Origin of the sequence: Streptomyces malaysiensis subsp. malaysiensis (assembly GCF_040653035.1) — a bacterium.
Taxonomy (GTDB): Bacteria; Actinomycetota; Actinomycetes; order Streptomycetales; family Streptomycetaceae; genus Streptomyces; species Streptomyces malaysiensis.
This window is the reverse complement of the sequence record NZ_JBEZNG010000022.1, coordinates 56,506-114,176: the sequence shown is the minus strand read 5'-3', so window position 1 is coordinate 114,176 and position 57,671 is coordinate 56,506. Positions and strand designations below refer to the sequence as shown.

Below are 57,671 nucleotides of genomic sequence, written 5' to 3'. Positions count from 1 at the left end.
CGCCGTGGCAGGTGAGCAGATCAGCTCCGGTGATCGCCACGTGCACGGTGCCACCCCCTCAGTACGGCCGCGCCGACACCGCCGTCGGGAGAGACCGAGGTGACCACGGACACCGCGCCGTCCAGCTCCGGGTGGCCGCGGTGACCGGCCAGCAGGGCGGCGATCTGAAGCGAACCGGAGGCGCTCTGGCACTCGCCGACCCACTCCTTGGCCCGCACCCGCCACACGTCGGCGCCGAGCGCGCTCTCGATGCCACGGCGCTCGATGCCGTCCAGGCGGGCGATTCCGCTCTCGCCGGTGGCGACCGCCCGCACCTGGGACGGTTCCACTCCGGCGCGGCGCAGGGCGCGGCCGATGCGGTCGGCGAGTCCGGCTCCGGCGTCGGGCTCCCGGCCGGGGGCGCCGTAGGTGCCGACCTCGACGGCCAGCACCTCGGCGTCGGGGGTGCGTCCCTGGGCGCGCACCGCCTCCGCGTTCTCCACGACGAAGACGGCGGAGCCCTCGCCGACCGTGACCCGGTCTTCCTCGGCGGAGTGCTGGCGGTGGCTGAACCAGGCGGTGTGCGGGCTGAACTCCTCGACGGAGCCGACGAGCAGGGCGTCCGCGTAGCCGCGGCGGATCTGGTTGCGGGCGTAGCGCAGGGCGCTCAGCCCGGCGAGCCGACCGCCCGCGACGGTGGCGTTGACGCCCTTGAGCCCCAGCCAGATCGCGGACTGGCCGGCGGCGCAGTTCATCACCGTGTTGGGGAACAGCACCGGGTTGACCAGGAACGGCCGGTCGCCCTCCAGGGTTTCGCGGCTGTAGTCGCTGGTGGCCTTGATGCTGCCGGCGGTGGTGCCCAGGACGATGCCGAACCGGTCGCGGTTGTCGTCGGTGACGGTCAGGTCGGTGTCGTCCAGGGCGAGGGTGCAGCCGAGCAGTCCGAGGGAGGTGCTGCGGTCGAAGAAGCTGGTGCCCTTGCGGCCGAGGTGGTCGCGCACCGTGAAGTCGGGCATGGCGAACGCCTGGTTCTCGGGCAGCTCTTCGTCGAACATGCCGGTGACGTCGCGCAGCCCGCTGCGGCCCTCGCCGATGGCGGTGGTGAACTCCTCGGCGCCGATGGCCAGGGAGGTGACGACGCCCCAGCCGGTGATGGCCAGGGTGTTTCCGCGGACGTCCCCGTGGCCGGTGGGGTCCGGGCTGGTGGCGGTGGCGTTCATGCGACCCGTCCGAGGATGGTGATGGCGTTGTTGCCGCCGAAGGCGAAGCCGTTGTTCTGCACGACCTCGGGCCGTGCCGGGCGGCTCTCGTTCGGCACGGGGTCGATGGCGGGCAGTGCGGGGTCGGGGGTGCGGTAGTTGGTGGTCGGGGGCAGGAAGCCGGTGTCGATGGCGAGTGAGGCGGCGATGGCGCCGAATCCGCTGGCCGCGCCCATGGTGTGGCCGAGCATGGATTTGATGGAGCTGATCGGCGGGGGCCGGGTGCCGAAGACCTCGACCACGGCCTGGGCCTCCATGGCGTCGTTGGCCGGGGTGCCGGTGCCGTGGGCGCAGATGTAGTCGACGTCGCCGGGCGCGATACCGGCGTTGTGGTGGGCCCGGCGCATGCACTCGGCGATGCTCACCGGGTCGGGGGCGACCATGTGGTTGGCGTCGCAGTTGAGGCCGTAGCCGAGCACCTCGGCGTAGATGTGGGCGCCGCGTCCGGTGGCGGACTCCAGGGTCTCCAGGAAGAGGGCGGCCCCGCCCTCGCCGGTGAGGATGCCGGAGCGGTCCTTGTCGAAGGGTGAGCAGACCTTCTCGGTGAGCGCGCCGAGCCGGTAGAAACCGGCGTGCGCCCAGCGGCACACCGAGTCCGCGCCACCGGCGATCATGTAGTCGGCGTCGCCGGTGACGATCTGGTCGTAGGCGTAGCCGAGTGCGTAGTTGCTGGCCGAGCAGGCGGTGGACAGGGTCACGGCCTCGCCGGTGAGGCCGAGTTCCTGGTTGACGGCGGTGGCCAGCCGGGAGGCCGGGACCTGGGCGGCGTACGCGGGGGTGACCTCGGCCAGTCCGGTGTGCACCCATTCGGCGGTGAGCGCCTCGATGACCTGGGACTCACCGCTGGTGGTGCCGATACTGGAGCCGGCGGCGGCGCCCGCGAGCACCTTCTCGTCGATTCCGGCGTCCGCGACGGCCAGCCGCGCCGCCGCGGCGGCGAACAGGCTGGTGCGGCCCCACTCGGCGGTGGAGAGGGTGCGCAGCAGCGCCTTGGGGTCGAAGTCGGGGACCTCACCGGCCATGTAGTGCGGGAAGCCGGAGGAGTCGAAGCTGGAGATGGCGGAGATGCCACTGGTGCCGGCGCGCAGGGCCCGGCCGAACGCCGTGACGCCGGTGCCGATGCTGGAGACCGGGCCGAGCCCGGTGATGACGACCCGTCGGTTCATGCCGATCGGTCCTGCCGGCCGACCTGGGTGGCCACGACGTCGTGGACCGTTCTGACGCACTTCGGACATGGGATTTCTCCTGAATCTGGCGGGGACGGGGGTGGCGGGCACAAACCTGGGCCTGGGGAGCGTGCGGAGGGTTCATGAGCCGGTGCCGGCGGCGAGCCCTTCGCGTACGACGGCGAGGACCGAGCCGAGGGTGGCGATACGGCGGTCGCCCACCCAGGTCTCGCCGCGCATGAACGCGTTGTCGCCGATGAGCTGGTCGATCTCGACCGTGTGACGCAGCACATCGCCGGGGTAGGCGCTGCCGGTGATCGTCACCTCGCGGGCGGAGCCGAAGATGAGGGTGCCCTCGCGCCGCTCCCCGGAGGTGGCTGCCGAGTACAGCCACAGCACGGCGCCGGTCTGGCCGAACGACTCGACGAGCAGGGAGGCCGGATAGGCGTAGGCGGAGACGGGGAGGTCCTCGTCCAGACCGGCGTAGCAGGGCTCGCCGCCGGTCACGGCCTTGGTGGCGACGATGCGCACCCCGGGTTCGAGGTCCAGGACGCGGTCCACGAGCAGAGCGGGGTGGCGGTGCGGCAGGATGCGCCGGATCTCGGCGTGTTCAAGCGTGGTCATCGCCGTCCCTCCGGTCGATGCGCAGTTCGAGGGTCATCCGGGCGGACAGGGCGCCGTCGCCGCGGTGGCAGCGGACCTTGGCCCGCACCGTCGCGGGTGCGTCATCGCGTTCGGTCAGCTCGCAGCCGATGCGCAGGGTGTCCCCGGGCAGGAGCGGGGCCGCGAAGCTGATCGAGGTGATGGTGGCAAGTTCGGCGAGCGCACCGGGGCCGTGCCGTTCGGTGGCCCAGTGGCGGATGGCCTGGTGGACGGATTCGAGGGTGAACACCCCCGGGTAGATGGTGAAGTCCGGGTAGTGGCCGACGAGATACGGTTCGTCGCCGGTGATCCGCTTGACCGCCTCCACCCGTGTGCCGGCCGGGGTGTCCGCGATGTCCACCGTGTCGACGGCGGTGAGCGGGGCGGCGAACCGGCGGCTCACAGGACGATGCCCCCGTCGACCTGGAGGATCTGCCCGGTGATGTAGCCCGCCCGGTCGGACACCAGGAACGACACCAGTTCGGCCACGTCCTCGGGGGTACCGAAGCGGCGCAGGGGGACCAGTTCCAGCGCCTGGGCGCGCACCTTGTCGGTGAGGCCCGCGGTCATGTCGGTCTCGATGAATCCAGGGGCGACGACATTGACCCGCAGGCCGTAGGGGGCGAGCTCCTTGGCCAGCGCCTTGCTCATGCCGTTGATACCGGCCTTGGCGGCGGAGTAGTTCGTCTGCGCCTTGTTGCCGTAGACGCCGGCCACCGAGGAGACGTTGACGATGACGCCCCGCTTGCGCTTCATGAAGCCGAACGCCATCGACCGGCAGAAGTGGAAGACACCGGTCAGGCTGGCGTCGATGACGGCGTCCCAGTCCTCCACCGGCATCAGCACGAGGGGGTTGTCGCGGACGATACCGGCCGAGTTGACGAGGGTGTCGATGGCGCCGAGGTCGGCCTCGGCCTCCTTGATGAAGGACTGCACGGCCTCGAAGTCCGCGACGTCACAGGGTGCGTGGAAGCAGCGCACGCCCAGCTCGCGGATCCGCTCGGCGGTCTCCTCGGCGCGCTCCTTCTCGCTGCGGTAGCAGAACGCGACGTCCATTCCGTCCTGGGCGAGGCGGAGGGCGACGCTCGCGCCGATACCGCGCGATCCCCCGGTGACAAGGGCACGGCGTTGTGTGGACATGGGAATTACCTCGTGGGTCGGGTCCGGATACGGTTCAGTGGGTGGTACGGGACGGCGGGTCATGAGCGGGCGCGCTCACCAGGGGGCGCTCACCAGCGGGTGACGCTCACCAGCGGGTGGTCTCGCCGAAGAACCCCTCGATGGCGGTGGCCTCGTTCTCCTCCAGGGCGGCCCGGTGCACGAACGCGCCGACGGCGAGGTCGAGCACGCCGAGGCCGAAGGGCGAGAAGATGACGGGCCGGTCGGTGGCCAGCTTCCGACGGCCGCGGATCACATCCGCGAGGGTGCCGTTGATGAACTCCCGGTGGCCGAACTTCTGCTCGGCCAGATGCGGCGAGGTGTTGGCGGTGAGGCAGTGGTCGATGTCGTCCAGGATGTTGTGGGCGCCCACGATGATCTCCGGGTCGATGTCCCGCAGGGAGATGTTGAGGACGATCTGACCGGGGGCGAAGGTGCCCGGCCGGGTGATGTGGGGCTCTGCGGCCGTGGTGGCGAGCACCACCAGATCGGCCTCCGCGATCGCCCTGTCACGGTCGGGGGCGACGCGCGCACGGTGTCCGAGTGCGCCCGCCACATGCTCGGTGAGCGATTCGGCGTAGCGCGGGTCCCGGTCGTGCACCAGCACCTCGTCGAGCTGCCAGTCGCGGTCGGTGAAGAACTCCAGGATGTTGCGGGCGATGATGCCGGCGCCGATCACCAGCAGCCGCCGGGCGGTCCGCGATCCGTGCAGCGTCTCGGCGGCGAGCACGGCGGAGGCCGCGGTGCGGGCGGCGCTGATCTGGGCGGCTTCGAGACAGGCGAACGGATAGCCGGTCTCGTGGTCGTTGAGCAGCAGGACCGCCGAGGCGCGCGGCACCGAGCGCTCGATATTGGCGGGGAAGCTGGCGATCCATTTGATGCCGGCGACCGAGTGTTCACCGCCCAGATAGGCGGGCAGGGCGATGATGCGGCTGTCGGGCTTGTCGGGGAAGCGCAGGAAGTAGCTGTTGGGATTGACCGAGTCACCCAGGTCATGGGTGAGATAGGTGTCCCGTACCTGGTCGACGATGTGCGACCGGGACCGGCCGATCACACGGCGGGCGGTTTCGCCGCTGACGACGTGGAAGTCGAACATGTCAGCCTTTCAGGAGCAGTGAGCCGTCGGCGTCCGGATGGTCGTCCGCGCCCGCCGGGAGCAGGGCCTGGTGTCCGAAGCGTTCCTCGACCCAGGTGTCGTTGTAGACGGTGTTGAGATAGCGGTCCCCGGTGTCGGGGGCGATGGCCACCACGGTGGATCCGGGCGGCAGCTCCGGGCCCCTGCGCACCACGGCCGCCAGGACCGAGCCGGTGGAGGCGCCGGTGGCGATGCCCCGGCTTCTGGCGATGGTGCGGCACATACGGACCGCCTCGGCCTCGGGGACGATGACGATGTCGTCGACGAGCCTGGGGTCGCACAGTTCGGGCTTGCGGCTGGTGCCGAGTCCCGGGAGATGCCGCTTGCCGGGCGGGAAGCCGAAGGTGACGGATCCGGCGGTGTCCACCGCGACGATCCGGGTGTGCGGGGAACGTTCGCGGAAGTGGGCCGCGCAACCCATCAGGGTGCCGGTGGTACCGGCGCCGATGAACAGGTGGTCGACCTCGGGGACCTCGTCGAGGATGGCGGCGGCGGTGCGGTCCCGGTGGATGCGGGGGTTGGCCTCATTGGCGTACTGGTTCGGCCAGAACAGGGAGGGGTCCTCCCGCAGCCGGTCGTGGATGTAGTCGATCCTGGACTGTAGATATCCGCCGTTGGCGTCCTTCGTGTCGACGACCACCACCGTCGCCCCGAAGGCCCGGATCAGGGCCGCGTTCTGGGGCGAGGTGTTCGGGTCGGTGACACAGGTGAAGCGGTATCCCCTGGCGGCGCACACGGAGGCGAGCGCCACTCCCAGGTTGCCCGAGGACGATTCGATGATGTGGCCGCCGGGTCTGAGCAGATTCCACCGCTCGGCGTCCTCGACGAGTCCGATGGCGGTCTTCAGTTTGATCGAACCGGCCGGATTGAAACCCTCGATCTTGAGCAGGAGCCGGATCTCGGGGACGAGTCCGTCGATTCGCAGGAAGACACGGTCGAAGACCAGGTCCTGCGCGCTGTCGTACATCAATTTCCTCCGCGCCTTTCCGGGCGCCGCGGATGGTTCATGACATAGGTCCGGGTGGCGAGGAAGATCAGGATTCCCCACACCAGGAACGACATGTCCCAGACGAACAGGCGCCACAGCAGCGGCTTCCACTCGACGGGGTCGGACGGGGTGAGCACGCCGAACGCCACGAGCGACAGGCTGCCGACCTGCAAAGCGCCGTAGACGGTCAGCAGCGCCGCGCCGCCCCAGCCCGCGAGAAGCATCAGCGGGCGGGGGACGACGCGGCCCCACGGCCGGACGAGCGACAACGAGAACAGACCGCCCGCCACCTTGAGCGCGCCGGTGATCCAGACGACCGCGATGAAGCCGGAGTCGCGGCGTTCGGCCATCCGCTGGATCGCGCCGCCCAGGGTGTCGAGGCCGAAGGTGCCCCCGGCCGCCCAGTAGAAGCTGAACAGGCCGAAGACGACGGCCAGTACCGCGGCCGTGTACCCGGCCCAGGCCATCTGCCGTCCCCCGGTGTCCCGGGCTGTTGGAGCGTTCATGTCGGTGGTCCGCTTTCTTCCCTCGTGACGTCGTCGTCGCCGTGGTGTGCGAAGGGGTCAGTCCTGCCAGCCGGCCTGCTGGGCCACGACGTCGTAGACCGCCTTGAGGTTCTCCATCTGGGGCAGCTCGGACTGCGGGATGTCGATCTTGTACTTCTTCTCGATCCGGGCGAGGATCTCGATCGCCCGCAGCGAGTCCGCCTCGTGCTCCTCCGCGAACGAACCGGTCTCGGTGATCTCCTCCGGCTCGACCTCGAGCACCTCGGCGACGATCTCGCGCAGCTCGTCCAGGTGCTGCTCACGCGCTTCGGACATGGTGTGCTCCTTCGGGTGTGTTTCTCGGGTGGGTGTTCTTGCGGGCGTGTTTCTCGGGTGGGTGTTCTCTGTGGTGCGAGGGGGGTGGTTCGCGGGCGGTCAGGAGGTGGCCGAGTCCATGGCCTCGACCAGGCTCTTCGGGCGCATGTCGGTCCAGTTCTCGTTGATGTGATCCAGGCACGCCTGCCGCCCGTCGGGGCCGTGGACAGCCGTCCAGCCGGCCGGGACCTCGGCGAAGACCGGCCACAGGGAGTACTGGCCCTCGTCGTTGACCAGCACCAGATACCTGGCGTCGGCGTCGTCGAAGGGGTTGCTCATCTCTTGTCTCTCTTCCGTGGAGGGGTCTCAGATGAAGTCGCGGAGCCGGGCGGCGAGGATCCGGCCGATCCCGGCGAGCGGTTCCGGCTGGGTCATGTCGTCATGGGTGGACTCGACGGGGTGGCGTTCGATGGAGCCTTCGAGGAAGGGCGCCCACGCCTCGGGCCCGGGGGCGTTCCCGGGCTTTCCGAGCGTCGCCTCGAAGAAGAGCAGGTCACCCACGTAGGTCCCGGGTACATGGCCCCGCGCGAGCCGTGAATTGTTCTCGAACACCTCGTACAGCGCCGCGACATGCCGCTCTTCGAGGCCGCCGAGGATGCCGCCCTGGCCGCGGAGGATCTCCGCGACCTTGCCGTACTCCAACGGCTCCCCGTCCCACTCGGCCCGCTCATAGCCGGCCAGGTCGAGCATTCCGGCGAGGAACTCCCGCTGGGACAGGACCGCGTCTTCCGCCGGGCGCCCCGCACCGCCGCCGTGGCTTGCGGGGAGCCGGGGGAAGGAGTCGAGCATGGCCAGCAGGGCGACCCGCTCACCGGCGCGCTGGAGCTGTTCGGCCATGGCGTGCGCCACGAGTCCGCCGAAGGACCAGCCGAGCAGCAGATACGGCCCGGTGGGCTGGACGGTGCGCACCTGCTTGAGGTAGTCGGCGGCGATCTCCTGGACGCCGGTGGGCAGTTCACCGGGTTCGGCGATGCCACGCGACTGGAGGCCGTAGATCGGGTGGCCGGGGCCGAGGTGGCGCATCAGCCCCGCGTAGGACCAGCTGAAACCGCTGGCCGGGTGGACACAGAACAGCGGCGGGCGGTCGCCCTTGCGGCGCAGCGGCAGCAGGATGTCGAAGGCGCCCTGGCCGTCGTCCTCCCCGGTGCCGAGCCGCTCGGTCAGCTCCGCCACCGTGGGTGCCTCGAAGAGGGTGCGGATGGCTATGTCCACCCCGAAGGTGGCGCGCACCCGGCCGATGAGCCGGGTGGCCAGCAGGGAGTGGCCGCCGAGGTCGAAGAAGCCGTCGTCGACGGACACCCGCTCCACGCCGAGGACCTCGGCGAACAGCTCGCACAGCAGCCGCTCCTGACGGGTGCGGGGCGCCCGGCCGCCGGAGCCCGCGGAGGACTCGGGCGCGGGCAGGGCCCGCCGGTCCAGTTTGCGGTTGGGGGTCAGCGGCAGCGCGTCCAGCGGGACGAAGGCGTTCGGGACCATGTACTCGGGGAGGTCCACGGCGGCGTGGCGGCGCAGCTCGGCCGGGGCCGGCGACTCGGCGCCGGACGCGGGCACCACATAGGCGACCAGGCGCTGGTCGCCGGGGCGGTCCTCACGCACGATCACCGCGGACCTGGCGACGGCGGGGTGGCGGTCGACCACGGCCTCGACCTCGCCGAGTTCGATCCGGAAGCCGCGCAGCTTGACCTGGTCGTCCACCCGCCGCAGGAAGGACAGGGTGCCGTCGGGGTTCCAGCGCACCACGTCCCCGGTGCGGTACATCCGGGCGCCGGGGGCGCCGAACGGGTCGGGGACGAACCGGGCGGCCGTCATATCGGGGCGGCCCAGATAGCCGCGGGCCAGGCAGTCGCCCGCCACGTACAGCTCTCCGGCGGCGCCCGGCGGCACCAGCTCGAGGCGGTCGTCGAGCACATGGAACCGGGTGTTGGGCATCGGGCCGCCGATGGGCAGCGGGCCCGGCGGGATCGGGGTGTCCGGTGCGATGCGGTACTGGCTGCAATTGACCGTGGTCTCGGTGGGTCCGTACATGTTGAGGACGGTGGTGCCGGGGTGGTCCGCACGCCAGGCGTCGACCCGCTCGCCCAGCAGCAGCTCACCGCCGAGGAGCAGTTCGGCGGTGGGCGCGAACTCCTCCGGCAGCGTGGTGAGGACCGGCAGATGGCTGGGCGTGGCCTTGAGGAAGGTGCACGGGCGGGCGCGCAGCGCCTCGGCGGTCCCCGGGTCCGGGTCCTGGAGGTCGCCGACGACCCGGACGGTGCCGCCCACGGTGAGCGGCACATGGGTGGCGGTCACCGACAGGTCGAAGGAGATCGAGGAGTGCAGCAGCGCGGTGCCGCGCACTCCGTCGTAGTCGCCCCCGGCGAAGACCAGGTAGTCGGTGAGCGAGGTGTGCTGGATGACGACGCCCTTGGGCCGTCCGGTCGAGCCCGAGGTGTAGATGACATAGGCCGGGTTGGCCGGGCGCAGCGGCGCGAGCCGGTCGTTGTCGTCGGGGTCGGTGGCGGCGAACCGGGCGAGGTGTGCGTCGGTGGCGGGGTCGTCGAGGAGGAGGCGCGGGATGTCCTCGGTGCCCTCCGGCAGCGCGGCGGCGGTGTCGGCGTCGGTGAGCAGCAGCGCCGGGGCGGTGTCGGCGAGCATGAAACCGATCCGCTCGGCCGGATACGCCGGGTCCACCGGCACATAGGCGCCGCCGGCCTTGCCCACCGCGAGCAGGGCCACCACCAGCCGTGCCGACCGGGGCAGGGCGACGGCGACGAACCGCTCCGGGCCCACGCCGCGGTCGATGAGCAGGCGGGCCAGCCGGTTGGCGCGGGTGTTGAGCTCGGCGTACGACAGCTCCTGGTCGCCGAAGGCCAGCGCGGGAGCGTCCGGGGTGCGGGCCACCTGGGCCTGGAACAGCTCGGGCTGGGTCACCTCGGGGACCTCGGTGGCGGTGTCGTTCCAGGTGACCACCATGCGGTTCCGCTCGGCGGGGTCGAGCAGCCCGATCCGGCCGATCGGCTGGTCCGGGTCGGCGACGGCCGCCTCCAGCAGCCGGATCAGCCGGGCGACCAGGGCGGTGACGGTATCCGCGTCGAACAGGTCGACGCTGTAGACGACATGGCCCTCGATGCCCTGGCAGCCGCCGTGCTCGTCGCGCCGGTCGCCGAGGCTGATCGACAGGTCGAACTTGGCTCCGGCGTTGCCGAACGGTTCCGCGGCCACGGTGAGACCGGTGACCTCCTGGCCGACCGCGGTGGGGTTCTGGAAGGCCAGGGCGATCTGGAAGAGCGGATGGCGGGAGAGCGAGCGGGCCGGGTTGAGGACCTCCACCAGCCGCTCGAACGGCATGTCCTGGTGGGCGTAGGCGGCCAGGTCGGTGTCCCGGACCCGGGCCAGCAGCTCCCGGAAGGTGGGGTCGCCGGAGGTGTCCGTGCGCAGCACCAGGGTGTTGACGAAGAAGCCCACCAGATCGTCGAGGGCCTCGTCGGTACGGCCCGCGATCGGGCTGCCCAGCGGGATGTCGGTACCCGCCCCCAGCCGGGTCAGCAGCGCCGCGAGCCCGGCCTGGACCACCATGAAGGCGCTGGCCCGGTTCTCGCGGGCCAGTCCGGCCAGCCGCTGGTGCAGTTCGGGGCCGATCCGCACGGGGACGGTGTCGCCCGCGCCGGTGGCGGCCGCGGGGCGGGGGCGGTCGGTGGGCAGCTCCAGCTGGTCGGGGAGGCCGGCCAGGGCGTCGGTCCAGAAGGCGAGCTGCCGGGAGATGGGGCTTTCGGGGTCGCTCTCGTCGCCGAGCACCTCGCGCTGCCAGACGCTGTAGTCGGCGTAGCCCACCCGCAGCGGGGTCCACCGCGGCGCCTCACCGGCCCGCCGGGCCTCGTAGGCGGAGGCCAGGTCGCGGGCGAGCGGTGCCGCGGAGGCCCCGTCGCTGGCGATGTGGTGCATCACCAGCAGCAGCACATGGCTGTCCGGGGCGAGCGCGAACAGCCTTGTGCGCAGCGGGAGTTCGCGGGTGAGGTCGAATCCGGTGGCGGCCTCGGCCGCCAGCTGTCCGGGGAGGGACGCCTCGTCGGTGTCGGTGACCGGGAGCGCGGGCCTGGCCGTCCCGGCGTCCACGATCCGCTGATGGGCGCCGCCGTCCGCGTCCGGTCCCGAGGTCTCGGGGAAGACGGTGCGCAGGCTCTCGTGCCGGGCCACCACGTCGCCGAGGGCCGCGCGCAGCGCCTCGCGGTCGAGGTCACCGGTCAGGCGCAGCGCCAGCGGCACGTTGTAGGCGCCGCTGTCGCCGTCGAAGCGGTTGAGGAACCACAGCCGGCGCTGGGCGTACGACAGCGGGATCCGCCCGGTGCGCTCGGCCGGGACCAGCGGTGCCCGGCCTCCGGCGCCCGGTGCGAGGGAGGTGGCGAGCCCGGCCACGGTGGGCGTTTCGAACAGGGTCCTGACCTGGAGTTCCACCCCGAAGGCGGACCGGATCCGGTTCACCAGGCGGGTGGCCAGCAGCGAGTGGCCGCCCAGGTCGAAGAAGTCGTCGTCGGGGCCGACCCGGGGCAGTCCGAGCACCTCGGCGAACACATCGCACAGCAGCTCTTCCCGCGGGGTGCGCGGGGCCCGTCCTGAGCCGGTGGCCGACGCCCCGAAGTCGGGGGCGGGCAGGGCCTTGCGGTCCACCTTGCCGTTGGGGGTGAGCGGCAGGGCGTCCATGGCCACGAGGACGGCCGGCACCATCGCCTCCGGCAGCGCACCGGCCAGTTCGGAGCGCACCCGCCGGGGGTCGGCCGCGCCGACGATGTGGCCGACGAGGCGGCTCTGCCCGGCGGGATCGGTGCCGACGGTGACCACCGCGTCGGTGACCGCGGGGATCGCGCGCAGCGCGGCCTCCACCTCGCCCGGTTCGATGCGCTGTCCGCGGATCTTGACCTGGTGGTCGAGCCGGCCGAGGAACTCCAGCTGCCCGTCGGGCAGTCGGCGCACCCGGTCGCCGGTGCGGTACAGCCGACTGCCGGGCAGCTCCGCGAACGGGTCGGCCACGAAGGTGGCCGCGGTGCGCCGGGGGTCGCCGGCATAGCCGTATCCGACGCCGGTGCCGCCCACGTACAGCTCCCCGGGGACACCGACCGGGACCGGCTGGAGCCGGGTGTCCAGGACGTAGAGCCGGGTGTTCCGGATGGCGGCGCCGATGGGCACCCGGACGCCGCCGAGCGGGGTGGCGGCGTCGATGACGGCGTGGGTGACGTCGTCCGAGCACTCGGTCGGGCCGTACGCGTTGACCAGCGGGATGTGCGGATAGCGGGCGAACCAGCGGGCGCACAGGTCCGGCGGAAGGGCCTCGCCGGTGACCATCAGCCGGCGCAGCCGGGGCAGTTCGACGGGTTCGGCTCCGGACTCCCAGGCGTCCAGTGCGGTGCGCAGCAGGGAGGGGACCACTTCGAGGACGGTGATCCGCTCCTCGGCGGCGCGGGTGAACAGCGCCTGCGGGTCCAGTGCGGTGTCCTCGCCGACCAGCCGCACCCGGCCGCCGGCGAGGAGGCCGGACAGCATCTGCCACACCGAGATGTCGAATGTCAGCGGGGCGTTGGCCACCACGCTGTCGGTGTCCGTCATCCCCAGGTCCTCGACCTTGGCGAGGAGGTGGTTGACCATGCCGCGCCGGTGCACCATCGCGCCCTTGGGGCGGCCGGTGGAGCCGGAGGTGAAGATCACGTAGGCGAGGTGGCCGGGGCCTCCGGCGACGGGCAGCAGTCCGTCGGCGTCGTCGGCCCGGTCGTCCAGCGCCAGCACCTCGATGGGGATCTCGGCGGCCTCGGCCAACTCCCTTGCTTTTCCGATGTGTTCGGGCGCGGCCAGCAGCAGGCGGGCGCCGCTGTCGGCGAGCATTCCGGCGCCGCGCCGGAGCGGGGCGCGCGGATCGAGCGGCACATAGGCGGCGCCGATGCCGAGGACGGCGAGGACGGCCATGGGCACCCGGACGGTGCGGTCGGAGAGGATCGCGACGACCGCACCGGCCTCCGCGCCGCTCGCCAGCAGCCTGCGGGAGAGGGCGCTCGCGCGTGCCACCAGGGTGGCGTAGTCGACGGTGTGGTGGTCGTCGGTGAGGGCGGTGACCTCCGGGTGGCGGGCGGCGATCTCCCGGACCCGTTCCACGACCCCGGTGATGCCGGTGTCGCACTCGGTGCGGTTCCAGTCGAGCAGCAGCTGCCGCCGCTCCCCCGGTTCGATGAAGTCCAGGTCCCCCACCGGGCGGTGCGGCCCGGCGACAGCGGCCTGGAGGAACCGTACGAAGCAGTCGAGCAGCCGCCGCGCGGTGGGGTGGTCGAACAGGTCGGTGCTGTAGTCGAACCGGCCGTCCAGCCCCTGCGGCGCGCCGTCCTCGGCGTAGCGCTCGGTGAGGTCGAAGGACAGGTCGAACTGGGCGGCGTGGGCTCCGGCGCTCTCCACGGTGACGTCCAGTCCGGGCAGCCGCGGATCGGCCTGGACGTTGTTCTGGAGCACCAGCATGACCTGGAACAGCGGGTTGCGCGCCATCGAGCGGGCCGGGTTGAGGACCTCGACCAGTCGCTCGAAGGGGGTGTCCTGGTGGGCGTAGGCGGCGAGGTCGGTGTCCCGGACCCGGGCCAGCAGCTCCCGGAAGGTGGGGTCGCCGGAGGTGTCCGTGCGCAGCACCAGGGTGTTGACGAAGAAGCCCACCAGTTCGTCGAGGGCCTCGTCGGTCCGGCCCGCTATCGGGCTGCCCAGCGGAATGTCGGTACCCGCCCCCAGCCGGGTCAGCAGGGCCGCGAGCCCGGCCTGGACCACCATGAACAGGCTCGCCTCGCTGTCGCGTGCGAGGCCCAGCAGCCCGTGGTGGAGTTCGGGTTCGAGCCGGAACATCAGGGTGCCGCCCTGATAGGTGGCGACGGCGGGCCGGGAGCGGTCGGCCGGCAGCTCCAGTTCGTCGGGGAGTCCGGCGAGTGTGCGGGTCCAGAAGGCGAGCTGCCGGGAGATCGGGCTGTCCGGGTCGTCCTCGCCGCCCATGACCTGCCGCTGCCAGAGGCTGTAGTCGGCGTATTGCACGGGCAGCGGGTCCTGATCGGGCGCCTCGCCCATGAGGCGGGCGGTGTAGGCCAGGGAGAAGTCGCGGGCGAGCGGGCCCATCGACCAGCCGTCACCGGCGATGTGGTGCAGGACCAGCAGCAGGACGTGGCGGTCGGGGCCGAGTGCGTACAGCGTGGCCCGCAGGGGCGGGTCGGCGGCGAGGTCGAAGCCGGGCGCGACCGCCCGGAGCAGCGCCTCGGGCAGCTCCTCCTCGGTGACGGTCTCCGTGGTGAGGGCGGGGGTGGCGGTGTGGGTGCCGAGCACCACCTGGTGCGGGGTGCCGCCGGTCTCGCGGAAGACGGTGCGCAGCGCCTCGTGCCGGTCCACCACATCGCCCAGCGCCGCCTGGAGGGCCTCGCGGTCGAGGTGTCCGCTCAGCCGCAGCGCGATCGGGATCTTGTACGGGGACGCGGCGCCTTCCAGCCGGTTGAGGAACCACAGCCGGTGCTGGCCGTACGACATGGGGATCAGCTCGGGCCGCTCGACGGGCCGCAGCGCGGCGCGGGCGCGGGCGGCTCCGGCGACGGCCGCCATGAGCCGGGCCGGGGTGGGGGCCTCGAACAGGCTGCGCACCGCCAGCTCCACGCCGAATCCGGAGCGCACCCGGCTGATCAGGCGGGTGGCCAGCAGGGAGTGGCCGCCGAGGTCGAAGAAGCTGTCGTCGATGCCGACTTCGGCCAGGCCCAGGACATCGGCGAAGATCTCGCAGAGGGTGCGCTCCTCGGGTGTGCGCGGGGCCCGGCGGGTGGCGGCGGCACCGTAGTCGGGCGCGGGCAGGGCCCGGCGGTCGACCTTGCCGTTGGTGGTGACGGGCAGGGTCTCCAGGACGGCGAAGGCGGCGGGAACCATGTAGGCGGGCAGGGCGGCGGCGGTGTGGTCGCGCAGCGCGGCCAGGTCCGGTGCGGGCTGTCCGCCGGCCGGGACGGCGTAGGCGACCAGGCGTTTGTCCCCGGGCCGGTCCTCGCGGACGATCACGGCGACCTGGGCGAGGCCGGGGAAGCGGGCCACGACGGCTTCGATCTCGCCGAGTTCGATACGGAAGCCGCGCACCTTGACCTGTTCGTCGGCGCGGCCGACGAATTCGAGCAGGCCGCCGTCGGTCCAGCGGACCAGGTCACCGCTGCGGTACATCCGTGTCCCGGCGGGGCCGAAGGGGTCGGCGACGAAGCGCTCCGCGGTGAGCCCGGGGCGGTCCAGGTAGCCGCGGGCGAGTCCGGCCCCGGCGATGTACAGCTCACCGGCGACTCCGTGCGGGGCGAGGGCGAGGTTGTCGTCGAGGACGTAGAGCCGCATCCGGTCCAGCGGCCCGCCGATGGGCACCGTGTCGGGGACGGTGTCCTCGGCCCGCATCCGGTGGTAGGCGGCGAACGTGGTGGTCTCGGTCGGGCCGTAGCCGTCGCCGACGACCAGCCCGGGACAGGCGGCCAGCACGCGGCGCACCATGGACGCGGGGACGACATCGCCGCCGGACCACACCTCGGATACGTCCGCGAGGCATTCGGGCCGCTCCTCGGCGAGGATCCTGAAGAGACCGGCGGTCAGCCACAGTCCGGTGACCTTCCGCGCCACGATGACCCGGGCCAGGTCCTGGACGTCGAGTTCCCCGGGGGGCGCCACCACGATGTGGCCGCCGCGCAGCAGCGGCACCCACAGCTCGTAGGTGGAGGCGTCGAACGCCTGGGGCGAGTGCAGCAGCACCCGGGTGTGGTGGCCGCTGTCCCAGGCCCCGTCGAAGGCGAGAGCGAGCACATCGTGGTGAGTGATGGCGACGCCCTTGGGGGTGCCGGTCGAGCCCGAGGTGTACATCACATAGGCGAGTTGCTCATGGTGTCCGTCGACACCGGGGTCGGTGTCCGGCTCGCCGTCGAGGGGCGCGTCACCGTCGAGGGCGGGGTCGTCGACGACCAGCGGACGGGCCCGGTGGGGGAAGGCGCGGGCGGCGTCGCTCAGGTCGCGGTCGGTGAGCAGCACACCGGCGGCGGTCTGTTCGACGATCAGGCTCAGCCGGGCCCGCGGATAGCGGGGGTCCAGGGGCACATACGCCCCGCCCGCCTTCAGCACCGCGAGGATCGAGACCACAAGACCGACGGAACGATTCTGCATCACGGCGACCGGGCTCTCCGGGCGCACCCCCATGGCGATCAGCCGGTGCGCCAACCGGTTGGCGCGGGCGTCGAGTTCCCGGTAGGTGACCTCCTGCCCATCGGCGTCGCTGAGCGCGACCGCGTCCGGGGTACGGGCCAGCTGGTCGGCGAACCGCCGCTGGATCGATCCGTACCCGCCGGGCCGGGGACCGGTGTCCCCGGTCCCCAGCGCCAGCAGCCGGGCGCGCTCGTCGGTGCCGAGCACATCGATCCGCCCGACCGGGCGCTCCGGGTCCGCGGCGATGAGCTCCATCAGCCGCGGCAGCCGGTCCGCCATCTCCGCCACGGCCGCCGGGTCCAGCGCGTCCGGCCGGTGGTCGAGCCGCAGCTGGAGCCCCTGGCCGGGGAGTCCGGGGAGGGCGACGAGGGTCAGCGGGTAGTGGGTGGCGTCCCGGCCGTCGATGCCCAGGACGCCGAGCCCGGTGCCGGGCAGCTCCATCGCCGCCGGGTCGAGCGGATAGTTCTCGAACACGGTGAGGGTGTCGAAGAGTTCACCGGTACCGGCGATGTTCTGGATGTCGGTCAGACCGAGGTACTGGTGGTCGGTCAGCAGCGACTGCTGCTCCTGCACCCGGGCCAGCAGCCCGGACAGCGGCTCGTCGGACCGCAGTGCCACCCGCACCGGCAGGGTGTTGATGAACAGCCCCACCATCGTCTCGATACCGGCGATCTCCGGCGGACGGCCGGAGACCGTGGCGCCGAAGACCACGTCCTGACGCCCGGTGAGCCGGCCGAGCAGCACCGCCCAGGCGCCCTGCACCAGCGTGTTCATCGTGAGCCCGAGACCACGGGCGCGCTCGGTGAGGGCGGCGGTCAGCTCCGCGGACAGCTCGACGGTGACCCTTCGCGGTATCGCCGCCGCACGGCCGGGGTCCACGGGGGCGAGCAGGGTCGGCTCGGCGCCCTCCAGGGCCTGCTTCCACGCCTTCTCGGCGGCGCCGCCGTCCCGGTCGGCGAGCCAGGCCAGATAGTCGCGGTAGGGGGTGACCCGGGGCAGCGTGGCATCGCTTCCCCCGGAGGCGTAGAGCGTGAACAGCTCCTGGGCGAGCAACGGGGTGGACCAGCCGTCCAGCAGGATGTGGTGGTTGGTCAGCACCAGCCGGTAGCGGTCGCCGTCGAGCCGGATCACGGTGATGCGCAGCAGCGGCGGCGTGGTCAGGTCGAACCGGCGGGCCCGGTCCTCGGCGAGCAGCCGCTCCAGCTCGGCCTCCCGCCGGTCGGCCGGGACACCGGACAGGTCGAACTCGTACCAGGGCAGCTCGGTCGCGCCCGCCCGGGGCACGAACTGCACCGGGGTGCGCAGCCCCTCGTACCAGAAACCGGCGCGCAGATTGGCGTGGCGCTCCAGCAGGGCGTGGGCGGCGCGGCGCAGCGCCCGGGCGTCCAGCGGCCCGGTCACGTCCAGCAGCAGCTGCACGGTGTAGACGTCCCGGGCCCGCTCGTCGTAGACGGCGTGGAAGAGCAGCCCCTTCTGGAGGGACGACAAGGGCAGCAGATCGGCGACTCCGGGGCGGGCCCGCTCCACGGTGTCGATCTCGTCCTGGCCGAGGTGGACCAGGGGCAGATCGGACGGGGTGTGCCCGCCCGCTCCCGCTCGCTCGGTGTGGGCCGTGAGGACGTCCAGCGCGCGGAACCAGGTCTCGGCCAGATCGCGGGCGTCCTCCTCGGTCAGCAGATCGCCGGGCCAGGACAGGGTGGCGGTCAGCCGCGGCCCGTCGGCGTGGTCCCGGGTGAGGGCGCCCAGCTCGAGCGCGTGCGGGACGGGCATGGCCTGGTCGACGCCGCCGCCGAGGCCGTCGGCCTCCGGGGCCGCGGCCCAGTCGGCGCCCCCGTCCCCGGCGGAGGCGGCGGGGAAGCGGCCCAGGTAGTTGAAGCCGATCTGGGGGGTGCGCAGCCGGGCCAGGGCCGGGCCGGTCTGCGGGTTGAGGTGGCGCAGCAGGCCGTAGCCCATGCCCTTGCCGGGCAGGGCCCGCAACTGCTCCTTGACGCTCTTCAGCGCCCGTCCGGCCTGCGGGCCGCCGGCCCACAGCTCGGCCCAGTCCGCCACCGCCGGGTCCAGCCGCACCGGGTGCAGATCGGTGAACCAGCCGACGGTACGGGAGAGATCGGCGCCCTCGACGACGCCCTCGCGGCCGTGACCTTCGAGGTCGACCAGGAGCGGGGCCGCCGCGTCGCCGTCCCGGCGCCGGCGCCAGTCCGCGACGGCCAGCGCGAGGCCCGTCAGCAGGACGTCGTCGACCCCGCCGTGGAAGGCGGCGGGCACCCGGGTGAGCAGGGGCTCGGTGCGCTCGGGCGGCAGGGTGAGGGCGATGTGCCGAACGGTGGCCACGGTGTCCCGCGCCGCGTCCAGGGCGCGGCCGCCCAGCAGCGGGTCCGGGACCTCCAACATGGCGGTCCACAGCGGCAGTTCGGCCAGCAGGGCCGGATGCTGGGCGAGCGCGGTGAGCTGCTCGGCCCAGCGCCGCAGCGAGGTGCCCACCGGCTCCAGCCGCGGGACCTCGCCCGCCATGACGGCCTCGCCGGCGGCGGCGAGGTCGGGCAGCAGAATCCGCCACGAGACGCCGTCCACGACCAGATGGTGCAGGACGAGCAGCAGTCTGCCGCTCTCGTGCGGTCCGGCGTCGAACCACACCGCCCGCACCATGGCCCCCTCCTCGGGCGCGAGCCGCGCCTGCGCCGTGCCCTGGTGTCCGGCCACCACACAGCGCAGCGCCTCGCCGCGCAGCCCGGCCGCGTCGACACGGGTCAGACAGCCGGTGGCGTCCACCGCCCCGCGCGCCGCTACCTCCAGGCCCCAGACGGTGCCACCGGCCCGGGTCAGCCGCAGCCGCAGGGCGTCATGTTGGTCGAGGACGGCTTGGAGCGCGGCGGTCAGCTTCGTCCGGTCCAGTCCGGCGGGGGTGCGGATCAGCATCGACTGGTGGAAGCCGTCGATGGGCCCGCCGCGCTCCCGCAGCCAGTGTGCGATCGGGGTGAGTGGCACCACCCCGATACCGGAGTCGTCCGGTTCCGCGGTGGCAGCCGTCTCCTCCCGCGACGTGGCCACGGCGGCGAGCGCGGCCACGGTCCGCAGCCGGAAGACATCGCGCGGGGTGAACGTCAGCCCCGCCTTACGGGCGCGGCTGACCAGCTGGATGGAGACGATGCTGTCGCCGCCCAGGTCGAAGAAGCTGTCGTCCACGCCGACCCGCTCCACCCCGAGCACCTCGGCGAACACCGCGCACAGCGCCGCCTCCTCCGGGGTGGCGGGGGCCCGTCCGGTGGTCACCGCGGCGTAGTCGGGAGCGGGCAGCGCCTTGCGGTCCAGCTTGCCGTGGGGCGTCAGCGGCAGCGCGTCGAGCCGCACGAACGCCGCGGGGACCATATGGGCGGGCAGCACCTCGGCCACGTGGTCGCGCAGTTCGGCCGCCCCGGCCCCGCCGACCGCATAGGCCACCAGCCGCCGGTTGCCGGGCCGCTCCTCGCGGGCGACCACCGCGACCTGGGCGACCTTCGGATGGCGGGCGATGACGGTCTCGATCTCGCCCAGCTCGACCCGGAAGCCCCGGATCTTCACCTGCTCATCGGCGCGCCCCAGGTAGTCCAGGGTGCCGTCGGCCCGCCACCGCACCACATCGCCGGTGCGGTACATCCGGGTGCCCGGGGCGTCGAAGGGGTTGGCGACGAACCGCTCCGCCGTCAGCCCGGGGCGGCGCAGATAGCCGCGGGCCAGCCCGTCGCCCGCGAGATAGAGCTCTCCCGGGGCACCGACGGGCACCGGCCGCAACCCCTCGTCCAGCACATACGCCCGGGTGTTGACGACGGGGCCGCCGATCGGGGGCGTCCGCTCTCCGCTCAGCGGCCCGCTCATGGTGGCGGCGACGGTCGACTCGGTCGGACCGTAGGCGTTGACCATCCGGCGGCCGGACGACCAGCGCGCCACCAACTCCGCGGAGCACGCGTCACCGCCGACGACCAGGGAGCGGAAGCCGGGCAGCGGCGTGGCCGTCGGCACGGACGCCAGCGCGGCCGGCGGAATCAGGGCGTGGCTGACCCGCTGCTCGGCCAGCACCTCGGCGAGGGCCTCCCCCGCCAGCGGTCCGGGCGGTGGCACGACGAGCGCGGCACCGGAGGTCAGCGCCATGCACAGCTCCAGGACCGCGGCGTCGAAGCTGGGCGAGGCGAACTGGAGGACCCGCGCCCCGGCGTCGACGTCGAAGTTCTCCACGGCGGCGGTGGCGAAGGAGGCCAGACCGCTGTGGGAGACCACGACGCCCTTGGGGGTGCCGGTGGAGCCGGAGGTGTAGATGACATACGCCGGATGGGCCGTGCTCAGCGAGGTCGTACGGTCCGCGTCCACGATGCCGGTGGCCAGGAGCGCGGCGAGCCGGGTGGGCAGAGCGGGGTCGCCGAGGTCCAGCCGCTCCCTCTCGTGAGCGACGACGGCGCCGCCACCACCGGTGATGACGAGCTCGGGCCGGGCGTCCTCCAGCATGAAACGAATGCGCTCGGCCGGGTAGTCGGGGTCGACCGGGAGGTAGGCGGCCCCCGCCTTCGCCGCGGCGAGCTGCGCCACCACCATGTCCACGGACCGGGGCAGGGCGAGGGCGACGATGCTCTCCGGGCCGATACCGCGCCGGATCAGCAGCCGGGCGAGCCGGTTGGCGCGGGCGTCCAGTGCGGCGTAGGTCAGCGCGCCGCCGTCGAAGACCACCGCGTCGTTCCCGGGCGTCGCTGCGGCCTGGGCCTCGAACAGCTCGCCGAGCCCGGCCCGCGGCAGGTCGCGGGCGGTGGCGTTCCACTCGACGAGCACCCGCTCGCGCTCGGCGGCGTCCAGGATGTCCACCGCCGCCACCGACCGGTCGGGGTCGGCGACGACCGTCTCCAGCAACCGCACCAGACGTGCGGCCAGCCGCCTGGCGGCGTCGTGGTCGAGCAGATCCGAGCGGTGGTCCAGCCGCAGGGTGAGCCGGTCGCCGGGGATCACGGCGAGGGTGAGGGGGTAGTGCGTGGCGTCATCGACGTCGACGCCCGCGATGCGCACACCGGTGCCGGGCAGCTCCAGGCCACCGGGGTCCAGGGGGTAGTTCTCGAAGACGGTCAGGGTGTCGAACAGCTCACCGGTCCCGGCCAGCCGCTGCACCTCGTGCAACCCCAGGTGCTGGTGGGCCATCAGCGCCGACTGCTGCTCCTGCACCCGGGCGAGCAGCCCGGACAGCGGCTCCTCGGGCCGCAGCACGACGCGCACCGGCAGAGTGTTGATGAACAGCCCCACCATGGATTCCACACCGGGGATCTCCGGCGGACGGCCGGAGACCGTCCCGCCGAAGACCACGTCCCGGCGCCCGGTGAGCCGTCCCAGCAGCACCGCCCAGACACCCTGCACCAGCGTGTTCAGCGTGAGCCCGCGGGACCGGGCGAACTGCCCCAGGGAGGCGGTCAGTTCGGCGGACAGCTCCAGCGTCACCCGCTCCGGCTGGGCCGCGCCGCGCCGCTCGCCCGCGGCGGGGGCGAGCAGTGTGGGCCCCTCCACCCCGTCCAGCGCCCGCCGCCACGCCTCCTCGGCGGCGCCCCGCTCCCGCCCCGCCAGCCAGGCCAGATAGTCACGGTAGGGGGTGACCCGGGGCAGCCCCGAGTCATCGCCACCATGTGCGTACAGCGTGAACAGCTCCCGGGCGAGCAGCGGCATCGACCAGCCGTCGAGCAGGATGTGATGGTTGGTCAGGATGAGTCGGAACCGCTCGGCGGTCTGCCGTACGACGACGAAGCGCATCAGCGGCGGGCTCGCGAGGTCGAACCTGCGGCCCTTCTCCGCCGCCAGGATCCGGGCGATCTCGGCGTTCTGCGCCTCCTCGTCCAGATCGCTCACATCCCGCTCGTCCCAGGGCAGCTCCACCTCGCGGTGGATGATCTGGACCGCCTCGCCGGTCTTGCGTCTGCGGAACCCGGCGCGCAGGTTGGCATGGCGGCGCGGCAGGGCGTCCGCGGCGGCCCGCAGGGCGGCCAGGTCCACCCGGCCGACCAGGTCGAACGCGAACTGCATGGTGTACACATCGGGGGCCTCGGTGTCGTACACCGCGTGGAAGAGAAGCCCTTCCTGTAGGGGCGACAGAGGCAGGATGTCTTCGACCCTCGGCTGGCTGCTCACTTCGGCATCTCCCACTCGGTTCCCGGTTCCAGTTCGTCTTCGAATGCGTCGATCTCGTCCTGGGTGAGGCTGACCAGCGTGAGATCGGAGGGGGTGTGTCCACCGGCTCCCGGCCCCTCGGCGTGGGCGGCGAGGGCGTCCAGGGCGCGGAACCAGGTCTCGGCCAGGTCCCGTACGTCCTCCTCGGACAGCAGCCCGTCCGGCCAGCTCCATACGGCGCCGAGGCGGGCGCCACCCGGACCGTCCTCGGTCAGTGCGTTGATCTCCAGCGCGTGCGGAAGCGGCATCGCGTCATCGGCCCCGCCGCCGAGCCCGTCGGCCTCCGGTGCCACCGCCCAGTCGGCGTCGGCGCCGGTCGCGAGGCGGCCGAGGTAGTTGAAGCCGATCTGCGGGGTTGGCAGGGCGGACAGCTCGCCCGCGGTGTCGGGGTTGAGGTGGCGCAGCAGACCGTAGCCGACGCCGTTGTCCGGCAGGGCGCGCAACTGCTCCTTGACCCGCTTGAGGGCCCGCCCGGCCTCGCTGCCACCGCCCCACAGATCGGCCCAGTCCTCGACCCCGGGCTCCAGGCGCACCGGGTGGAGGCTGGTGAACCAGCCGACCGTACGGGACAGATCGGCGCCCTCGACGATGTCCTCCCGACCGTGGCCCTCCAGGTCCACCAGCAGATCCGTGGCATCGGGGTGGCCCCCGCGGCGCCGCCAGTCGGCCACCGCGAGCGCCAGACCCGTCAGAAGGACGTCATTCACACCGCCGTGGAACGCGGCCGGCACCCGCGTCAGCAGCGGATCGGTCCGCTGTGGGGGAAGGGTCAGCCGGAGGTGGCGGATGGTGTCGGCGGTGTCCAGGACCGGGTCCAGCGCCCGTGTGCCCACCAGAGGGTCGAGGCCCTCCAACTGTCGCTTCCACAGCGGGAGTTCCTCGGCTCGGGAGGGGTGCCTGGCGAGTGTGGTGAGCTGTTCGGCCCAGCCCCGCAACGAGGTGCCCACCGGCTCCAGCGCGCGGCCCTCGACCGCCGCGGCCAGGTCCGGCAGCAGGATCCGCCAGGACACCCCGTCGACCACCAAATGGTGCAGTATCAGCAGCAGTCGGCCGGGGGCGTGCGCGCCGTTGTCGAGCCATACGGCCCGGACCATCTCACCGGCCTCGGGCTTCAGCGGCCGGTCCCGCAGCGGCTGACCGCGCAAGACCGCGGGATCGGTCACCCGTGTGATCACACCGGCCGCGTCGACCGTGCCCCGTGGCCCGATCTCCAGCTCCCAGGCGTCATCGCCGTTGCGCCTCAGCCGCAACCGCAGCGCGTCATGGTGGTCGAGGACCACCTGCAACCCTGCCGTCAACCGCTCCAGGGTCAGCCCGGCGGGCGTACGCACCAGCATCGACTGATGGAAACCCGCCACCGGCCCGCCACGCTCCCGCAGCCAGTGCACGATCGGAGTCAGCGGCACCACGCCGATGCCATAATCCGGTGGCTCGACTGCCGTTGCCCGGACCTCGCCCGCCATCGCGGCGAGCGCGGCCACCGTGCGGTGCTGGAAGACATCGCGCGGGGTGAAGACCAGTCCGGCGGCGCGGGCGCGGCTGACGAGCTGGATGGAGACGATGCTGTCACCACCCAGATCGAAGAAGCTGTCATCCGCCCCGACGCCGGGAAGGCCCAGCACATCGGCGAACACCGCGCACAGGGCCTCTTCACGTGCGGTGGCGGGCGCCCGGCCGGTGGCGGCCGAGCCGAAGTCGGGTGCCGGGAGCGCCCGGCGGTCCAGCTTGCCGTTGGGCGTCAGCGGCAACCGCTCCAGCGTGACGAAGGCGGCCGGAACCATGTACTCGGGAAGCTCGGCGCCCAGGTATTTCCTCAGCTCACCGGCGTCGGGATCGCCCTCGGCGACGACATACGCCACCAGTTGCTTCACACCCGCGCGGTCCTCGCGAGCGATCACCGCCGTCTGCCGGACCTCCGGATGGCGGGCGAGAACCGCCTCGATCTCCCCCAGCTCGATCCGGAAACCACGCACCTTCACCTGCTCATCGGCACGCCCGACATACTCCACATTCCCATCCGACCGCCACCGCACCACATCACCCGTGCGATACATCCGCCCACCCGCCCCGCGATACGGATCCGCCACAAACCGCTCCGCCGTCAACCCAGGACGCCGCAAATACCCCCGGGCGAGCTGCACACCGGCGAGATACAGCTCACCGGCGACTCCGGCGGGCACCGGCCGCAGCCGTGAATCCAGCACATACAGCCGGGTGTTCCACACGGGGGCGCCGATCGGCACCGGCCCGGCCGGGTCCTGGGCCGCGCACTCCCACGAGGTGACGTCCACGGATGCCTCGGTCGGCCCGTACAGGTTGTGCAGCGGCACGTCCAGGATCTCGTAGAACCGTGCGCGCAGCTCACCGGGCAGCGCCTCGCCGCTGCACAGAACACGGCGCAGCCCGGTGCGGCGGGCGGCGGCGGGCTCGGCGAGGAACACCTGGAGCATGGACGGGACGAAGTGCACCGTGGTGACGCCCTCGTCGCGGATCAGCCGGGCGAGATAGGCCGGGTCCTTGTGTCCCTCCGGCCGGGCGACCACGAGCCGGGCGCCCGTGATGAGCGGCCAGAAGAACTCCCACACCGAGACGTCGAAACCGGACGGTGTCTTCTGGAGCACCCGGTCGGAGGCGTCGAGCCCGTAGCGCGCCTGCGTCCACAGCAGCCGGTTGACGATTCCCTCGTGCGGGACGAGCACGCCCTTGGGCTTGCCCGTGGAACCCGAGGTGTAGATGACATACGCCGTGTTGAGGCCGGTCAGCGGGGCGAGCCGCTCGGCGTCGGTGAGATCGCGGTCGGAGTGGCCCGCCAGCGCCGCCCGGGTGTCCGCGGCGTCCAGCGGCAGCCGGGGGGTGTCGTCGTCGGGCGGCAGCGCCTCGGTGACGTCCGCGGTGGTGAGCAGCATCGCGGGGCGGGCGTCCGCCAGGATGTGGCGGATGCGCTCGGCCGGGTAGTCGGGGTCGACCGGCACATAGGCGGCCCCCGACTTCAGCACGGCCACCAGGGCGACGATGAGATCCAGGGAGCGCGGCAGGGCGAGGGCCACGAACCCCTCCGGGCCCGCTCCCCGCTCGACCAGCAGCCGCGCCAGCCGGTTCGCGCGAGCGCCCAGCTCCGCGTAGGTCAGCGTCCGGCCCTCGAAGACCACGGCGGTGGCGTGCGGGGTACGGGCCGCCTGGGCCTCGATCAGCTCGGTGAGCGTGGTGGAGGGGATGTGGTGCTCGGTGGCGTTCCAGGTGATCAGTGTCCGCTCGCGCTCCGCGGCGCCCAGGATGTCGATGTCGGCGACGGGCTGATCGGGGGCGGTGGCGATGGCTTCCAGCAGCCGGCTGAGGCGGGTGCCGATGGCCCGCACGCCGTCGGCGGCGAACAGCTCCGGCCGGTATCCGAGGCGCAGGGCGAGCCGCGGGCCCGGAACCGCCACGAGGGTGAGCGGATAGTGCGTGGCGTCCTCCGCGCCGGCCTCGGTGACCCGCAGCCCGCTGCCGGCGCTGTCCAGCATGTCCGGGTCCAGGGGATAGTTCTCGAAGACGGTGAGGGTGTCGAACAACTCCCCCACCCCGGCCAGCCGCTGGGTGTCGTGCAACCCGATGTACTGGTGCTCCATCAGCGCCGCCTGCTGCTCCTGGAGGCGGGTCAGCAGCAGCGCCCAGCTCTCCTCCGGGCGCGGCGCCACGCGCACGGGCAGCGTGTTGATGAACAGCCCCACCATCGACTCGACGCCGCCGATCTCGCCCGGCCGCCCGGAGACGGTGGCTCCGAAGACCACGTCCTCGGCCCCGGTGAGTCGGCCGAGCAGCACCGCCCAGGCGCCCTGGACCAGGGTGTTCATGGTCAGCCCGAGCCCGCGGGCCCGTTCGGTCAGCGCGGTGGTCAGCTCCGGCGACAGGTCGAGGGTGACCCGCTCCGGGGCCAGGGCGGGGGTGTCGGTGCCGGTCGGGGCGAGCAGCGTGGGCTCCTCGATGCCCGCGAGCGCCTGCCGCCACGCTTCCTCCGCCGCCTCCCGGTCCTGGTCCGCGAGCCACGCCAGATAGTCGCGGTACGGGGTGGTGTGCGGCAGTCCCGTGTCGTCACCGCCGCGTGCGTACAGCGTGAACAGCTCCTGGGCCAGCAGCGCCATCGACCAGCCGTCGAGCAGGATGTGGTGGTACGTGAGGAGCAGACGGCAGCGGTCGTCCGCGAGCCGCAACAGGACGAAGCGCAGCAGCGGTGGCACCGCCGGATCGAATCCGCGGACCCGCTGCTCCTCGGCGATCCGGGTGAGTTCGGCCGTCTGCTCGTCCGGGGCCAGACCACGCAGATCCCTGGTCTCCCAGGGGAGCTCCACCTCATGATGGACGACCTGGACGGGGGTGGCGAGCTGTTCGTGGCGGAAGCCGGAGCGGAGGTTGGGGTGGCGGTTCAGCAGGGTCCGCGCGGCGGCGCGCAGAGCCCGTTCGTCGAGCGCTCCCGCCATGCCGAGGAAGAGCTGCACGGTGTAGACGTCCGCGCCGCCCTCGTCGAACAGGGCGTGGAACAGCAGCCCTTCCTGCATGGGTGAGGGCGGCAGCACGTCCTCCAGATCGGGGCAGGTGTGCTCCAGGGTGTCGATCTCGTCCTGGGTGAGGGAGACCAGCGGCAGGTCGGAGGGGGTGCGACCGCCGGCGTCCGGTGCCTCGGCGTGGGCGGCGAGGGCGTCCAGGGCGCGGAACCAGGTCTCGGCCAGGTCCCGTACGTCCGCTTCGGAGAGCAGTCCGTCGGGCCAGCTCCAGGTGGCGTGCAGCTGTGCGCCGTCGTGGGTGTCCATGGTGAGCGCGTCGACATCCACGGTGTGGACGAGCGGCATGTCCTCGTCGCCGCCGCCGGAGGCGCTCTCCACGGCCCAGTCGGTGTCGGTGCCGGTCGCGAGGCGGCCGAGGTAGTTGAAGCCGATCTGCGGGGCCGGGCGGGCGGCCAGCTCGCCCGCGGTGTCGGGGTTGAGATGGCGCAGCAGACCGTAGCCGATGCCGTTGTCCGGCAGGGCGCGCAACTGCTCCTTGACCCGTTTGAGGGCCCGACCGGCCTGCGGCCCGCCCTCCCAGACATCGTCCCAGTCCGCCACTCCGGGCTCCAGGCGCACCGGGTGGAGGCTGGTGAACCAGCCGACCGTACGGGACAGATCGGCGCCCCCGACGATGTCCTCCCGGCCATGGCCCTCCAGGTCCACCAGCACGCCGGTGGCGTCCGCATGGCCGCGTCGGCGCCGCCAGTCGGCCACCGCCAGGCCCAGGGCCGTCAGCAGGACATCGTTCACACCGCCGTGGAACGCGGCGGGCACCCGCGTCAGCAGCGGATCGGTCCGCTCCGGGGGGAGGGTCAGCCGGAGGTGGCGGACGGTGGCGGCGGTGTCCCGCACCGGATCCAGCGCCCGGCGGCCCAGCAACGGGTCCGGGCCCTCGAACATGGCTGTCCACAGCGGGAGTTCCTCGGCTCGGGAGGGGTGCCTGGCGAGTGTGGTGAGCTGTTCGGCCCAGCCCCGCAACGAGGTGCCCACCGGCTCCAGCGCGCGGCCCTCGACCGCCGCGGCCAGGTCCGGCAGCAGGATCCGCCAGGACACCCCGTCGACCACCAAATGGTGGGCCACCAACAAGAGCCGACCGGGGGTGTCCGCGCCGTTGTCGAGCCATACGGCCCGGACCATCTCACCGGCCTCGGGCTTCAGCGGCCTGTCCTCCAGCGGATCCCGGCGCAGCTCCTCCGGATCGGTCACCCGTGTGATCGCATCGGCCGCGTCGACCGTCCCTCGCGGCCCGGTTTCCAGCTCCCAGGTGCCGTCGTCGTCGCATCTGAGCCGCATCCGTAGCGCGTCATGGTGGTCGAGCACCGTCTGCAACCCTGCCGTCAGCCGCTCCAGGGTCAGTCCGGTGGGCGTACGCACCAGCATCGACTGATGGAAACCCGCCACCGGCCCGCCACGCTCCCGCAGCCAGTGCACGATCGGAGTCAGCGGCACCACACCGATGCCATGATCAGGGGTCGGCGCCGAGGTGGCGTCCGCGGCGGTGGCGACCGCGGCGAGCGCGGCCACGGTGGGGCGTTGGAAGACATCGCGTGGGGTGAAGACCAGTCCGGCGGCGCGGGCGCGGCTGACGAGCTGGATGGAAACGATGCTGTCCCCGCCCAGATCGAAGAAGCTGTCATCCGCCCCGACGCCGGGAAGCCCCAGCACATCCGCGAACACCGCGCACAGGGCCTCCTCGCGTACGGTGGCGGGCGCCCGGCCGGTGGCGGTCGACCCGAAATCCGGTGCCGGAAGGGCCCTGCGGTCCAGCTTGCCGTTGGGCGTCAGCGGCAACCGCTCCAGCGTGACGAAGGCGGCCGGAACCATGTACTCGGGAAGCTCGGCGGCCATATGCCTGCGCCACTCCCCCGCATCGGGGTCGCCCTCGGCCACCACATACGCCACGAGCTGTTTGACACCCGCACGGTCCTCGCGAGCGATCACCGCCGTCTGACGGACCTCCGGATGCCGGGCGAGAACCGCCTCGACCTCCCCCAGCTCGATCCGGAAGCCACGCACCTTCACCTGCTCATCGGCGCGCCCGACATACTCCACGTTCCCATCCGACCGCCACCGCACCACATCACCCGTGCGATACATCCGCCCACCCGCCCCGCGATACGGATCCGCCACAAACCGCTCCGCCGTCAACCCCGGACGCCGCAAATACCCCCGGGCCAGGCCCTCGCCCGCGATGTAGAGCTCTCCGGTGACGCCGACGGGCACCGGCTGAAGCCCCGAATCCAGCACATACACACGGGTGTTGGAGATCGGTCGGCCGATGGGCGGGGCCTGGTCGCGGGTGTCCGCATCACGGTCGCTGTACCAGGCGGTGGCATAGACGGTGGCCTCGGTCGGACCGTAGATGTTGGCGATGCGGCAGCCCGGGATGGCGTCCCGGATGGCGGCGACGGCGTGTGCCGAGAGGGCCTCTCCGGCCAGGACGACGGTCTCCGCGGAGGTGTTCATCTCGCCGTGCGCCAGCACCTGGGCGAACGCCGAGGGGACGGCGCTGACCAGGCTGCCCGACCAGCCCTCCGCCGTGCGCTCGGTGAGCGCGAGCAGATCGCGCACCACCTCGATGCTCCCGCCGCCGCACAGCGGCCCGAACATCTCGAAGACGGAGACGTCGAAGTTGAGCGAGGTCGAGGCGAGGACCCGTCTCAGCCGCCGGGTCCCGAGGTCGGTGACCGCCCAGGTGGCGAGGTCGACGGCGCTGGCCTGGGACACCACGACGCCCTTCGGCCGGCCGGTGGAGCCGGAGGTGTAGATCACATAGGCGGGGTGCTGTGGCCGGAGCGGGGCGGTGCGGTCGGCGTCGACAGGATCGCGGTCCGGCTGCCCGGCGAGCCGTTCGGCCGTCTCGGGGGCGTCCAGGCGCAGGGAGGTGCGGCCATCGCCGCTCGCCGTGTCCCCGGTGGCCGTGAGCACAAGTGCCGGTTCGGCGTCGTCGAGCATGTAGGTGATCCGCTCGGCGGGGTAGCCGGGGTCCACCGGAAGGTAGGCGGCTCCGGCCTTGAGGATGGCGAGCAGCGCCACGATCATCTCGTCGGAGCGGGGCACGGAGAGCGCCACGAGGCTCTCCGGACCGGCACCGTGCCCGATCAGCAGATGGGCCAGCCGGTTGGCGCGCCCGTTGAGTTCGGCGTAGGTCAGCGTACGGCCCTCGAAGACCACCGCGGGGGCCTGCGGGGTACGGGCCGCCTGGGCCTGGAACAGCTCGGGCAGCGAGGAGTCCGGCACCTTCCGCGCGGTGGCGTTCCACTCGCCCAGGACGCGCTCGCGCTCCTCGGGTGCCAGCAGATCGATCCGGCCGATGGGGGTGTCGGCTGCGGCGTGGGCGAAGTGGCCGAGGAGGTCGAGAAAGCGCCGCTGGTGGTCGGCGAGTCGCTCGGGGCCGTACAGCTCCGGATTGCCGTCCAGGTCGATGCGCAGCCCGCCGGACGCGCCCTCGCCGCTTCCGGGCCGTCCGCGCTCCGTGGCGGCCCGCCCGTCCACCACGAGGGACAGATCGTCCACGGGACCGCCGCCGAGGTTGTGCACGGTGCCGCGGTGGCCACCGAAAGTCAGGTCGTAGTCGACCATGACGATGTTGATGTGCGGGCCGACGAGGCGGTGCTCGTCACCGGAGAGTTCGAGATCGCGTCGCAGGTCCTCGGCACGGTACCGCTGGTGCTTCAGCACGCTGTGCAGTTCCTTCGACGCCAGGCGCGCGGCCTGGGCCACGGTGGTACCGGGGTGCAGATCCAGCCGGAACGGCAGGACGTTGGACATCATCCCGGGGATGGTGCGGGCGCGTCCGGTGGACCGGGCCGTCGCGGGCAGGCCGAGGACGACCTGCCGGTTGCCGGTCATACGGTGCAGATACACGCCGAACGCGGCGACGAGGACGGCGGGCCAGCTGACCTCGGCCTCGCGTGCGGTGGCGCGCAATCCGGCCAGCGTCGGCTCGTCGAGGAAGGCGGTCCGGCGCTCCAGCCGTTCGGGAAGCGCCGGGGTGCGGTCGGCCAGGCTGGTGGCGGCGGGCCGCTCGGCGAAGCGTGCCGTCCAGTACGCGCGGTCGCGTGTGAAGCGGTCGGAGTCCCGGTACGCGGCCTCGTCGTCGAGGAGTTCGGCCAATGACCCGAAGGGCGCCTCGGGGCAGGGCAGCCCGGCCGCGAGGGCGGTGTAGAGCTCGGCGACGCGACGGCCTATCAGGGAGAGGCCGAGGCCGTCCATGACGATGTGGTGGTAGCGCTGGTACCAGAAGTACCGGTCGTCCGCCGCCTTGAACAGCGCGAAGGCGAACAGCGGACCGGTGGTGGGGTCGACCGGCCGGCGCATCTCGGCGCGCATATGGCTTTCGGCGGAGGCGCGGGGATCGTCCTCGTGGCTGACGTCGACGAAGGACAGGGTCCAGTCGATGTGCTCCTCGACCCTCTGCGCCGCCCTGCCGTCCTCCTCCAGGAGCCGGATCCGCAGCGTGTCGGCCTCGGCCACGGTGCGGCGCAGCGCGTTCTCGAAAAGTGCGGGGTCGATCTCCCCGTGAATGTCGATGTATTCGGCGATGTTGAAGAGGGGATTCGCCGGCTGAAGCCGCTGGGCGAGCCAGATACCGGACTGCGCGGCCGTGAGCGGCAGGCTGGCAATCTGATAACCGGTCATGATTCATCCGTCCTGATCGGGCGATGGCGCATCGCTGATGAATCGCTTGGGGCACACAATTCATCCGACGCGACAAATTCGGAAGTCAATTCCATCTCGACAGGTCAACGGAAGTGAAATCGACTTCCGCTGCGAGATATCGATCCGCCGGCTGTACACCAGGCGGGGAACGCCGGAATTCATAGCGCCGGCACGGGGAATGGCGGTGGGGACGGAGAACCCGGCGCGGGGGCTCCACGCGCATTCCGGGCGGGCCCGAACGGGCCCGCGGTGCCTCAGCGGGCGGCGGCCTTGCGATAGGCGCCGACGGCGGCGGGAACGACGATGGCGAGCAGCAGCGCGATCAGCGCGAGGGACAGCGGGATGGGGTACTGGACGGGGAGGGCGCTCTTGCCGGTGCCCGTCGAGGTGTTGCCGAAAAGTTCGCGGCAGGCGGCCACCACGGCGCTCACCGGGTTCCACTCGCACAGCAGCCGCAGCCAGCCCGGCAGTCCGTTCAGCGGAATGAACGCGTTGGAGAGGAAGGTGAGCGGCATGACCAGCATGAAAGCGATGGAGTTGACCGCCTCGGCGCTGCGTGCCAGCAGCCCGATGAGCGCGCCCAGCCAGGACATGGCGTAGCCGAGGAGCAGCAGGATGCCGAATCCGGCGATGGCCCTGGGGATGCCGTTGTGCACCCGCCAGCCGATGAGGTATCCGACGACGGCCATCGCGACACAGGCGATGACGGCGAGCGCCACATCGGCGAGAGTGCGCCCGATGAGTACGGCCGACCGGGACATGGGAAGGGAGCGGAAGCGGTCGACCACTCCGTTGCCGAGGTCTCCGGCGACGCCCAGCGCGGTATTGCCCACATTGGTGAGCATCATCTGGGTGAAGATGCCGGCCATCAGATACGAGCGGTAATCGCTGCCCGGGACGGAGATCGCGCTGCCGAACAGCACGCCGAAGACGACCACGTACGCGACCGGCATCAGCGTCACGCTGAGGAGCTTCTCCGGAATGCGGGCCAGATGCCGCATATGGCGGCCGAACAGTGCCGAGACGTCGCTGACGAGTTCCATGACGGCCACGCCCTACCCTTCTTCGCCGGTGGTGCCGCCGGTGAGGGCGAGGAACACATCGTCGAGCGAGGGCCGCCGTACAGCGAATCCGATGGGCCGCACCTGGGCGGCGTCCAGGGCGGAGGCGGCCTCGGCGACCGTCTTGAGCTGGTCGCGAAGGGATACGGACACCATCCGTCCGTGTCCTTCGACGGCCGGCTCCATGGCGGTGACCTCGCGCAGGGCGCTGACCGCCGCGGGGATCGCGGCGTCCTCCCGCACGGTCACCTCGAGGCGTTCGCCACCGACCTTGGCCTTGAGTTCGTCCGAAGTGCCGTCGGCGATCACGCGCCCGCCGTCGATCACCGCGATCCGGTCGGCGAGCTGATCGGCCTCTTCGAGGTACTGGGTGGTCATCAGGACCGTTACCCCGTCGGCGAGTTGCTCGCGGATCATGTCCCACAGGACGAGTCTGCTGGTCGGGTCGAGGCCGGTGGTCGGCTCGTCGAGGAAGAGCACCTTGGGGTCGGCGATGAGACTGGCGGCCAGGTCCAGCCGTCTGCGAGTGCCACCGGAGTACGTCTTGACCGGGCGTTCGGCGACCTGCCCCAGGTCGAGCCGGTCGAGCAGGGCCTCGGCGCGAGCCTTCGCCCCGCGCCGGCCCAGACGGTGGAGGACCCCGATGAGCTGGAGGTTCTCCCGGCCGGTGAGCCTTTCGTCGAGGGCCGCGTACTGACCGGTGAGGCCGATCCTGCGGCGCACCTCGCGCGGCTGGGCGCGTACGTCGTATCCGGCGACGCTGGCGCGGCCCTCGTCGGCTTCCAGCAGAGTGGCCAGCACCCGCACCGTCGTCGTCTTGCCCGCTCCGTTGGGGCCGAGGATGCCGAGGAGCGTGCCCGCCGGAACGGACAGGTCCACGCCGCGCAGCGCCTCGTGGCCCCCGTATCTCTTTCGGATCCCCTCGGCCTCTATAGCTATATCCACGAATTCACACCTCACGTACTTGAAACGTGCTTTGCCTTACATCGCGCACGCATACGCAATGGACGCATGGCGGCGACGAGTGGTGTACACCACAGCAGTAGAGAAGTACGTGGCCCCCGTTCATTAAAGTGATAGCCCCTCCGCTAGGGAATTCCCTATCGGATGGCAGCGTCACTAAATCAGTCGGCGCACACGCCTGACAAGGCCCATCCGGAGCGCGGACCAATACTGATCGGTAATTTATTGATCAACGGAAAGCAATAAGGGAACGAACCCCGGGAGGGATATCCGATTTACCCCCATTCCGCCGTACCGCTTTCCACCGCCGACGCCGGACGCCACCCCCGGACATGACGGTCGGCCACCTGTCGTTCCGACAGCGCACCGGCTTTATCCACCCGGGAAACATCGCGTAAATTCTGCCGATCTCCTCAAGCGAGGCGGCCGACGGTGCGTCACCCCTACGCTTCCTGGGCGAGACGCACCCGCAGCGAGCCGGGGCCCCGGGTGAACACCCCTGCCTCGGTGGGGACCTCACCATCGGCGAAGGCCATCGCCGGGAAGGCGTCCAGCAGGTGGTTGACCCCCACCTCGACCTCGGTCTTCGCCAGCAGCGCCCCCACACAGAAGTGCCGCCCGAGCGCGAACGCCAGGTGGTCCGCGGCGGCCGAGAAGGCGCTGGCGGTCGTCAGATCCGCACGGAAGATGTTGAACGTGTCGGGGTCGGCGTAACGGCTCTCATCACGGTTGGCCGCCCCGATCAGACAGGTGACCGTGGCACCCGCCGGAATCGTGCCACCGCTCACCTCCACGTCCTCACGTGGCTGACGGAAGATCATGTGCACCGGAGGCGTGAAGCGCAGCGTCTCGGCGAAGGCCGCCGGGATGAGCGTACGGTCCTCGCGCACGGCCGCCAGCTGCTCGGGATGGGCCAGCAGATTGCGGAAGATACTGGCGATGGCCTTGTCGGTCGTCTCACCGCCCGCCGCGAGCAGCAGGCTGACGAACGCCTTGAAGTCCTCGTCGCTCATGCGCGTGCCGTCGATCTCGGCGGTGCACAGGACGGAGAGCAGATCGTCACCCGGATGCGCGCGCCGGTCCTGGATGATCGGGATCATGTATGCGGCGAGTTCGTCCCGGGTGCGCAGCCCCGCCGCCGCGACCTCGGGGTCCTGGCTCAGATTGCCCAGGAAGTCGATCATCGAGGTGTACCAGACATGGAACCGGCCGTGGTCAGCCCGGTCCAGCCCGAGCATGTCGACGATCACGTTGATCGGAAAGCGGGTCGCGTACTGTCCCACCAGATCGGCTTCCGACGCGCCCCGGAAGGCGTCGATGAGTTCCCGGGAGTTGCGCTCGATGACGGGCAGGAACTTCTCCCGTAACTCCCTCCCCCGGAAGGCGGGCGCCACCAGCGCGCGGCGCACGGAGTGCTCACGCCCGTCCATCTGAAGAATGGTCCTGCCGTGCACCGGCTCGATCTGCCAGTCGTAGTTGTGGCTGGTGAACACCGGGTCCTTGAAGGCCCGGGCGACGTCCTCGTAGCGGGAGACGATGAAGCCATCGGTCGTGTGGTGGTGGATCAGCGGAAAGTCCTCGCGCATGATCCGGTAGGCGGGGTACGGGTCGGCCGCGAACTCCGGGGAGAGGATGTCGGGGGCCGTGGAGGGGGTGGTCGTCATGACGAAGCGCTTCCTGGGCGGGGCGGCGGCGGTCACCGGCCGTACGCACCCACGGCGCACGGCTCGAGGCGGCGCGACAGGGCACGACGATGGCTCCGCTCAGGCCACATGATGGGACGTCAGGTCGCGGCCAAGGCTAGAGGCAGCGGAACCGGCGGGTCCAGGTCCACTCCCGGCCACCCCTTCATGTGGCTCCGCTGCTCGGTTCGAGTCCCACGAGGCGGCTCACCCGGTCGGTCATCGGAACTCCAGAGCGTGTGGACCGGGTGACGAGGAGCGAATGCAGCGGCTGGCGATATGGATGAGCGATAGGCTGACGCGGGACCCGCACGGGGCGAGGGGAAGGGGCTGACCATGACAGTGCCACGTACAGAGAACGACGGTCCGCTGATCCCCATGCCTGCCCTCACGCTTCCCGCATTGCGCCAGGCCGTGGCCACAGTGACGCCTTCACGCCTGCCGGAGTTCTTCGAAGACATGCAGAAGGCATTCATCCGGGCGGGCGAGGAGGACAGTGTCGTGCCGATCCGGATGTTCTACCGCCAGTGGGGGGTGATCGTAGAGATCGAGCGGCATCCCCGGACAGCGGAACGGCTGCACGCCGCCGAGGCCGCCATGGACAGCGACGATCCGGACGTGCGGGCCCGCGCCATCCGCGAGGCAGGGGAAATCGTACGGGCTGCGCACCGAGAGGTCGCTGGTGGCTGACTGGCACTGGGAAACCGACCCGGACGATCTTCTCGATGAGCTGCCTCCCGGGGCACGCGCCGAGGCTGAGCAGCTGGCACAGGAGATCGCCGTGCGGGAATCCATGGTCTTCCTCGAAGGCGCCTCGTACACCGGTGCCAGCCCCGGGCTGCGCACCGAGGCCCGGGGTCAGCTCATGCTCATGTATCTCACCGACGTACGCGGCGAGCGCATCGTGGTGCTCCAGGCCACCTGGTTCGGCTGACGGCCACCGTCGCACCGCGCCTCGCCCGCGGCCTGCTCGCGGAGCGGCCGGGGCGTCCTTTCGCGACCACCGCCGACCCACGACCGGTACCCGGCACCCGCTCGTCGGCCGAAACCCACCGCGGCGCCCTTAGTCCAGGGGGCAGCTCATGAGCAGTGTCGCGGGATCCGCGTCGGCGGGGCGCTGGACGGTGTGGTCCGCCGGGGGCCGGGCCTTTCCGGTCAGCCAGTGTTCCAGTGCCTCGAAGGCGGAGCGGTGGCAGGGGACCAGCGGGCGGAGCTTGTCGGGGTAGGCGTCGACGAGGGAGTCGACATGTGTGCCGTCCTCGATGCGGTAGTAGCGCAGCAGCGCGCCCCGACCGGCCCGGTGCACCATGCGGGCGTAGACGTCCGAGTCCTTGCTGATGGGCAGCAACGCGTCGAGCGTGCCGTGCAGGGTGATCAGCGGTTTGCCGATGCGGCCGGTGAGTGCGATGCGGTCGACGGCGCGGTGGACCGCGGGCGGCCGGGTGGCGTAGTCGTAGTCGGCGTCGCAGCCGGGGGTGCCGGGGGCGCAGTAGGGGGTTCCCGCCTCGGTCGCTCCGTCGAAGTCCGGGTCGGCTTCCTCGCGGTAGATGCGCTGTGTCAGGTCCCAGTAGACCTCGTGGTGGTACGGCCACAGAAACTCCGAGCCCGCCGGGTAGCCGGCCTTGCGCATAGCCCTCCAGGCGTCCTCGGCTCCGGCCCCGCCGGCGGCGTACGCCGGGTATGCGCGCAGCGCGGGCGGCAGGAAGGTGAGCGGGTTGGGGCCGTCGGAGCGCCACAGGGTGCCCTCCCAGTCCACTCCCCCGTCGTACAGCTCGGGGTGGTTCTCCAGCTGCCAGCGCACCAGGTAGCCGCCGTTGGACATGCCGGTGGCGAGGGTGCGGACGGGGGGTCGGTGGTACCGCTGGGTGACGACGGATCCGGCGGCGCGCGTGAGCTGGGTGACGCGCGTGTTCCACTCGGCGATGGCGTCACCGGGCCCGCGGCCGTCGCGGTAGAAGGTGGGGCCGGTGTTGCCCTTGTCGGTGGCGGCGAAGGCGTAGCCGCGGGAGAGCACCCAGTCGGAGATGGCGCGGTCGTTGGCGTACTGCTCGCGGTTGGCCGGTGTACCGGACACCACCAGACCGCCATTCCAGCGGTCGGGCAACCGGATGACGAACTGTGCGTCGTGGTTCCAGCCGTGGTTGGTGTTGGTGGTCGATGTGTCCGGGAAGTAGCCGTCGATCTGGATCCCGGGAACACCACTCGGTGTGGGCAGATCCTCGGGGGTGAGTCCCGCGAAGTCGGCCGGATCGGTGTGGCCCGAGGCCACCGTACCGGCTGTGGTCAACTCGTCCAGGCAGTCGGCCTGTTGGCGGGCCGCACCGGGTACATGCGGCAGGGCGTGTCCGGTGCAACGGCCGCCCGGTGTCCCCTCCGCACCGGCCGCGGGCACCGCCGTGGCATCGGCCGCGGGCACCGCCACGGCCGATGCGACGACGAGCGAACAGGCGCCCACGAGCGACCGTATTCCGAGGGCGGCACGCCGTCCAAGCCGTCCGTGGGGTCGGGCGGAGGCCGTGCGGGGTGGAAACATCCGATTCTCCTCCGAGTCGAGTGGGGACGAGCCGGAGGCTAGGGGCACGGCCACCACGCGGGACATGTGCGGGCCCGCCATGGCGGCGCCCAGGACAGGGGTGCCGCCGCACACCATGGCGGGCCGTTTCACCTCACCGAGTACCAAAGCCGCGGGTGTGCGAGCCGGAGCGGCCACGGTCGGCGACAGCCCTCCTAGCCTCCGAGACCGAAGAACTTGGTGATCCAGTAGCTGGAGCAGATCGAGTCCAGGAAGTACGGGGCGCCGGTGCTGCCGCATTGTTCGGCGCCGGTGCCGGGGTCGACCGGGGTGCCGTGGTTGATGCCGGGGACCTTGTTGACCTCGACCGCCACCGTGCCGTCGGATGTCACGTACTCGTCGTGCTGGGTGGCGTTGGGACCGATGCTGGAGGTACGGGTGGGCGTCTGGGACAGCCCGTGCACCGCCGTCCACTGGTCGCGCAGTTCGGTGGCGTTGCGCGGCACGACCGTCGTGTCCCGGTCGCCGTACCAGATGGCGGTGCGCGGCCAGGGTCCCCCGTACGACGGGTACGCCTCGCGCACCCGCTGGGCCCACTCACTCGGGCTGAGGTCGAGCCCGGGGTTCATGCACAGGTAAGGGCTGTCGACCTTCGTGCAGTTGTACGGCAGGCCCGCGACGATCGCGCCGGCGGAGAAGACATCGGGGTAGGTGGCGAGCATGACCGAGGTCATGGCACCGCCGGCGGACAGTCCGGTGATGTAGACCCGCTTGGAGTCCCCGCCGTAGGCCGAGACGGCGTGGCCGGCCATCTGCCGGATCGACAGGGCCTCGCCCTGGTCGCGCCGATTGTCGCCGGCCTGGAACCAGTTGAAGCACTTGGTGAGGTTGTTCGACGAGGTGGTCTCCGCGAGCACCAGGACGAACTTGTCGCGGTCCGCGAGCTCGGGCAGCCCCGAGTTGTCGGCGTAGACCTGGGCGCTCTGGGTGCACCCGTGGAGCGCGAGGACCACGGGCGCGTTCGCGGGCAGCGACGCCGGCTTGTACACGTACATGTTCAACGCCCCGGGATTGGAGCCGAAGTTGGTCACCTTCGTGAGGGGGACCGCGGCGCTTGCGACGGGCGCGGGCCCGGCGAGAGCGGCTCCGAACACGAGGGCGGCGACGGCGAGTAGCCGGGCCGCGAGGAGGCTCCATCGACTCCGCAGGAGTGCGCGGCGTGGGGGGACTGACATGGAAGTGCTCCTTCGGTTGAGGCGCTCCCGGTGTTGCTGAGGCCGCCGACGCGCCGCCGCGCACCGGAAACACCAGACGTGACCGGAACCGTAGAGTCGGGCGTGGCCCGTCACCATGGCCCCGGGCACCACAAGCGGATTCGCCACCGTCGGCGTCACATGGATTGCGCGGCCGACAACCGGCTGCTAATCGCCCGGCCGATTCGAGCATGCTGTCCCGCACCATCGACATCATCACCGAACCCGCGCACAACCGCGTCCGACACGGCCTGGCCCGGCTCTCCGCTCCGCCGTAGGCGCCGTCGCGCCGTCGCGCCGTCGAGGGATGAGAGTGGGGTCAGCCGGCCCGCTCGCTCATCGCCGGCGTCGGCGTGAAGTGCACCGGCAGTGTCGTCATGCCTCGTGCCCAAGGGGAGGGACGGCGGGTGAGTTCTTCGGCCGGGATGGCGAGGTCGATGTCGGGCAGCCGGTCGAGCAGCACCTCGATGGCCGTACGGGCGATGGTCTCCGCGATCTCCTGCGCCGCGACCGGACAGCGGTGCTCCCCGTGCCCGAACGAGAGGAACGCGTTGTTGCCGCCGGTCAGCCTCGAACCGTCGGGGCGTATCCGCGGATCCTTGTTGGCGGCGGCGAGTCCGAGACACACCATGTCGCCCGCCTTGATCCGGCGATTGCCGAGCGTGGTGTCACGAGACGCCCACCGGCCGACACCGTTCTGGGCGGGAGTGTCCTCCCATAGCACCTCGTTCATGGCCTCCGAGACACTCTTGCGCCCGCCGGCCAGGGACATGACGAACCGTTCGTCGGTGAACATCAGCCGCAGCGAGTTGCCGATCCAGTCCGCGGTCAGCGTGTGGCCCGCGATGACCAGTACGATCAGATCGTGGAGGACCTCCTCCTCCGTGAAGCCGAGGGTGTTGCCGACCAGTTGGGCGGCGACGTCCCGGGGGCCGTCCCCCGCCCTCCGCTCGGCCATCAGGGCCGCCGTGGCTCCGGCGAGGTGGGCCTGGGCCGCCTGGGCCAGGTCGCCGCCGTCGGACAGGTCGATGGCCGCCGCGGCCAGTCCGGGCCCCTGCTCGTCGGGGAAGCCGTAGATCTTCGCCAGGACACGCACCGGGAAGGGCATCGCGTACCGGGCGATGACGTCCGCGCCGCCCTCGGCGCAGAAGTCGTCGATCAGTTCGTCGGCCAGTCGCTCGGCGTGCTGCCGGATCTCGAAGGGGTCGACCGACTCCAGCGCGTCGCTGATCATCGCCGCCCGTAGGCGATGCCGCTCACCGGTCGTGTACAGGATGGACGGCTGCCCGCGGCCGATCAACGGGGCCAGCGGCCAGTCTTCGGGGACGCGGTCCCACTGGTTCCAGATCTCGGAGTCGCGGGTGAAGAGCACGGGGTCGGCAGCGACCTGGTGCAGTTCGCGGTAGCCGAGAACCAGCCACGCCGGGACGCCGCCCTCGAGCACGATGGGGGCGACCGCACCATGTTCGCGGCGCATCTCCTGGTAGAGGAGGTTGGGTTCGTTGTAGAAGCGCGGACCGCTCAGGGGCACGGCGAGAGGGCTGACATGGTCCCCGCCGTGTGGGAGCTCTCCGCTTCGATGTGCGGGACACCCGGGTGGCGGGGCGGGCGCTTCGGAACTCTGAGCGGTGGGGTCGGTCGACGTCATCGCTGTGGTACCTCCGAGGTCGGGTAAGGGGGTCCCGCACGGCTCCCGGTCCCTCGGCGGGCGGGTCCGCTGGTGGCTGCTGACGGCGAGCCCATCGTGCCTGAGGGCGTCTGTGTGGCGGCCGTCGTCCTCGATCCTCAGCGCCCGTTCCGAGCAGAGGTTCACCACATGTCACGTGGCAGCCAGGTTGTCCCCGGTCAACAGCGAGAGCGTCGCCACGGGATCACCCTGGTCGTCGCAGTCGAGGATTACCGGCGCGGCACCATAACACAGGCCATGACCTGCACGGGCGTGACGGCCGACGTCGATCCGCGCGACCGTCGTGTGCCTTTCGTCCGAGCACCGCGTTCCTGACGACCGGTCGATGCCACATGCGGCGGTCGACTGATGCTCGGTGACGGCGTACGGCAACCTTGACCTGCGCGGCACCCGGAGCCGTGCGGAGGGCGGAGCGCACGCCACAGCGGAACAGCAGGCGGTCTGCGAGGGGACGGGCGCTCGGGACCCCTCCCGAGAACCGGCGCGTAGAACGGTCCCATGACCACATCGGAATCATCGGTCCGCCGCCGCAGGGGCAGGCTGTCCGCGGCGCGCGGCGTGGCGGGGACCGTCTGCGCCCTCCTGGCCCTCGCCGCCGCGCTGACCGGCTGCGGCTCCGACTCGGACGACGACACCGGGGCGCCCGCGTCGGCCGCGCCCTCGCGTTCGGCCGAACCGTCGTCCGCCTCGCCAACGCCCACGAAGCCCTCCTCATCGCCGTCGCCGACCGCGGTGAAACCGTTGAAACCGTCAACACCGGCCGAGCTGCGGGCGTGTGCGGACGGCAGTTGCACGGTCGTCGTGACGAAGGGCACCGAGATCCCGGGCGCCGCCGCCCTTCGGGCGGGACCGTTCACGGTGAGCGACGTCGGTCCCGAGGGCGTGGACCTGAGCTCGGTCGACGCGAGCGGATTCACCTCCAACCTGCTGGGGCAGCGCCCCGACCAGGGCGGGCCCTCCACCGTCAACGAGCTGTCGATCGCCGTTCTCACCATCGTGGGAGACACCGCGAAGCTGCGGCTCTCCCCGGCGAAGTAGGGCGAGTGTCGCTTCGGCGCGAGCGATGACCAGTGCTCGGGCCCCGGACCGCACCGCGCCCGTCGGGTTACAGGCGCCGCAGCAGCCGGTGCATCGCCTCCGCGGACTCGGTGATGGCGGCCAACGAGCAGGATTCATCGGTGACATGGGCCTGGTCCGGGTCGCCCGGTCCGTACACCACCACCGCCGGATCGCCGAGCCGGGCGGTCAGCACCGAGGCATCGGTGAAGTAGGTCGCGTACTCGGCCGGGCGGGCCGAGGAGCCGGGGGCCAGGAGCTCCCGCGCGGCCGCGGCGGCCGACGGGTCGGTGGCGACGCCGGGCAGGTCCAGCAGCGGTTCGAGGCCGATGCCGTCGCCGCACAGCCGGGCGATCTCCGCGATCGCCTCGTCCCGTCCGAAGCCGGGAACGGTGCGCACGTCCAGCCGCATCTCGGCGTGGTCCGGCACCAGGTTGGGCTGCTCGCCCGCGTGGAACGTGCCGATGTTGACCGTGGCCGGGCCGTGGGTCGGGCTCACCGTCCAGTCACGGTGTCCATGGATCCTGTTCGCCGCGGCGGCGAGCGCGGCGATCGCGTTGCGGCCCAGTTCCGGGCGGGAACCGTGCGCGGAGACCCCACGGGCCGTGGCGGCGAGCCAGAGCACGCCCTTGTGGCCGAGGACGGTCCGGTTGCCGGTCGGCTCGGCCACGATGAGCAGGTCGGTGGGGGTGAGCGACGCCGCGTCGATCTCCTCGGCCCCATGGCAGCCGGTCTCCTCGCCGAAGGTGAAGATCAGCTGTACGGCGGTGTCCCGCGGGCTTTCCCGGGCGGCCCGTATCGCCGCCTCGACCTGGCAGGCCACGCCCGCCTTCATATCGCTGCTGCCGCGGCCGAGCAGCCGGCCGTCGCGCAGTTCCCCGCTCATCGGGTCGAACGACCAGCCCGACGGGTCGGCGGGCACGGTGTCCAGGTGTCCGGTGAAGGTGACCGGCACCCGTGGCACCGCGGGCCCGAACCTGGCGAGGACGTTGGCCCGGCCGGGTATCGGCTCCTCGACCCTGACGTCGAACCCCGCGCCGTCCAGCCGGTCCGCCACCAGTGCGGCGGCCGGTGCCTCCCGGCCGCCCCGGGTGTCGATCCGCACCAGCCGCCGCGCGAGGTCCGTCGCACCGCGCCATGCGTCCGCGTCGTCCATCGGGGTCCTCCTGGGGTTGTGGTGAGCCCCCGTCATATGCGGTCCGAGGGCGCTTGCGTGGCCCGGGTGCTGTCGCGCACCACCAGGGCCGGCACGAGTGAGATGTGCGCGTGCGGGCCGCGCTCGGCGTCCTTGGCCCCCGCAGCGGCCAGCAGCCGTACCGCCTCCGCGGCGATCCGGTCGCGGGGCTGATGGACCGTGGTCAGGGCCGGTTCGGTCAGCCGGGAGAACTCGATGTCGTCATAGCCGGTCACCTGCACCTGCCGGGGCACCGCGAAGCCGTGGGCCCGGCAGGCGCGGGTGACCCCGAGCGCGATCAGGTCGTCGGCGCATACGAGGGCGTCCGGAAGGCCGCCCTCCGCGATCAGCCGGGCCACGGCGGCCTCGCCCCACTCCACGCTGTAGTCCCCGAGCAGCACCTGGTCCGGCTTCACCTCGATGTTCAGCTCCTCGGCGCGCCGCCGGAACCCGGCGAACCGCTGCTCCGTGGAGGAGTGGGTCATCAGCGAGCCGATGAAGGCCGCCGACCGCGCCCCGCCGTCATGGAGGTGGTCCACGACCTGCCGCATCGCGGCGACGTCGTCGACGCCCACCCAGTCGGTGGTGGTGCCGTCGACGAATCGGTCGAGTTGGACGAGCGGCAGCCGGTCCGCGGTCTGCTGCACGGCGGGCCGGCTGTCGACGCCGTGGCTCGGGCTGACGATGATGCCGTCGACATTGCGCGCGGCGAGCGAGGCCAGCCGGCGCGCCTCGATCTGCGGATCGGAGCGCGCGTCGCACAGGAAGAGCTCCTTGCCCTCCTTCCCCAGGGCGTGTTCCACGCTCTCCACCAGGGAGGTGAAGAACGGGTTGGTGATGCTGGGCACGACCATGCCCACGGTGTCGGTACGACTGTTGCGCAGCGCCCTGGCGATGACATTGACCTGGTAGCCCAGGTCGTCGGCGGCGCGGCGGACCTTGCGTTCGACCGCGGCCGAGACCTGGCCCCGGCGGGAGAGCACCCGTGACACGGTGGCGGTGGAGACACCGGCCCGCTCGGCGACCTGAGCGATCGTAACCCGTTGCAATCGATTACCTTCCTGCCGGGAAACATGTCCGTCACATGGTTCCAACGCCAACGTGACCTGGCGCGTTGAATCAGCATAGAGCCTTGACACGACACCTGACCCCTGCCTACGGTCCTCCGCAACTCAGCTGTAATCGATTGCATTGAGGTGGCGTGATGACGACATCCACGAAGACGAGCGACCTCGGGGTGTTCCCACCCCGGCCGAACGCGATCAAGGAGCTGTTCGGCGCCCCGAAGGTCGTCATCGGCGTGGTGCACCTGCCGCCGCTGCCCGGCAGCCCGCATTACGAGGGCACCCCGCTGGACGAGATCTGCGCCTTCGCGGTCGAGGAGGCGCGGGCCTATCTGGAGGGCGGCTGCCACGGGCTGATCGTGGAGAACCACTGGGACATCCCGTTCCTCAAGCCGGGCGAACACGGTTATGAGACATCGGCGGCGATGGCCGTGGTGACCGACCGGGTGCGGCACGCCGTGCTGGAGGGGGCCGGCGGCAGGCTGGGGGTCAGCGTGCTGTCCAACGCCGCCGAGTGCTCCATCGCCTCCGCCTGGTCCGGCGGCGGCGGATTCGTCCGGGTCAACCAGTGGGCCAATGCCTATGTCGCCAACGAGGGCATCATCGAGGGCCAGTCCGCACACGCCAGCCGCTATCGCAGCCGGATCGGCGCCGGCCCGGTCAAGGTCTTCGCCGATGTGCACGTCAAGCACGGTTCGCACGCCATCGTCGCCGACCGCACCCTGGCCGAGCAGACCGAGGACGCCGAGTTCTTCGGCGCCGATGTGCTGATCGCCACCGGCTCCAGGACCGGGGACGCCGCCTCGCTGGAGGAGGTCGAGGGCATCTCCGCCCACACCACCCTGCCGGTGGTGATCGGCTCCGGCATCACCGCGGGCAACATCGGCGGCCTGCTGCCCGCCTGCGACGGAGTGATCGTCGCGTCCTCGGTGAAGGACAACGGCCGCTGGTGGGGCCGGGTCGACCGGGCCAAGGTCGGCGAGCTGACCGCCGCGGCGGCCAAGGCCGGAGTGGTGCTCCCGTGATCGTCTTCTGCGGGTACGCCAACATCGACCTGACCGTCGGTGTGCCCGCGCTGCCCGCTCCCGGTGACCGCGTGCAGGCGACCGCCATCCGCCACGGCCACGGCGGGATGGCCGCCAACGCCTCGGCGGCCGCGGCCAGGACCGGGGCCGACGCGTGGTTCGCCGGTGTGGTCGGACCGGATCCGGGAAGCACGGCGTTCCTCGCCGCACTCGCCGCCGACGGGGTCCGCACCGACTGGACCGCCCGCACCGGCACCCTCACCACCGCCGTCGTACTGCTCACCCCGGACGGCGAACGTGCCGTCATCAGCCAGGACGACGAGCTGGACGCCCGGCACATCACCCGTACGGTACGGGCCGCGCGCGAGGCCGGGGCGGACTGGCTCTACCTCGACGGCTACCGCTTCCCCGAGGCCGCCGCCGCGCTGGCCGAGGCCGCCGCCGACGCCCCGCCCGGGACGCCGGGACCGGGCCTGGTGGTGGACCTCGACGGCTGCGACCGGGCGGAGGCGATGCGCACCGCGCTGTCCGCGGCCGATCACGCCGTCGTCGGCCGGCCGCTGGCCGTCGCGCTGCTGGGCGGAGAACCGGCCCTGGTCCGGGCCGCCGCCGAGCATGACGTCCATCTGGTCGTGACCGACGGTTCGCGCGGCTGGACCCTGCTGACCCCGGCCGGAGAACGCCACGACGGTCCGGCGATCGAGGTGGACGCGGTCGACGCCACCGGGGCCGGAGACTGCTTCACCGGCGCATACTGTGCCGAACTGGACCGGGGCCGGTCCCCGCTGGAGGCGGCGCGCTTCGCCGCCGTCGCCGCCGGTCTGTCCTGTACCCGCCCTGGCGCCCGTGACGGGCTGCCCGACCGGCGGGCCGTCGAATCCTGGCTCGCGGCCCACCCCACCCCGGAAGTCCCGGAGCCGACCCGTACCCCGTAGGACAAGGAGAGCAGATGCGCCAGAAAGTGACGGCCGTGGTCGCGCTGGGCCTGCTGCTGACGACCGTCGGCTGCGACACCCAGGCCCGCCGCGAGATGGCGGCCGAGAAGAAGACCACCGAACAGGGCCCGCCGCCACCCGCGGAGGTCGCCCGCTCCTGTACCGTCCGCGGCCACGCTCCGAAGATCGGTATCGTGCCCATCAACCTCCAGGCGCTGTTCTTCAACCAGATCAACACCGGCGCCCGGACCGTGGCCCGCAAGGCCGGGGTCAAAACCCAGATCGTCAACGGCAACGACGACTCCGCCACCCAGGCCAACGCCATCGACGACCTGGTGGCCAACCACTACGACGCCATCATCGTGGACGCGGTCGACACCGAGGGCATCAAGCCCGCCATCCGCCGGGCCAAGGCCGCGGGCGTACCGGTCGTCGCCGTGGACGCCACCATCGACGACCCCGCGGTCTCCACCCAGGTCGGCGTCGGCAACGCGGAAGGCGGCCGGCGGATCGGCGAGGCCCTGCTGAAGACCGCCGGCAACCGCGGTGGTATCGGCGTCGTCGGCGCGCTCAACAGCACCATCCAGAACGAGCGGCAGAAAGGATTCACCGACACCGTCACCGCCAAGGGCATGAAGATCCAGAACGTGGTCGACGGCCGCAACATCCAGGAGAACGCCCAGACCGCCGCCGAGAACCTGCTCACCCGCGACCCCGGCCTGAAGTACGCCTACGCCACCGGCGAGCCCGCCCTGATCGGCCTGGCCGCCGCCGTGGTCAGCCAGCACCGCACCAAGGACCTCAAGGTCGTCGGATGGGACCTGTCCAGCCAGGCCGTGGACGGGCTGCGGGCCGGCTGGATCACCGGTGTGCTCCAGCAGAACACCTTCCGGTTCGGCTACGAGGCCATGAATTCCGCGATCGACCTGGCCTGCGGCCGCACCGCCCGCCGCCAAGTACCCGTTCCCACCCAGCTGGTGACCCCGGACAACGTCAAGAACTACCTCTACTACCTGGAGAAGTGATGGGCGAGAACGCGCTGGTCTCCCTGCGAGGAATCACCAAATCGTTCGGCGCCGTCCGCTCGCTGCGCGGCGTCGACCTGACCCTGGCCCCTGGCGAGGTGCTCGGCCTGGTCGGCGACAACGGCGCCGGGAAGTCGACCCTGATGAAGGTCCTGGCCGGTGCGGTCCAGCACGACGGCGGGCAGATCTCCATCGACGGCCGCGACGTCCGCTTCACCAGCCCCGCCGACGCCCGCCGCGAGCGGGTCGGCATCGTCTACCAGGACCTCGCCCTGTGCGACACCCTCGATGTGGCCAGCAATCTGTTCCTCGGCCGTGAACCGCGCAGAGGCCCCTTCATCGACCGCGCCACGATGCACGCCCGAGCGGCGGAAACCCTCTCCGAACTGCATGTCCGGGTGAAATCCACCTACCAGGAGATCGGCGAGCTGTCCGGAGGGCAGCGGCAGGCCGTGGCGATCGCCCGTGCGGTGTCGTTCCGCCCGCGCGTGCTGATCCTGGACGAACCCACCGCCGCCCTCGCCGTCGCCGAGGTCCGGCAGGTGCTGAAGATGATCCGCGACGTCGCCGCCCAGGGCGTCGGCGTCATCCTGATCACCCACCGGCTGCAAGACCTGTTCGAGGTCTGCGACCGGATCACCGTGATGTACGAGGGACGCAGCGTCGAGGACGCCCCGATCTCCGATCTCGACATCGAACGGCTCGTCGCCATGATCACCCGATCCGGCGCCACGAACGGGCCCGACACCCAGGAGGTGGCCTGATATGAGCGCCGACACCGCGATGCGCCCCACCGCCGTACTGGGCCGGCCACCGGGCCGCTGGCAGCGCGCCAACAAGGCCACCCTGGCCATGCTCGGCGTGGGCGTCGCGCTCTTCCTCGGCTTCGGTATCGCCGCCCCCAACTTCCTGACCTTCACCAATCTGGCCAACCTGGCCACCCAGGTGGCGATCACCCTGATCGTGGCGGTCGCCATGACCTTCGTGATCAGCACCGGCCAGATCGATCTGTCCGTGGGATCGATCCTCGCGTTCACCGCCACCTGTACCGCCGAGATGCTCCAGGCCGGCTGGGACTCCTCGCTGGTGATCATCGTGGCGCTGCTCGCCGGGCTCTTCTGGGGCGCCGTCAACGGATGGCTGTCGGCGTATCAGAAGATCCCCCCGTTCATCGTCACCCTCGCCACCATGTCGGTCGTCCGCGGTCTGGCACAGCTGTGGACCAAGGGGTTCTCCGTCCCCATCGACGCCCGGCTCTTCGTCGCCAAGCTGGGCGACGCCTCCTTCCTCGGACTGTCCGCGCTGGCCTGGATCGCCCTGGCCACGGTCGCCGTCGGAGCGGTCCTGCTGTCGAAGCTGCCGTTCGGCTCCTACGTCAACGGCATCGGCGCCCAGGAGGAGTCCGTACGGCGGGCCGGGGTGAACACCGCCCGGGTCAAGATGATCACCCTGATGATGACCGGGGTGGCCGCCGGTATCGCCGGACTGCTCACCGCGGCCAGGCTGGGGTCCGGCTCCGCCAACTCAGGACAGGGCTTCGAGCTCACCGTGATCGCCGCGGTCGTGCTCGGCGGCACCAATCTGTTCGGCGGCCGCGGCACCGTGCTCGGCACCGTCATCGGCGCCCTCATCACCGGAGTCATCGCCAACGGTCTCAACCTGCTCGGCGTGAGCCCGTTCCTCACCCCCATCGTCACCGGACTGGTGCTGCTCGCCGCGATCTGGATCAACCTGCGCGGGCGGGCGATGGCCGATCTGTTCGCCCACCTGACGGGCCGCTCATGAGCGGCCCCGCCCCCCGCACCGTGACCACGGTGACCGGGCCCGTGCCCAGCACCGGGCTCGGCCTCACCCTCACCCATGAGCATCTGCGCAACGACGTCCGCAAGGCCGTCACCACCCCGGCCGACCCCCGGCTCGGTCATCTGCGCGATGCCCGCACCACACCCGAACTGGCGTGGCTGCTGCGCGAACAGCCCTACGCCTGCCTCGACCACTGTGTGCTCGACGACACCGAAGGTGTGCTGGCCGACCTGCGCGCGTTCGCGGCCGCCGGGGGCGGCACGATCGTCGATGTCACCCCGGGCGGGCTGGGCCGGGACCCGGCGGCGCTGCGCGCGTTCTCCGAGGACAGCGGCGTACGTGTGGTCATGGGCAGCGGCTGGTACCTGGAGCCCTACCACCCCCGGCCGCTGTCCCCGGCGGACGAGCGCGGCCTCGCCGCCGCGTTGCTTGCCGAGTTCACCGAGGGCGCCGACGGCACCGGGATCCGGCCGGGCGTCATCGGCGAGATCGGGGTCTCCCCGCGGTTCACCGAGGGCGAGCACACCGCGCTGCGCGCCGCCGCGCGCACCCAGCGCGAGACCGGTGTCCCGCTCTACGTCCATCTGCCCGGCTGGCAGCGCCGCGCCCATGAGGTTCTCGATCTGGTGCTGGGCGAGTACGGGGTGGCGCCGGCCGCCGTGGTGCTGTGCCATATGGACCCCTCGCACGCCGACCCGGACTATCAGCGGTCGGTGGCCGACCGTGGCGTGTGGCTCGAATTCGACATGATCGGCATGCCGTTCCGCTACCCCGGCGAGGGGCAGTCCCCGGCACCCCACGAAACCGCGTACGCGATCGCCGGGCTCATCGCCCGCGGACACGGCGACCGGCTGCTGCTCAGCCACGACGTATTCCTCAAGAGCATGCTCACCGCCTACGGCGGCAACGGCTTCCGCTATGTGCCGGAGCTGTTCCTCGCCCGGCTCGTCGAGCACGGCGTGCCCCGGCGGACCGCCGAGGGCCTGCTGCACACCAACCCGGCCCGGCTGTTCGAGCACGCCGCCGCGTCCTGACGCCCTGACCACCGTCCCGGCGTTCCACCCCATCCCCGTCACGAAGGAGCACCCTGTGAGCCGCGTCCTGATAGCCGGTGAGAGCTGGATCTCCCAGTCCACACACATCAAGGGGGTCGACTCGTTCACCACCAGTGCCTATGTGACCGGCGTCGAGCCGCTGCGCCGGGCGCTGGAGGGCCGCGGGCACGAGGTCACACACCTGCCCGCGCATCTGGTACCCGCGCAGTTCCCGGGCGATGCCGAGGCGCTCGCCCGCTACGACGTCGTCATCCTCTCCGACATCGGGGCGAACTCCCTCCAGCTCTCCCCCGAGGTGTTCGAGCGGGGCACGCCGGGGACCGACCGGATCGACGCACTGCGCGGATGGGTCGGCGACGGCGGCGGGCTGCTGATGGTCGGCGGCTATCTCTCCTTCACCGGTTTCGAGGGCAAGGCCGCCTACCGCAACACCGCACTGCACGAGGTGCTGCCGGTCGAGCTGCTGCCCGAGGACGACCGCGTCGAACTCCCCGCGGGTGGCCGCCCGTCGGCCGTCGGTACCGGCCATCCCGCACTCGGCGGGGTGACCGGCGAATGGCCGCCGCTGCTCGGCTACAACCGCGTCCGGCCGCGTCCGGGCACCGAGGTCCTGGCCACCCTGGGCGGCGACCCCCTGGTGGCGGTGGCCGAGTACGGCGCGGGGCGGTCGGCCGTCTTCACCTCCGACTGCTCCCCGCACTGGGCGCCCGCGGCGTTCTGCGAGCAGTGGGACGGCTACGCCCGGGTCTTCGGCGGCCTCGTCGAATGGCTCTCCCGTTGAGCCGGTCCGAGCGGCTCCTGAAGGCCGCCGCTCCGGTCATGGAACAGGCGCTGCGCATGCGCTTCGTCACCGAGGTCACGGCCGGCACGATCAGCGACACCGACTACGCCGACTACCTGGAGATCGAGGCCGCGTTCGTGGAGACGGCCACCCGGCTGCACGGACTGGCCGTATGGGGCGCCCCGGACCGGACGGCGCTGGAGCGCAACGCCCGTGCGGTCCACGCGCTGACCACCACCCAGGCGGACTACTTCCGCGACGCCCGCGCCGCCTGGCCCGTCCCCGCCCGGCCGGACGCCGCCCGGCGGGCCGAGGTGCTGTCGCGGTACGCACTCGACGCGGCGCGGGAAGGCGGCTACCCGGCGGTGATGACCATGCTGTTCGCCGCGGAGACCCTCTACCTCACCTGGTGCACCCGGGCACATGAACGCGGCGCCGTCCCCGACGGCGCGATACGAGCCTGGGTGGCGCTCCACGCCGACCAGGCGTTCCGGGACGGGGTACGGGCTCTCGCGGCGGAGGTCGACGCCCTGCCGGACGACCTCCCCCAGGAGCGGCTGACCCACTGGTTCAATGGCATGCTGGAGGCGGAAATCGCCTTCCACGACGCGGTGTTCGGATAACCGGGCCCCGACTGGGCCGATGCCCCGACCGGGCCGCTGAACCGGGCGACACGTACCCATCGTTCGGTGCGGGCCGGGGCGGGGCCCGCTCGTAGACTCGGTATCGCGGGCGGGTGGCTGGAGGTACGGGACGGACGAATCTCCGCTCTCGGCTCCGGCCCGCCGCCGGCTCACTCGCCCGGACAAGGGCGGAGCGGCTGATGCTGGTCAGTGACGCGATACCGACGGCAGGTCTCGGTGACGGCACCTACCGGTTCGCGGACCGTGTTGTCACCGTCGAGCGCGGGGTGGCGTTCCTCGAAGGCACCCGCACCCTCGCCGGTTCCACCCTGTGCATCGGCCACGCACTGCGCCGGATGATCACCGTGACCGGGCTGCCCGTGGGGGACGCGGTCCGCATGTCGGCCACCGCTGCGGCCCTGCTGCTCGGCCTCGACGACCGCGGCGCCCTGACCCCGGGCCACCGCGCCGATCTGGTCGAACTCGACCCCGAGTTCCGGCCGGTGAGGGTGTTCCTCGGAGGCAGGGCAGTGCGGCCGGCCTGATCACCTCCTCGCGCGGCACCGAGGCGAACACGTCTGCCACGTATTGCGCCAACCTCACCCGAGCCCGGTTCACTTCAGGCTGAACCGGCCCGCCGGGAAGACCTAACGGAGACCGGCGAGGACCGACCTGGCATCGCGGAACAGCGTCTGGCCGTATTCACGGTAAGGAGGCGACTCCGCGTACCGGAAGTGATCACGCACCGCTGCCCGCGCGGCCTCGGGGTCCCCGGACTCCAGCGCCTCGACGATCGGGTCGTGCGAGCCGATGCCCCACTGTTCCCCGCTCTCCGGCTCCGGGGGGATGGAGCTGACGATGATCAGCTCCTGGAGCGGTTCGATCAGCAACTCCAGCGCGGGCAGCCGCAGTGCCTTGATGATCGACAGGTGGAACTGCAAGTGCTCCTGGTGCGCCGTCGGCCAGTCCTTGGCCCGGACCCCGTCCTCGAACCGCCGCAAGTGCCTGCGAAGCGGCTCCAATGTCTCATCGTCACATACCCGCGCGGCCTCGGCGGCAAGTGTTGACTCGAGCGTGACCCGGGCAGCGAGAACCTCGCCGATGGTGACCTCCGAACGCTGCATCCGCAGCGTCAGAGCGGTGGTGAGGATGTCGTCGCGCGGGACGGCGACAAAGATGCCGTGCCCCTGCCGCACCTCGACCAACCCCATGGACGACAACGTCCGCAGAGCGTCGCGCACGACACTCCGGGAGACTCCGAGCGATTCCGCGAGCGACTCCGCGGTGGGCATCCGGCTGCCCGGCGCGTACTCCTCGTGCACGATCGCCTGTCGCAGTTGTGCCACGACCTGGTCGCTGAGCCTGCCCACTTGTTCTCCTCGATGTCCTCGTATGACGGCCCTGCGCCTGTGCGGAACTCCACACGCGGCGGCGCCAGCGCCGTCGGAAGTGATCGTACTGGCAGGGCCTTGTCAGAGGAAAGCATCATACCTATCATCCATATCCATCATAGGTATGATCCTTCCGCCGTGTTCGTGGGTGGGAACCTCTGCTCGTCAGAGCATCGACACAGGAGTGAGCAGATGAGAGTTCTTCACGGCATCGCCGCGACGGCTGTCGCGATAGCGGTGCTCGGGACGAATGCATGCACCAACGACGACAGCGCCGGTGCCGGCACCGGCGCGCGGCCCAAGAACGCGGGTCTGCCCTCCACTCCGCTCGTGGTGAAGCGCGCGGTCGACTCAACGTTGCAGGCGAGGTTCCCCAAGGACATCCGGACGAGCGGTGTGCTGCGCGTCGCTGCCGATCCCAACTATCCGCCGAGCGCGTTCAAGAGTTCCTCAGGGAAGATCATCGGTGTCGGCGCCGACTTCGCCTCGGCCATCACGGCCAAGACGGGCCTTCGTTTCGAGTGGGTCGAGGTGCCCTTCGACGGGATGCTCGCGGGCCTGAAGGCACATCGCTTCGACGCCAGTTGGTCTGCCTGGACGGTCACCCGCGAGCGCACGGAAGTGCTGAACCTGGTCACCTACCTCGAGGGAGGCACTTCCGCACTGGTCAAGGCCGGGAACCCCAAGGGGATCGAGAAACCGCTCGACCTCTGCGGACGCACCATCGCCGCACAGACCGGCACGACCCAGGCCCAGGGCAACATGGACAGCCTTCAGCACCAGTGCAAAGCGGCGGGCAAACCGGCGATCAAGCCGATGATCGTGCCGCAGCAGACCAACGTCAATCAGGCGGTCGCCACCGGGCGCGCGGATGCGATGCTCGCCGACAACACGGCGGTCGCCTACCAGGGAAAGCTCCAACCCGATCTCTTCAAGTCCGTGGACTCCATTCTGCTCAGCCCGGAGCCGGTCGGAGTCGCGGTCCCCAAAAAGGACTCGCAACTCGCCACCGCGCTCGCGGCGACCTACAACGCTCTGATCGCCGACGGCACTTACGCGAAGATCCTCAAGCGCTGGGACATCACCAACGCTGCGATCACGAAGTCCCAGGTCAACCGGGTGACCTCATGAGTGGGCCCGCCGACGCCCCCACCGGCACAGCGCAACGAGCCCATCGATCGACGCCGGCGAGGAGAGACGTATGAGCACCGACACCCGTATCCACCACGACCGGGTCGACCTGGCGGATCTCGCCGCCATCGCCGATCACGAACCGGTCCGGCGGCGCGCTGCCGGGCAGGCAGTCGGCGGCGGCGTGATTCTGGTGCTGGCCGGGTTCGTCGTCGCGATCCTGGTCAGCAACCCGGGCTTCGACTGGCCGACGGTCGGCCGCTACCTCTTCGACGTCAGTGTCCTCAAGGGCATCGCCGTGACACTGGAACTGACGATCGCCGCCATGTCGGTCGGCATCGCAGGCGGTGTCGTCCTCGCCGTGCTGCGTCAGTCGGGGGGCCCGATCCCCCGCTCCGCGGCGACGCTCTACATCTGGTTCTTCCGCGGTACGCCGGTGCTGGTCCAGGTGCTCTTCTGGGGGTTCGCCGCGTCGCTGTTCCCTCGGATCGGGCTGGGCATCCCGGGGGGCAGGTTCTTGGTGAGCTGGGATACGAACGAGGTGATCCCGATCTTCGCGGCAGCGGTGCTCGGCCTCGGGTTCAACGAGGCCGCATACGTCGCGGAGATTGTCAGAGGCGGACTGCTCAGCGTGCCGGCCGGGCAGTCGGAGGCCGCGGACGCACTGGGTCTTGGGCGGCTTGCGACCCTGCGGTTCGTCGTCCTGCCGCAGGCGATGCGAGCGATCATCCCACCGATCGGGAACCAGTTCATCTCGATGCTGAAGATGACCTCGGTCGTACTGGTCATCGGCGTCGGGGACCTGCTCGAATCGGTTACCCAGATCTACTCGCGCAACTACCGGCAGATCCCACTGCTGATCGTCGCAAGCATCTGGTACCTGGTCATGACCACGCTGCTCACTCTGGTGCAGGCGCGCCTGGAGAAGCGGTTCGGCCGCAGCCTCGGCCGAGTGGGTGGCACCCGATGACCGATATCGCGGCCGGGCCGGTCATCCAGGCCCACGACGTGCACAAGAGCTTCGGCAACCTCGAAGTGCTGAAGGGGATCGACCTGACCGTGGCGCGCGGCGAGGTGGTGTGCCTGCTGGGAGCCTCGGGTTCGGGCAAGTCCACCTTCCTGCGCTGCATCAATCACCTGGAGACCGTCGACCGCGGATTCATCCTCGTCGATGGTCGGCTGATCGGCTCCGATCTCGTCCGGGGACGTCTGCATGAGGCACGTCCATCGGTCGTCACCGAGCGCAGGTCCCGGATCGGGATGGTGTTCCAGCAGTTCAACCTGTTCGGGCACATGACCGTGCTGGAGAACGTGATCCTGGCGCCCATGCGGGTGAAGAAGGAGACCCGGGAAGTCGCCATCGAGCGCGCTCTCCGGCTGCTGGGGCGGGTCGGGCTCGGGAACAGGCAGGACTCCTACCCCGGCCATCTCTCCGGCGGGCAGCAGCAGCGCGTGGCGATCGCGCGGGCGCTGGCGATGGAGCCGACCCTCATGCTCTTCGACGAGCCGACCTCCGCACTCGACCCCGAGCTCGTCGGCGAGGTCCTGGACGTGATGCGGGACCTCGCCGCCTCGGGGATGACGATGATGGTGGTGACGCATGAGATGGGGTTCGCCCGTCAGGTCGCCAGCACCGCAGTCTTCATGAGTGAGGGTCGCATCGTCGAGCAAGGGCCACCGGAAAAGGTCATCGGCGCACCGGACCACGAGCGCACTCGTGCTTTCCTGGGGAAGGTGCTGTGACGGCCCGGGAAACCCTGGCACGGCAGGTCACGAAGCGAATCGAGCTGCTCGCTCCCCAGTTGACAGCGCTGAGCCGGGTGATCCATGAGTTGGCCGAGCCGGGGTTCGCCGAGCACAGATCCGTCGCCGCCATCGCCGAACTGGTGACGGCGCACGGGATCGAAGCGCGGGTGGGCGTTCACGGCATGGAGACCTCGCTCGAGGCATGTGCGGGTGATCCGGCCGGTCCCCGGATCGCGATCCTCGCCGAGTACGACGCGCTGCCCGGCATCGGGCACGGCTGCGGGCACAACATTATCGGCGCGGCGGCGGCCGGGGCGTTTCTCGGACTGCTCGACGTGATCGGCAGGACGGGCGGCTCGGTCGTCCTGCTCGGCACGCCGGCCGAGGAGAACGGCTCCGGCAAGGAGATCATGGCCCGCGCTGGAGCGTTCGCAGGAATCGACGCCGCGATCATGCTCCATCCGGCCAACTGCGACGACATCCACTTCGCCGCGCTCGGGCTGCGTTCGGTCGAGGCGACCTACCACGGGATCCCGGCCCACGCCTCGGCCCGGCCCGAGGCCGGCCGCAACGCTCTCGACGCCGTGGTCGCCGCCTATCAGGGCGTCGCCGCCCTGCGTCAGCACATGCCGCAGACCGACCGCGTGCACGGAGTCATCACCGAGGGGGGCGAGGCCGCCAACATCGTGCCCGCCAGAGCGTCACTGCGGCTGCTGATCCGGTCCCCCCGGCTGGACTCGCTCCTTGCTCTGAGCGAGCGGGTACAGCGCATCCTCTCGGGTGCCGCGCTGATCACCGAGACCAGGCTCGACGCGGTGTGGGACCGGATCCAGCCATGCCTGCCGGTGCGCGGTAACGACGCACTCTCCACCCGCTTTGGCGTACACATGGCCGCCCGCGGGCGGACCTCGGGTGCGCCCCAGAGCGCCCAGGGCTCGACCGACCTGGGCAACATCAGCCTGCGCGTCCCGGCGATCCATCCCACCCTCGCCATCGCGCCGCCGGAGATCGCGCTCCACACCGTCGCCTTCGCCGGATACGCGGGCTCGGAGCGGGGCGACCGGGCGGTCGTCGACGGGGCGGTGACCCTGGCCCTGACCGCACTCGACTTCCTCGCCGACGCCGGACTACGGGAGCGCAGCCGCCTCGAGTTCGAGGCCGCCGGCGGCGTCGTGGACGTACCGGCTCTGCTCACGCCTCCCGGCGGCCAGCCGGGAACATCGGAAGGGTCTTGAATGAAGCAGGACGACCGCGGGCTCGCGACCAGGTTGCTGCACGGCCGGGGAGCGAACCCACTGGGGGCAGTCGCGGCTCCGATCTTCGACACGGCGTCGTTCGCCATGGCGGACATGGCCGCCCACAAGCGGACCGTCGAGGACCTGTCGGTCCATGACTACTACTCACGGGTCCGCAATCCGACCGTCGCCGCGCTCGAGTCGACGCTGGCGTCGATCGAGTCAGCGCCACGCGCGCTGGCCTTCGCCTCGGGGATGGCCGCGATCACGACGGCGCTGCTCGCACTGGGCCGCCGCGGGGGGCACTTCATCGCGTCCGACCAGCTGTTCGTCAACAGCCGTGAGTGGCTGGCGCACGACCTTCCGGACTTCGGATGCGAGGTGACGTTCGTCGATCTCACAGACCTGACGGCACTGGAGGCCGCATTCCGGCCCACCACCCGCGCGGTGTTCTTCGAGGAGTTCACCAACCCTCTGCTCGACGTTCTCGACATCGAGACCATCGTCGCGATCACCCATGATCACGACGCGCTGGCGGTGGTGGACAACACCTTCGCTACGCCGGTGCTGATTCGGCCGCTTGAACTCGGCGCCGACATCGTGATCCACAGCGCAACGAAGTATTTGGCCGGGCACGGCCGGGTGCTGGCCGGGGCACTGGCCGGCAGCGGGCCGGCCATGGACGCGATAGCCGTGATGCGCCGCAGGCTGGGGACGATCATCACCCCGCACAACGCCGC

At 71.3% G+C, this 57,671-nt stretch carries 38 protein-coding genes and 1 pseudogene (2 of these 39 only partly in view); 17 read left to right on the top strand and 22 right to left on the bottom strand.

Annotated features, from left to right (window positions below; genetic code table 11):
* The 16 genes from AB0E24_RS33970 to AB0E24_RS33895 form a co-directional block, all read right to left on the bottom strand.
* Positions 1–40, bottom strand: partial view of a beta-ketoacyl synthase N-terminal-like domain-containing protein gene (locus tag AB0E24_RS33970; protein ID WP_359382853.1) — the 5' end (the start) only. 1,091 nt of this gene lie to the left of the window's left edge; the window shows 40 of its 1,131 coding nt (coding positions 1–40); it begins with the start codon at positions 38–40; its stop codon lies off the left edge, out of view.
* Complete coding sequence (locus AB0E24_RS33965) at positions 21–1,199, bottom strand: beta-ketoacyl synthase N-terminal-like domain-containing protein (RefSeq protein ID WP_359382850.1); 1,179 nt, start codon at positions 1,197–1,199, stop codon at positions 21–23. The genes AB0E24_RS33970 and AB0E24_RS33965 overlap by 20 nt, the downstream gene beginning before the upstream one ends.
* On the bottom strand, positions 1,196–2,404 hold the full coding sequence (locus AB0E24_RS33960; protein WP_359382847.1) for a beta-ketoacyl-[acyl-carrier-protein] synthase family protein: 1,209 nt from the start codon (positions 2,402–2,404) through the stop codon (positions 1,196–1,198). The genes AB0E24_RS33965 and AB0E24_RS33960 overlap by 4 nt, the downstream gene beginning before the upstream one ends.
* 141 nt (positions 2,405–2,545) lie before the next feature.
* Positions 2,546–3,028, bottom strand: a complete 483-nt coding sequence (locus AB0E24_RS33955) for a 3-hydroxyacyl-ACP dehydratase FabZ family protein (RefSeq protein ID WP_359382844.1) — start codon at positions 3,026–3,028, stop codon at positions 2,546–2,548.
* Positions 3,015–3,449: a 3-hydroxyacyl-ACP dehydratase FabZ family protein gene (locus tag AB0E24_RS33950; protein WP_359382841.1), complete on the bottom strand. Its 435-nt coding sequence runs from the start codon at positions 3,447–3,449 to the stop codon at positions 3,015–3,017. Before AB0E24_RS33950 ends, AB0E24_RS33955 begins: the two co-directional genes overlap by 14 nt.
* Complete coding sequence (gene fabG, locus AB0E24_RS33945) at positions 3,446–4,186, bottom strand: 3-oxoacyl-[acyl-carrier-protein] reductase (protein WP_069868150.1); 741 nt, start codon at positions 4,184–4,186, stop codon at positions 3,446–3,448. The genes AB0E24_RS33950 and fabG overlap by 4 nt, the downstream gene beginning before the upstream one ends.
* Positions 4,187–4,292: 106 nt before the next feature.
* Complete coding sequence (gene sbnB / locus AB0E24_RS33940; protein ID WP_359382838.1) at positions 4,293–5,300, bottom strand: 2,3-diaminopropionate biosynthesis protein SbnB; 1,008 nt, start codon at positions 5,298–5,300, stop codon at positions 4,293–4,295.
* Position 5,301: 1 nt separating this feature from the next.
* Positions 5,302–6,306 carry a 2,3-diaminopropionate biosynthesis protein SbnA gene (sbnA, locus tag AB0E24_RS33935; RefSeq protein ID WP_174883734.1) on the bottom strand — a complete coding sequence of 335 codons (1,005 nt, stop codon included), beginning with the start codon at positions 6,304–6,306 and terminating at the stop codon, positions 5,302–5,304.
* Positions 6,306–6,833 carry a DUF3995 domain-containing protein gene (locus tag AB0E24_RS33930; protein ID WP_359148562.1) on the bottom strand — a complete coding sequence of 176 codons (528 nt, stop codon included), beginning with the start codon at positions 6,831–6,833 and terminating at the stop codon, positions 6,306–6,308. Before AB0E24_RS33930 ends, sbnA begins: the two co-directional genes overlap by 1 nt.
* 57 nt (positions 6,834–6,890) lie before the next feature.
* Positions 6,891–7,148: an acyl carrier protein gene (locus tag AB0E24_RS33925; protein ID WP_069868154.1), complete on the bottom strand. Its 258-nt coding sequence runs from the start codon at positions 7,146–7,148 to the stop codon at positions 6,891–6,893.
* A 99-nt stretch (positions 7,149–7,247) separates the two neighbouring features.
* Positions 7,248–7,466 (bottom strand): MbtH family protein, encoded by a 219-nt coding sequence (locus tag AB0E24_RS33920; RefSeq protein WP_093701757.1) that lies wholly within the window; start codon positions 7,464–7,466, stop codon positions 7,248–7,250.
* Positions 7,467–7,493: 27 nt separating this feature from the next.
* Positions 7,494–22,505, bottom strand: coding sequence for a non-ribosomal peptide synthetase (locus tag AB0E24_RS33915; RefSeq protein WP_359382834.1), 15,012 nt, complete (start codon positions 22,503–22,505; stop codon positions 7,494–7,496).
* A complete protein-coding gene (locus tag AB0E24_RS33910) occupies positions 22,502–31,708 on the bottom strand; it encodes a non-ribosomal peptide synthetase (RefSeq protein ID WP_359382830.1) in 9,207 nt (3,068 codons plus the stop codon). The genes AB0E24_RS33915 and AB0E24_RS33910 overlap by 4 nt, the downstream gene beginning before the upstream one ends.
* Before the next feature lie 275 nt (positions 31,709–31,983).
* Positions 31,984–32,772: an ABC transporter permease gene (locus AB0E24_RS33905; RefSeq protein WP_069868640.1), complete on the bottom strand. Its 789-nt coding sequence runs from the start codon at positions 32,770–32,772 to the stop codon at positions 31,984–31,986.
* Between the two features lie 12 nt (positions 32,773–32,784).
* The gene (locus AB0E24_RS33900; protein ID WP_069868158.1) at positions 32,785–33,735 is read right to left on the bottom strand and encodes an efflux ABC transporter ATPase subunit, DrrA-related; all 951 of its coding nucleotides are present in this window, start codon (positions 33,733–33,735) and stop codon (positions 32,785–32,787) included.
* Positions 33,736–34,196: 461 nt separating this feature from the next.
* Positions 34,197–35,417, bottom strand: coding sequence for a cytochrome P450 (locus AB0E24_RS33895; protein ID WP_359382826.1), 1,221 nt, complete (start codon positions 35,415–35,417; stop codon positions 34,197–34,199).
* Between the two features lie 354 nt (positions 35,418–35,771).
* Here AB0E24_RS33895 and AB0E24_RS33890 point away from each other — a divergent pair, with 354 nt between their 5' ends.
* A complete protein-coding gene (locus AB0E24_RS33890; protein ID WP_069868160.1) occupies positions 35,772–36,125 on the top strand; it encodes a hypothetical protein in 354 nt (117 codons plus the stop codon).
* Positions 36,118–36,369, top strand: a complete 252-nt coding sequence (locus AB0E24_RS33885; protein WP_100804839.1) for a hypothetical protein — start codon at positions 36,118–36,120, stop codon at positions 36,367–36,369. The genes AB0E24_RS33890 and AB0E24_RS33885 overlap by 8 nt, the downstream gene beginning before the upstream one ends.
* A 129-nt stretch (positions 36,370–36,498) precedes the next feature.
* On the opposite strand, the gene AB0E24_RS33880 is transcribed toward AB0E24_RS33885, so the two are convergent.
* The 3 genes and pseudogenes from AB0E24_RS33880 to AB0E24_RS33870 all read right to left on the bottom strand — a co-directional run bounded on the left by AB0E24_RS33880 (position 36,499) and on the right by AB0E24_RS33870 (position 40,848).
* The gene (locus tag AB0E24_RS33880; RefSeq protein ID WP_359382821.1) at positions 36,499–37,968 is read right to left on the bottom strand and encodes a 3-hydroxybutyrate oligomer hydrolase family protein; all 1,470 of its coding nucleotides are present in this window, start codon (positions 37,966–37,968) and stop codon (positions 36,499–36,501) included.
* Positions 37,969–38,165: 197 nt separating this feature from the next.
* Positions 38,166–39,182 (bottom strand): annotated as a pseudogene (locus tag AB0E24_RS33875) (extracellular catalytic domain type 1 short-chain-length polyhydroxyalkanoate depolymerase); the annotation flags it as partial.
* Positions 39,183–39,519: 337 nt separating this feature from the next.
* Positions 39,520–40,848: a cytochrome P450 gene (locus AB0E24_RS33870; protein ID WP_359382815.1), complete on the bottom strand. Its 1,329-nt coding sequence runs from the start codon at positions 40,846–40,848 to the stop codon at positions 39,520–39,522.
* A 537-nt stretch (positions 40,849–41,385) separates the two neighbouring features.
* Here AB0E24_RS33870 and AB0E24_RS33865 point away from each other — a divergent pair.
* A complete protein-coding gene (locus AB0E24_RS33865) occupies positions 41,386–41,925 on the top strand; it encodes a hypothetical protein (protein WP_359382812.1) in 540 nt (179 codons plus the stop codon).
* A gap of 67 nt (positions 41,926–41,992) precedes the next feature.
* Here AB0E24_RS33865 and AB0E24_RS33860 read toward each other — a convergent pair whose 3' ends face one another.
* On the bottom strand, positions 41,993–43,099 hold the full coding sequence (locus AB0E24_RS33860; RefSeq protein ID WP_359382809.1) for a M20 family metallopeptidase: 1,107 nt from the start codon (positions 43,097–43,099) through the stop codon (positions 41,993–41,995).
* A 32-nt stretch (positions 43,100–43,131) separates the two neighbouring features.
* A complete protein-coding gene (locus tag AB0E24_RS33855; RefSeq protein WP_147964750.1) occupies positions 43,132–44,166 on the bottom strand; it encodes a LacI family DNA-binding transcriptional regulator in 1,035 nt (344 codons plus the stop codon).
* A 155-nt stretch (positions 44,167–44,321) separates the two neighbouring features.
* Between AB0E24_RS33855 and AB0E24_RS33850 the strand changes: the two genes are divergently transcribed.
* The 9 genes from AB0E24_RS33850 to AB0E24_RS33810 all read left to right on the top strand — a co-directional run bounded on the left by AB0E24_RS33850 (position 44,322) and on the right by AB0E24_RS33810 (position 51,973).
* Complete coding sequence (locus AB0E24_RS33850; RefSeq protein WP_359382804.1) at positions 44,322–45,206, top strand: BtpA/SgcQ family protein; 885 nt, start codon at positions 44,322–44,324, stop codon at positions 45,204–45,206.
* Positions 45,203–46,141 (top strand): carbohydrate kinase family protein, encoded by a 939-nt coding sequence (locus AB0E24_RS33845; protein WP_069868169.1) that lies wholly within the window; start codon positions 45,203–45,205, stop codon positions 46,139–46,141. Before AB0E24_RS33850 ends, AB0E24_RS33845 begins: the two co-directional genes overlap by 4 nt.
* Before the next feature lie 14 nt (positions 46,142–46,155).
* Positions 46,156–47,166: a substrate-binding domain-containing protein gene (locus AB0E24_RS33840; protein ID WP_069868170.1), complete on the top strand. Its 1,011-nt coding sequence runs from the start codon at positions 46,156–46,158 to the stop codon at positions 47,164–47,166.
* Positions 47,166–47,930 (top strand): ATP-binding cassette domain-containing protein, encoded by a 765-nt coding sequence (locus AB0E24_RS33835; RefSeq protein WP_093706866.1) that lies wholly within the window; start codon positions 47,166–47,168, stop codon positions 47,928–47,930. Before AB0E24_RS33840 ends, AB0E24_RS33835 begins: the two co-directional genes overlap by 1 nt.
* A gap of 1 nt (position 47,931) precedes the next feature.
* On the top strand, positions 47,932–48,951 hold the full coding sequence (locus AB0E24_RS33830; RefSeq protein ID WP_099016450.1) for an ABC transporter permease: 1,020 nt from the start codon (positions 47,932–47,934) through the stop codon (positions 48,949–48,951).
* Entirely contained in the window at positions 48,948–50,003 is a 1,056-nt protein-coding gene (locus AB0E24_RS33825; RefSeq protein WP_359382799.1) for a phosphotriesterase family protein, read from the top strand. Before AB0E24_RS33830 ends, AB0E24_RS33825 begins: the two co-directional genes overlap by 4 nt.
* Positions 50,004–50,058: 55 nt before the next feature.
* A complete protein-coding gene (locus tag AB0E24_RS33820) occupies positions 50,059–50,805 on the top strand; it encodes a glutamine amidotransferase (RefSeq protein ID WP_100804849.1) in 747 nt (248 codons plus the stop codon).
* Positions 50,790–51,428, top strand: coding sequence for a TenA family protein (locus AB0E24_RS33815; RefSeq protein ID WP_359382796.1), 639 nt, complete (start codon positions 50,790–50,792; stop codon positions 51,426–51,428). Before AB0E24_RS33820 ends, AB0E24_RS33815 begins: the two co-directional genes overlap by 16 nt.
* Positions 51,429–51,628: 200 nt before the next feature.
* Positions 51,629–51,973, top strand: coding sequence for an amidohydrolase family protein (locus tag AB0E24_RS33810; protein ID WP_359382793.1), 345 nt, complete (start codon positions 51,629–51,631; stop codon positions 51,971–51,973).
* A gap of 102 nt (positions 51,974–52,075) precedes the next feature.
* Here AB0E24_RS33810 and AB0E24_RS33805 read toward each other — a convergent pair whose 3' ends face one another.
* Positions 52,076–52,798 (bottom strand): FadR/GntR family transcriptional regulator, encoded by a 723-nt coding sequence (locus AB0E24_RS33805; RefSeq protein ID WP_069868176.1) that lies wholly within the window; start codon positions 52,796–52,798, stop codon positions 52,076–52,078.
* A 213-nt stretch (positions 52,799–53,011) separates the two neighbouring features.
* On the opposite strand from AB0E24_RS33805, the gene AB0E24_RS33800 reads away from it, so the two are divergent.
* The 5 genes from AB0E24_RS33800 to AB0E24_RS33780 form a co-directional block, all read left to right on the top strand.
* A complete protein-coding gene (locus tag AB0E24_RS33800; RefSeq protein ID WP_359382789.1) occupies positions 53,012–53,950 on the top strand; it encodes an ABC transporter substrate-binding protein in 939 nt (312 codons plus the stop codon).
* Positions 53,951–54,020: 70 nt separating this feature from the next.
* Positions 54,021–54,920, top strand: a complete 900-nt coding sequence (locus AB0E24_RS33795) for an amino acid ABC transporter permease (protein WP_359382786.1) — start codon at positions 54,021–54,023, stop codon at positions 54,918–54,920.
* Positions 54,917–55,693, top strand: coding sequence for an amino acid ABC transporter ATP-binding protein (locus AB0E24_RS33790; RefSeq protein WP_359382783.1), 777 nt, complete (start codon positions 54,917–54,919; stop codon positions 55,691–55,693). Before AB0E24_RS33795 ends, AB0E24_RS33790 begins: the two co-directional genes overlap by 4 nt.
* Entirely contained in the window at positions 55,690–56,931 is a 1,242-nt protein-coding gene (locus AB0E24_RS33785; RefSeq protein ID WP_359382781.1) for an amidohydrolase, read from the top strand. The genes AB0E24_RS33790 and AB0E24_RS33785 overlap by 4 nt, the downstream gene beginning before the upstream one ends.
* Positions 56,932–57,671 carry the 5' portion of a trans-sulfuration enzyme family protein gene (locus AB0E24_RS33780; RefSeq protein WP_359382778.1) on the top strand. The gene runs 391 nt beyond the window's last position, so 740 of the gene's 1,131 nt are visible here — the first part of the coding sequence; it begins with the start codon at positions 56,932–56,934; the stop codon falls past the right edge of the window. It abuts the gene before it with no gap.

Coding starts and splice junctions, on each gene's coding strand:
- AB0E24_RS33965 (WP_359382850.1), bottom strand. CDS start 1,199: ATGAACGCCACCGCCACCAGCCCGGACCCCACCGGCCACGGGGACGTC.
- AB0E24_RS33960 (WP_359382847.1), bottom strand. CDS start 2,404: ATGAACCGACGGGTCGTCATCACCGGGCTCGGCCCGGTCTCCAGCATC.
- AB0E24_RS33955 (WP_359382844.1), bottom strand. CDS start 3,028: ATGACCACGCTTGAACACGCCGAGATCCGGCGCATCCTGCCGCACCGC.
- fabG (WP_069868150.1), bottom strand. CDS start 4,186: ATGTCCACACAACGCCGTGCCCTTGTCACCGGGGGATCGCGCGGTATC.
- sbnB (WP_359382838.1), bottom strand. CDS start 5,300: ATGTTCGACTTCCACGTCGTCAGCGGCGAAACCGCCCGCCGTGTGATC.
- sbnA (WP_174883734.1), bottom strand. CDS start 6,306: ATGTACGACAGCGCGCAGGACCTGGTCTTCGACCGTGTCTTCCTGCGA.
- AB0E24_RS33930 (WP_359148562.1), bottom strand. CDS start 6,833: ATGAACGCTCCAACAGCCCGGGACACCGGGGGACGGCAGATGGCCTGG.
- AB0E24_RS33925 (WP_069868154.1), bottom strand. CDS start 7,148: ATGTCCGAAGCGCGTGAGCAGCACCTGGACGAGCTGCGCGAGATCGTC.
- AB0E24_RS33920 (WP_093701757.1), bottom strand. CDS start 7,466: ATGAGCAACCCCTTCGACGACGCCGACGCCAGGTATCTGGTGCTGGTC.
- AB0E24_RS33910 (WP_359382830.1), bottom strand. CDS start 31,708: ATGACCGGTTATCAGATTGCCAGCCTGCCGCTCACGGCCGCGCAGTCC.
- AB0E24_RS33905 (WP_069868640.1), bottom strand. CDS start 32,772: ATGGAACTCGTCAGCGACGTCTCGGCACTGTTCGGCCGCCATATGCGG.
- AB0E24_RS33895 (WP_359382826.1), bottom strand. CDS start 35,417: ATGACGACCACCCCCTCCACGGCCCCCGACATCCTCTCCCCGGAGTTC.
- AB0E24_RS33890 (WP_069868160.1), top strand. CDS start 35,772: ATGACAGTGCCACGTACAGAGAACGACGGTCCGCTGATCCCCATGCCT.
- AB0E24_RS33880 (WP_359382821.1), bottom strand. CDS start 37,968: ATGTTTCCACCCCGCACGGCCTCCGCCCGACCCCACGGACGGCTTGGA.
- AB0E24_RS33870 (WP_359382815.1), bottom strand. CDS start 40,848: ATGACGTCGACCGACCCCACCGCTCAGAGTTCCGAAGCGCCCGCCCCG.
- AB0E24_RS33865 (WP_359382812.1), top strand. CDS start 41,386: ATGACCACATCGGAATCATCGGTCCGCCGCCGCAGGGGCAGGCTGTCC.
- AB0E24_RS33860 (WP_359382809.1), bottom strand. CDS start 43,099: ATGGACGACGCGGACGCATGGCGCGGTGCGACGGACCTCGCGCGGCGG.
- AB0E24_RS33850 (WP_359382804.1), top strand. CDS start 44,322: ATGACGACATCCACGAAGACGAGCGACCTCGGGGTGTTCCCACCCCGG.
- AB0E24_RS33840 (WP_069868170.1), top strand. CDS start 46,156: ATGCGCCAGAAAGTGACGGCCGTGGTCGCGCTGGGCCTGCTGCTGACG.
- AB0E24_RS33835 (WP_093706866.1), top strand. CDS start 47,166: ATGGGCGAGAACGCGCTGGTCTCCCTGCGAGGAATCACCAAATCGTTC.
- AB0E24_RS33830 (WP_099016450.1), top strand. CDS start 47,932: ATGAGCGCCGACACCGCGATGCGCCCCACCGCCGTACTGGGCCGGCCA.
- AB0E24_RS33825 (WP_359382799.1), top strand. CDS start 48,948: ATGAGCGGCCCCGCCCCCCGCACCGTGACCACGGTGACCGGGCCCGTG.
- AB0E24_RS33815 (WP_359382796.1), top strand. CDS start 50,790: ATGGCTCTCCCGTTGAGCCGGTCCGAGCGGCTCCTGAAGGCCGCCGCT.
- AB0E24_RS33810 (WP_359382793.1), top strand. CDS start 51,629: ATGCTGGTCAGTGACGCGATACCGACGGCAGGTCTCGGTGACGGCACC.
- AB0E24_RS33800 (WP_359382789.1), top strand. CDS start 53,012: ATGAGAGTTCTTCACGGCATCGCCGCGACGGCTGTCGCGATAGCGGTG.
- AB0E24_RS33795 (WP_359382786.1), top strand. CDS start 54,021: ATGAGCACCGACACCCGTATCCACCACGACCGGGTCGACCTGGCGGAT.
- AB0E24_RS33790 (WP_359382783.1), top strand. CDS start 54,917: ATGACCGATATCGCGGCCGGGCCGGTCATCCAGGCCCACGACGTGCAC.